52 protein-coding genes, 1 tRNA gene and 1 pseudogene (3 of these 54 only partly in view) are annotated in these 57671 nt (G+C 59.1%); 16 read left to right on the forward strand and 38 right to left on the reverse strand.

What is annotated here, in order from left to right:
• Nucleotides 1-40: the 5' portion of a transglycosylase SLT domain-containing protein gene (locus tag ACRQ1B_RS09250; RefSeq protein WP_432293293.1), read on the reverse strand. Its footprint begins 647 nt before the window's first position; only the first 40 of its 687 coding nucleotides appear in the window; it begins with the start codon at nt 38-40; the stop codon falls past the left edge of the window.
• Nucleotides 1-1439 carry the 5' portion of a flagellar hook-length control protein FliK gene (locus ACRQ1B_RS09255; RefSeq protein ID WP_432293294.1) on the reverse strand. Its footprint begins 22 nt before the window's first position, so 1439 of the gene's 1461 nt are visible here — the first part of the coding sequence; it begins with the start codon at nt 1437-1439; the stop codon falls past the left edge of the window. The genes ACRQ1B_RS09250 and ACRQ1B_RS09255 overlap by 62 nt, the downstream gene beginning before the upstream one ends.
• Complete coding sequence (gene motC / locus ACRQ1B_RS09260; RefSeq protein ID WP_432293295.1) at nt 1436-2770, reverse strand: chemotaxis protein MotC; 1335 nt, start codon at nt 2768-2770, stop codon at nt 1436-1438. The genes ACRQ1B_RS09255 and motC overlap by 4 nt, the downstream gene beginning before the upstream one ends.
• 2 nt (nt 2771-2772) lie before the next feature.
• Nucleotides 2773-4068, reverse strand: coding sequence for a MotB family protein (locus tag ACRQ1B_RS09265; RefSeq protein WP_432293296.1), 1296 nt, complete (start codon nt 4066-4068; stop codon nt 2773-2775).
• Nucleotides 4065-4709: a hypothetical protein gene (locus ACRQ1B_RS09270; protein ID WP_432293297.1), complete on the reverse strand. Its 645-nt coding sequence runs from the start codon at nt 4707-4709 to the stop codon at nt 4065-4067. The genes ACRQ1B_RS09265 and ACRQ1B_RS09270 overlap by 4 nt, the downstream gene beginning before the upstream one ends.
• Before the next feature lie 303 nt (nt 4710-5012).
• The gene (locus ACRQ1B_RS09275) at nt 5013-5969 is read right to left on the reverse strand and encodes a flagellin N-terminal helical domain-containing protein (protein WP_432293298.1); all 957 of its coding nucleotides are present in this window, start codon (nt 5967-5969) and stop codon (nt 5013-5015) included.
• Between the two features lie 321 nt (nt 5970-6290).
• Nucleotides 6291-7238, reverse strand: coding sequence for a flagellin N-terminal helical domain-containing protein (locus ACRQ1B_RS09280; RefSeq protein WP_432293299.1), 948 nt, complete (start codon nt 7236-7238; stop codon nt 6291-6293).
• Nucleotides 7239-7541: 303 nt separating this feature from the next.
• Nucleotides 7542-8486 carry a flagellin N-terminal helical domain-containing protein gene (locus ACRQ1B_RS09285; protein WP_432293300.1) on the reverse strand — a complete coding sequence of 315 codons (945 nt, stop codon included), beginning with the start codon at nt 8484-8486 and terminating at the stop codon, nt 7542-7544.
• Between the two features lie 312 nt (nt 8487-8798).
• Between ACRQ1B_RS09285 and ACRQ1B_RS09290 the strand changes: the two genes are divergently transcribed.
• Nucleotides 8799-10709, forward strand: a complete 1911-nt coding sequence (locus ACRQ1B_RS09290) for an O-linked N-acetylglucosamine transferase, SPINDLY family protein (protein ID WP_432293301.1) — start codon at nt 8799-8801, stop codon at nt 10707-10709.
• A gap of 88 nt (nt 10710-10797) precedes the next feature.
• Here the strand turns inward: ACRQ1B_RS09290 and ACRQ1B_RS09295 are convergent.
• Nucleotides 10798-12724 (reverse strand): annotated as a pseudogene (locus ACRQ1B_RS09295) (CgeB family protein).
• 235 nt (nt 12725-12959) lie between these two features.
• Here ACRQ1B_RS09295 and ACRQ1B_RS09300 point away from each other — a divergent pair.
• Both ACRQ1B_RS09300 and ACRQ1B_RS09305 read left to right on the forward strand, forming a co-directional pair.
• A complete protein-coding gene (locus tag ACRQ1B_RS09300; RefSeq protein ID WP_432293302.1) occupies nt 12960-14840 on the forward strand; it encodes a class I SAM-dependent methyltransferase in 1881 nt (626 codons plus the stop codon).
• 18 nt (nt 14841-14858) lie between these two features.
• Nucleotides 14859-16622, forward strand: a complete 1764-nt coding sequence (locus ACRQ1B_RS09305; protein ID WP_432293303.1) for a rhamnan synthesis F family protein — start codon at nt 14859-14861, stop codon at nt 16620-16622.
• Nucleotides 16623-16929: 307 nt separating this feature from the next.
• Here ACRQ1B_RS09305 and ACRQ1B_RS09310 read toward each other — a convergent pair whose 3' ends face one another.
• The 14 genes from ACRQ1B_RS09310 to flgF form a co-directional block, all read right to left on the reverse strand.
• Entirely contained in the window at nt 16930-20148 is a 3219-nt protein-coding gene (locus ACRQ1B_RS09310; protein ID WP_432293304.1) for a methyltransferase, read from the reverse strand.
• Nucleotides 20149-20452: 304 nt separating this feature from the next.
• Nucleotides 20453-21190 carry a flagellar type III secretion system pore protein FliP gene (fliP, locus tag ACRQ1B_RS09315; RefSeq protein ID WP_432293305.1) on the reverse strand — a complete coding sequence of 246 codons (738 nt, stop codon included), beginning with the start codon at nt 21188-21190 and terminating at the stop codon, nt 20453-20455.
• Entirely contained in the window at nt 21187-21705 is a 519-nt protein-coding gene (locus ACRQ1B_RS09320; protein WP_432293850.1) for a flagellar basal body-associated FliL family protein, read from the reverse strand. Before ACRQ1B_RS09320 ends, fliP begins: the two co-directional genes overlap by 4 nt.
• A 30-nt stretch (nt 21706-21735) precedes the next feature.
• Nucleotides 21736-22455 (reverse strand): flagellar basal body L-ring protein FlgH, encoded by a 720-nt coding sequence (gene flgH, locus ACRQ1B_RS09325; protein WP_432293306.1) that lies wholly within the window; start codon nt 22453-22455, stop codon nt 21736-21738.
• Complete coding sequence (locus ACRQ1B_RS09330) at nt 22455-22979, reverse strand: MotE family protein (RefSeq protein WP_432293307.1); 525 nt, start codon at nt 22977-22979, stop codon at nt 22455-22457. The genes flgH and ACRQ1B_RS09330 overlap by 1 nt, the downstream gene beginning before the upstream one ends.
• 14 nt (nt 22980-22993) lie before the next feature.
• A complete protein-coding gene (locus ACRQ1B_RS09335) occupies nt 22994-24112 on the reverse strand; it encodes a flagellar basal body P-ring protein FlgI (RefSeq protein WP_432293308.1) in 1119 nt (372 codons plus the stop codon).
• Complete coding sequence (gene flgA / locus ACRQ1B_RS09340; RefSeq protein ID WP_432293309.1) at nt 24109-24615, reverse strand: flagellar basal body P-ring formation chaperone FlgA; 507 nt, start codon at nt 24613-24615, stop codon at nt 24109-24111. Before flgA ends, ACRQ1B_RS09335 begins: the two co-directional genes overlap by 4 nt.
• Nucleotides 24616-24635: 20 nt before the next feature.
• Nucleotides 24636-25424, reverse strand: a complete 789-nt coding sequence (gene flgG, locus ACRQ1B_RS09345) for a flagellar basal-body rod protein FlgG (RefSeq protein ID WP_432293310.1) — start codon at nt 25422-25424, stop codon at nt 24636-24638.
• 21 nt (nt 25425-25445) lie between these two features.
• Nucleotides 25446-25784: a flagellar hook-basal body complex protein FliE gene (gene fliE / locus ACRQ1B_RS09350; protein ID WP_432293311.1), complete on the reverse strand. Its 339-nt coding sequence runs from the start codon at nt 25782-25784 to the stop codon at nt 25446-25448.
• A complete protein-coding gene (gene flgC / locus ACRQ1B_RS09355) occupies nt 25781-26200 on the reverse strand; it encodes a flagellar basal body rod protein FlgC (RefSeq protein WP_432293312.1) in 420 nt (139 codons plus the stop codon). The genes fliE and flgC overlap by 4 nt, the downstream gene beginning before the upstream one ends.
• A 4-nt stretch (nt 26201-26204) precedes the next feature.
• On the reverse strand, nt 26205-26591 hold the full coding sequence (gene flgB, locus ACRQ1B_RS09360) for a flagellar basal body rod protein FlgB (RefSeq protein ID WP_432293313.1): 387 nt from the start codon (nt 26589-26591) through the stop codon (nt 26205-26207).
• A gap of 53 nt (nt 26592-26644) precedes the next feature.
• Nucleotides 26645-27187 carry a flagellar protein gene (locus ACRQ1B_RS09365; protein ID WP_432293851.1) on the reverse strand — a complete coding sequence of 181 codons (543 nt, stop codon included), beginning with the start codon at nt 27185-27187 and terminating at the stop codon, nt 26645-26647.
• A 39-nt stretch (nt 27188-27226) separates the two neighbouring features.
• Nucleotides 27227-28609: a flagellar protein export ATPase FliI gene (gene fliI, locus ACRQ1B_RS09370; protein WP_432293314.1), complete on the reverse strand. Its 1383-nt coding sequence runs from the start codon at nt 28607-28609 to the stop codon at nt 27227-27229.
• 14 nt (nt 28610-28623) lie between these two features.
• Nucleotides 28624-29358, reverse strand: coding sequence for a flagellar basal-body rod protein FlgF (flgF, locus tag ACRQ1B_RS09375; RefSeq protein WP_432293315.1), 735 nt, complete (start codon nt 29356-29358; stop codon nt 28624-28626).
• A 243-nt stretch (nt 29359-29601) separates the two neighbouring features.
• On the opposite strand from flgF, the gene motA reads away from it, so the two are divergent.
• From motA to ACRQ1B_RS09405, 6 genes are all read left to right on the forward strand, one after another.
• A complete protein-coding gene (gene motA, locus ACRQ1B_RS09380; RefSeq protein ID WP_432293316.1) occupies nt 29602-30477 on the forward strand; it encodes a flagellar motor stator protein MotA in 876 nt (291 codons plus the stop codon).
• Nucleotides 30478-30480: 3 nt separating this feature from the next.
• Nucleotides 30481-31446: a FliM/FliN family flagellar motor switch protein gene (locus ACRQ1B_RS09385; protein ID WP_432293317.1), complete on the forward strand. Its 966-nt coding sequence runs from the start codon at nt 30481-30483 to the stop codon at nt 31444-31446.
• 76 nt (nt 31447-31522) lie between these two features.
• Nucleotides 31523-32161 (forward strand): flagellar motor switch protein FliN, encoded by a 639-nt coding sequence (gene fliN, locus ACRQ1B_RS09390; protein ID WP_432293318.1) that lies wholly within the window; start codon nt 31523-31525, stop codon nt 32159-32161.
• A 29-nt stretch (nt 32162-32190) separates the two neighbouring features.
• Nucleotides 32191-33252: a flagellar motor switch protein FliG gene (gene fliG, locus ACRQ1B_RS09395; RefSeq protein WP_432293319.1), complete on the forward strand. Its 1062-nt coding sequence runs from the start codon at nt 32191-32193 to the stop codon at nt 33250-33252.
• 168 nt (nt 33253-33420) lie between these two features.
• Complete coding sequence (gene flhB, locus ACRQ1B_RS09400) at nt 33421-34509, forward strand: flagellar biosynthesis protein FlhB (protein WP_432293320.1); 1089 nt, start codon at nt 33421-33423, stop codon at nt 34507-34509.
• Complete coding sequence (locus ACRQ1B_RS09405) at nt 34506-34943, forward strand: hypothetical protein (protein ID WP_432293321.1); 438 nt, start codon at nt 34506-34508, stop codon at nt 34941-34943. Before flhB ends, ACRQ1B_RS09405 begins: the two co-directional genes overlap by 4 nt.
• 70 nt (nt 34944-35013) lie before the next feature.
• Here ACRQ1B_RS09405 and visR read toward each other — a convergent pair whose 3' ends face one another.
• The 13 genes from visR to ACRQ1B_RS09470 all read right to left on the reverse strand — a co-directional run bounded on the left by visR (nt 35014) and on the right by ACRQ1B_RS09470 (nt 47060).
• Nucleotides 35014-35760 (reverse strand): transcriptional regulator VisR, encoded by a 747-nt coding sequence (visR, locus tag ACRQ1B_RS09410; RefSeq protein WP_432293322.1) that lies wholly within the window; start codon nt 35758-35760, stop codon nt 35014-35016.
• 13 nt (nt 35761-35773) lie between these two features.
• Nucleotides 35774-36427: a transcriptional regulator VisN gene (visN, locus tag ACRQ1B_RS09415; protein WP_432293852.1), complete on the reverse strand. Its 654-nt coding sequence runs from the start codon at nt 36425-36427 to the stop codon at nt 35774-35776.
• A 391-nt stretch (nt 36428-36818) separates the two neighbouring features.
• Nucleotides 36819-38516, reverse strand: coding sequence for a flagellar basal-body MS-ring/collar protein FliF (gene fliF / locus ACRQ1B_RS09420; protein ID WP_432293323.1), 1698 nt, complete (start codon nt 38514-38516; stop codon nt 36819-36821).
• 115 nt (nt 38517-38631) lie between these two features.
• A complete protein-coding gene (cheT, locus tag ACRQ1B_RS09425; RefSeq protein ID WP_432293324.1) occupies nt 38632-39021 on the reverse strand; it encodes a chemotaxis protein CheT in 390 nt (129 codons plus the stop codon).
• An 80-nt stretch (nt 39022-39101) separates the two neighbouring features.
• Nucleotides 39102-39659 (reverse strand): chemoreceptor glutamine deamidase CheD, encoded by a 558-nt coding sequence (gene cheD / locus ACRQ1B_RS09430; RefSeq protein ID WP_432293325.1) that lies wholly within the window; start codon nt 39657-39659, stop codon nt 39102-39104.
• A complete protein-coding gene (locus ACRQ1B_RS09435) occupies nt 39656-40045 on the reverse strand; it encodes a response regulator (RefSeq protein WP_112727551.1) in 390 nt (129 codons plus the stop codon). The genes cheD and ACRQ1B_RS09435 overlap by 4 nt, the downstream gene beginning before the upstream one ends.
• Nucleotides 40046-41077, reverse strand: a complete 1032-nt coding sequence (gene cheB / locus ACRQ1B_RS09440) for a protein-glutamate O-methylesterase CheB (protein ID WP_432293326.1) — start codon at nt 41075-41077, stop codon at nt 40046-40048.
• 2 nt (nt 41078-41079) lie between these two features.
• A complete protein-coding gene (gene cheR, locus ACRQ1B_RS09445) occupies nt 41080-41988 on the reverse strand; it encodes a protein-glutamate O-methyltransferase CheR (RefSeq protein WP_432293327.1) in 909 nt (302 codons plus the stop codon).
• Complete coding sequence (locus tag ACRQ1B_RS09450) at nt 41985-42452, reverse strand: chemotaxis protein CheW (RefSeq protein ID WP_306834860.1); 468 nt, start codon at nt 42450-42452, stop codon at nt 41985-41987. Before ACRQ1B_RS09450 ends, cheR begins: the two co-directional genes overlap by 4 nt.
• Nucleotides 42453-42482: 30 nt before the next feature.
• Entirely contained in the window at nt 42483-44714 is a 2232-nt protein-coding gene (locus ACRQ1B_RS09455; protein WP_432293328.1) for a chemotaxis protein CheA, read from the reverse strand.
• Between the two features lie 16 nt (nt 44715-44730).
• Entirely contained in the window at nt 44731-45096 is a 366-nt protein-coding gene (cheY1, locus tag ACRQ1B_RS09460) for a chemotaxis response regulator CheY1 (RefSeq protein WP_112727556.1), read from the reverse strand.
• Nucleotides 45093-45392, reverse strand: coding sequence for an STAS domain-containing protein (locus ACRQ1B_RS09465; RefSeq protein WP_432293329.1), 300 nt, complete (start codon nt 45390-45392; stop codon nt 45093-45095). Before ACRQ1B_RS09465 ends, cheY1 begins: the two co-directional genes overlap by 4 nt.
• A 48-nt stretch (nt 45393-45440) precedes the next feature.
• On the reverse strand, nt 45441-47060 hold the full coding sequence (locus ACRQ1B_RS09470; RefSeq protein WP_432293330.1) for a globin-coupled sensor protein: 1620 nt from the start codon (nt 47058-47060) through the stop codon (nt 45441-45443).
• Between the two features lie 812 nt (nt 47061-47872).
• On the opposite strand from ACRQ1B_RS09470, the gene mprF reads away from it, so the two are divergent.
• The 4 genes from mprF (at nt 47873) to ACRQ1B_RS09490 (ending at nt 53932) form a co-directional block, all read left to right on the forward strand.
• Nucleotides 47873-50425 (forward strand): bifunctional lysylphosphatidylglycerol flippase/synthetase MprF, encoded by a 2553-nt coding sequence (gene mprF / locus ACRQ1B_RS09475; protein ID WP_432293853.1) that lies wholly within the window; start codon nt 47873-47875, stop codon nt 50423-50425.
• A complete protein-coding gene (locus ACRQ1B_RS09480) occupies nt 50422-51795 on the forward strand; it encodes a virulence factor family protein (RefSeq protein ID WP_432293331.1) in 1374 nt (457 codons plus the stop codon). The genes mprF and ACRQ1B_RS09480 overlap by 4 nt, the downstream gene beginning before the upstream one ends.
• 191 nt (nt 51796-51986) lie before the next feature.
• Nucleotides 51987-52619, forward strand: coding sequence for a TerC family protein (locus ACRQ1B_RS09485; protein ID WP_432293332.1), 633 nt, complete (start codon nt 51987-51989; stop codon nt 52617-52619).
• Nucleotides 52620-52705: 86 nt separating this feature from the next.
• Complete coding sequence (locus ACRQ1B_RS09490; protein ID WP_432293333.1) at nt 52706-53932, forward strand: TIGR03862 family flavoprotein; 1227 nt, start codon at nt 52706-52708, stop codon at nt 53930-53932.
• Nucleotides 53933-53960: 28 nt separating this feature from the next.
• On the opposite strand, the gene ACRQ1B_RS09495 is transcribed toward ACRQ1B_RS09490, so the two are convergent.
• Nucleotides 53961-54194: a hypothetical protein gene (locus tag ACRQ1B_RS09495; protein ID WP_432293334.1), complete on the reverse strand. Its 234-nt coding sequence runs from the start codon at nt 54192-54194 to the stop codon at nt 53961-53963.
• A 579-nt stretch (nt 54195-54773) separates the two neighbouring features.
• Nucleotides 54774-54848 (reverse strand) — tRNA-Thr (locus ACRQ1B_RS09500).
• 154 nt (nt 54849-55002) lie between these two features.
• Between ACRQ1B_RS09500 and ACRQ1B_RS09505 the strand changes: the two genes are divergently transcribed.
• From ACRQ1B_RS09505 to ACRQ1B_RS09515, 3 genes are all read left to right on the forward strand, one after another.
• Complete coding sequence (locus ACRQ1B_RS09505; RefSeq protein WP_432293854.1) at nt 55003-55227, forward strand: hypothetical protein; 225 nt, start codon at nt 55003-55005, stop codon at nt 55225-55227.
• A gap of 134 nt (nt 55228-55361) precedes the next feature.
• The gene (gene murA / locus ACRQ1B_RS09510) at nt 55362-56654 is read left to right on the forward strand and encodes a UDP-N-acetylglucosamine 1-carboxyvinyltransferase (protein ID WP_432293335.1); all 1293 of its coding nucleotides are present in this window, start codon (nt 55362-55364) and stop codon (nt 56652-56654) included.
• 169 nt (nt 56655-56823) lie between these two features.
• Nucleotides 56824-57671 carry the 5' portion of an oxidoreductase gene (locus tag ACRQ1B_RS09515; RefSeq protein ID WP_432293336.1) on the forward strand. It continues 7 nt past the right edge of the window, so the window shows 848 of its 855 coding nt (coding positions 1-848); it begins with the start codon at nt 56824-56826; the stop codon falls past the right edge of the window.

Genomic DNA, 57671 nt, shown 5'->3' on the forward strand with positions numbered 1-57671 from the left:
CGAGCGTTGCCAGCAGCGACAGTGTCGGATACCGGTTCATTCGTGCCCCTTGCGCTTTCGCCCGTTGTTGACTGTTGATTTGGCTGATCCTGGCCGCGACCGGCACCAGCACCATTGCCCTGGCGCCCGTCATTCGCCGCCTGCTGCTGCGCAGAGGCCTGGCCTGATTGCTGCCCCTGCTGTTGCTGGCTGGACGTATCCGACTGGCTAGTGGACGCCACGCTGATGGTGACCTGATCCACCGAGAAGCCCTGAGAACGCAATGCCTCGATCATACCAGAACTGTCATCGTTAAGCTGGCGATAGGCCGCGTGATTCTCGACCGTCAGATGAACGTTCAGCGTTTCACCGGTGAGCCGCAGGGTCGCCGTCACCGATCCGAGATCATGCGGGTTCAGCTGCAGTTTCAGCGTATTGACGACATTGCCGGTGCTGGATGCCAGAGGATCGCCAAGCGACGCGCCCGATGTCATCGCCGCGGCCCAGGTCTTGTCATCGGACATGGCAGCCGTCAGAGCGGCGCCATTGGCACTCTGGCCGAAGCCGAGGAAACGGCGCGAATCGAGCACGACGACATTTTCGGCATTGCCGTTGCCGGCAGCCTTCGCTTCGAACCCGACATTGCCCTGTTCATCGGTGCCGATCTTCATATCGAGGCTCTGGCCGGTGCCACGCCCGGACGAAAGCCGGAATGTGCGCTCATCAACCAGGGCCGCATCACTGTCGCTGGACATATCCAGAGCATCGGAAGCCTTGGCAGCGGCGGAGGCCTGCGCAGAGCGACCTTCCGTTGCAGAGCCGACGGTCTTTTCACCACGGGTTTCGCCGCGTTCGCGAACAGAACCAGTCTGACGCGGCGACGCATTGGTCACGAGGTCCGCACCCGCGCCGCCCGCCAGCAGCGACAGAACGTCGCTGAGGCCCGCCTCCGTGGTCTGCACGGCGGCATCATCCGCATCAGCGAGCTTTTCGTCGGCTTTCGACGTGGTTTTCTCAGCCGTTTCCGCCTTCGTGTTCTTGGAGCCGGTTGCTTCGGCCTTGGAATTTTTGGGGTTCGCGAGCGCTGCCGAGACATCATCGACATCAATGACAGCGGTCTTCTTCTCGCCGGCAGCCGGCTTTTCGCCGAAGACGTCCTTGACGGAGGTGCTGGCGCGACCGGGATTGGCAGACTTGTCGAACAAAACGCTTGCCGTCAGGTCCAGCGCGCTGCGCCCCTTTGGCGAAACGGTCTCTTCACCGCTTTCCGCAGCGGTATCCCGAGCTGCGCCATCGGTTTCGGTCTTGCTTTCATCACGCTGTCGGGATCCTCCGGCGGTGGAGAGCGCATCGGAAAACCCGCTCTTCTCGCCATCCTTGCCCTGCTTTGCGGCCAAGCTCTTCCCCGCACCGGTCGCGTCAGACGCGCCGGTCCTCGCCGTCACCTCAGCATTGATCATTGCAAAGTACCTTCTTCCTTCAGCAGATCGTCGATCGCATTCAGTGTCGAACGGCCCCTATCGACATAGGTCTGGAAGTCAGCATCGTACTTCGTCGCACTGCCGGCCGGTGTTGCACCGGAGGCAGAGCCTGATCCGCTCACATCATTGGCGGACGACGCAATTTGAGAGACCGCGTCTTGTGTTGGGGCGATAGTGGCCCCGCTGTCTTGCGTGGGGCTTTCGCCCCCCTGATTTTCAGAGAGGGTTTGTTTCTCGGCCGCGTTTTGCGCCACGGGCGGGCGCACCACGGCGTCGGCGATGGCCTGTGCGGCCGCACGCAGCGCCTGGTCGGCGGGCGACAGATTGGCCTCGGGCAGATCCGTGATCGCCTTCATCGCATCGCCGACCTTGTCGCTCGGAATATTGGCCATGCCGCCATACAGGCGTGCCAGTTGCTCCGCATTGCGGTCATCGGCGCCACCCTTGATACCCGTCGCCTGCTCGGAGGCATAACGGGCCAGATCGTTCTTGCCGGCAATTGCCGCCTGACGCGCTATGCGCAGATATACCTCGCGCTGACGGTCGGCATCCATGAAGGCAAGCGTGCCTTCCACGTCCGGCGCGGTGATTTCCTTACCGTAATGGCGAACGACCAGAAGCACGAACAGATCGGCGAATTGGCTGGCATAAGGCGAATGGACATAACGCCGCGCATATTTGCGCGCATAGGCAAGCCCCTTGTCGACGAGGTCGGCTTCGACAGTGATCGATACGGACCGGCGCAGCGCCGCCTCCTCGACGATCGTGCCGGGCGCGGTCAGTCGTGCCCAGTCATAAAGCTCAAGCGCTTCCAGAGGTGTGTTGGTGACAGCGACATTGCCCGCCACCAGAGCCAGATAAGGACCGATCCGCTCGTTCCTGTATTCCGGGACCATGGCCTTCAGTGTATTGGCAACCAGTGTGCCCTGCCCGCTCAGATATTTGCGCAGGATATCGGAAACACGATTATCGAAATTGCCTGCGACATCGCGCGAAACGAGATATTCGAGCGTGGACGGATTGCCGCCGCTCATCGCGTAGATCAGTGCCGCATCGACATTGCGCGGATCGGAATAGACCGATGGATCGACCGAGCGCAGCCGCCTGTCGATCGAACCGATCAGGTAACGCTGCATTTCGCCGGCGGAATGATCGCCGGCCACCACCGTATCCTGTACGAACTGCAGTGACCGCAGCATCTGGTAAGGAGCAAGGTTCTCGCCGTCCTGCTGCGCGGCGGCGCCTTGCAGCGAAACAGCTGCAAATGCCACCGAAGCCAGCCATGAAAGACGATGCGGAAGGCGCGCCATGATTATCCCTTATCCGCCTCGAGCAGGATTTCGATACGACGGTTGGCATCCGCGAACGGATCATCCGGCACCTGCAGGCGACGGTCGGCGAAGCCGGAGATCTGCTTGACGCGATCTTCCGCAAGGCCACCCTTGACCAGCATGAAATAGGCACTGTGCGCACGGGCAGACGAAAGCCGCCAGTTGTCGTTGCCTTCGGTGGTGAACGGACGTCCATCGGTGTGGCCGCGGATGACAACGTCACCCTTGCGGTCCTTGAGGATTTCGCCGATTTTTTCCATGGCCAGCACCATTTCGCGGCGCGGAACAGCAGACGACAGGTTGAACATCGGCGCATTGCTCTGGTCTGAAATCGTGATCAGCATGCCGCCTTCTGACGGCGTCACTTCCAGACCTTCCGCAAGACGGCCGGAAATACCGGCAATCTGCTGCTCGATAGCCTCACGCAATTCATCTGCCTGCTTTTTTTCCTCGGCGGTCGACTGCGGCTCTGCAGCATCCTGCTTTACCGTCGCAGACTCGGGACGCACTTTGGCGACAGCCGTGGCGATCTCCGTATTGGCAGGCTTTTCGGCCTGGCCGGCCGTCGGCTGCGGTGTTTCCGGCAGCATCTCAACGGGTTTCGACGGATCGACAGGGACTGCCGCACTCACCTGCTGCTGCGCTTCAGTGGCGGCCTCGGTTTCGGTCTTGGCCGTTTCGGTTTCCTTGCCTTCGGCGCGGATCACCTGAATCTGCTTGGTCCAGAAATCCGGATCGAAGGGATCACGATAGGCCTCACCGCCATCGGCGCCGGTCGCCGGGCCGGACGTGGCAGCACCGCCCTCGCCCTTGGCGCTGACATTGGCCTGCTGACCGACTTCCTGGGCGATTTCGGCGAGAACCGAATACGGATTTTCGAAGAAATCGGCTTCCGAGTAATTCTGCTCTTCGCCGGCGCTCGACGTGAGATCCTCGCCGGTGGCGGCTGCCGAACCGACGGTCTGGCCTTCGTCCGCCTTGACCTGCGAACGATCCTTCTTCTCTTGACCTTCCGAGGTGTCGACAGGCTTTTCCAAGCCTTTCTTGGCCGGCGTCTCGTCAGACAGCTTGATCGGATTGAAATAGCTGGCGACAGAGGCCTTGGTTTCCTCGTTGGCGGCATTGACGAGCCACATGACCAGGAAGAAGGCCATCATCGCCGTCATGAAATCCGCATAAGCGATCTTCCAGGCACCGCCATGGTGGCCATCGTGGCCGCCGCCGTGCTTCTTGACAACGATGATCTCGTTCTTGCCGTGATGATGATTATCGCTCATCCGAGCACCTTTCTCAGGCTTGCCGCCCAGGCCGAAAGCCGGGTGACCAGCACGCTGCCGTCGATATCGACCGACAGATCGAGATCGTCGGCTGCGACATGACGCAGGACCGGCGCTTCGGAACCGAGCGCCGCCTTCAGTTTTTCAAACATTTCGCCCGGACCCGTCACGGTGATCGTGCCGATATCGCCATCGAACATGGCCTTGCGGATGAGATCCGCCAATTCGTCCACCGCCTTGCTGGCCAGCGATTCTTCCAGGAACGGCACCAGCGCGCCGGCAGTCTGTTCGCCGACGACGGCGGCAAGCTTGCCGGCGATGCCGTTCAGGCCCGCTTCTATTCTTTCGGCAGCCTGCACTTCGCACCGCTCGCGAAGCGCGGTAAGCTCGGTAGCATAAGCCGCCTCAAGCGCCTGCCTTTCTTCCGCCCACTTGGCCTCAGCCTCGGCGCGCCCAGCTTCGTACCCTTCGGCATGCGCTTGCGCACGCTCGGCCGCGATATCGACGGCAGGTTCTTCCTCGACGGCTGGAAAATCGAAATCATCGGCCATTCCGCCGAGATCGAATTCCGGCGTCAGCATGGCGGGAGCCGGTTGCGGCTCGCCAAAATCCTTGAGGTAACGGGCGATCGACGCGCTCATGCGTGTACTCCGTGAACTTTGCCCTGAAATCCGGTCGAACCGCATGCGCATGCGGAAAAAGACCGGGAATTCGCCACTGCAATCATTGCGCTGTCCCGATTAAGAGCGGATTACCGCAACGCGGCAAACGCGCCTCGTGCAGGTAACTTTTGCGGCAACCTAGGCAGTCAAACTTGTGCGAAAATGAAGGTGCTGGACCGCGACAGGGCAAAAGCGCGGTCCAGCGTCGCCGTTGCCGATGACCGGGGCTCGGCGAAAAAAACCTTGATAAGAAGGGAGGCCGGCCGCCTCCCCCAAATCGCCTTACTGCTGGAACAGCGTAAGGATGTTCTGGGCGTTGGTGTTGGCGATCGAGAGCGCCTGGATGCCGAGCTGCTGCTGGGTCTGCAATGCCTTGAGCCGCGTGGATTCCTCATCCATATCCGCATCCACCAGACGCCCGACGCCCTTGTCGATCACATCCATCAAAGTCGAGACGAACGTGTTCTGGAGATCGATACGGCTGCTGACGGCGCCGAGGTTGGCGGCCGAATCCGTCAACTGCTGCAGCATCGCTTCGACCGCTTTCAGCATGCCGTCGATATCGGTGTTGCTGGTGGTTTCGTCGAGCTTTACTTCATCCGCGCCCGTAGCGGGCGTTCCTGCATTGATGAGATAGAAGGTTCCGGCGGCGGTGCCGGCTTCGTCGGTCACTTCCCAGCCCTTGGTCAGAATGCCCCGGTCGGCGTCTACCGTATCGATCATGACCGATTCGGCCGCATTGTAATTCAGCGTCGTCAAAGACACGGACCCATCGGTCGAGCGGTTGAAGGAGGCAACGATCTCCTTCGTCGGCATGCCCGCGGTAGCGGTGTTGTAGAGCCAATTTTCGCCGGAAAACGATGCGGATTCGGCGATCGAGGAAAGCTGGTTCTTGAGCTCGGAAAGCTCCTTGTCGATCTTCGTCTTGTCGACGCCCGGTTCACGCGCCGCCGTGATCTTGGATTTGATCTCCATCATCACGTCGATGGCGGATTCAAGACCCGTATACGCCGTGTCCGTCTTCGCGGCACCGAGGCCGAGGGCATCCTCGACGGTTGCCAGAGCGGAGTTGTCGGAACGCATCGTGGTCGCGATCGACCAATAGGCAGCGTTATCTGCCGCGGTTTCAACCCGGTAACCCGAGGAAATCCGGTTCTGCGTCGTTTCCATATTGGCGTTGATCGAGCGCAGGGTCTGCAGCGCCGCCATGGCGCCGGTATTGGTAAGAATGCTGGTCATCTGAAAAAATGCCCCTGGAGGAGTACGGGACATGCCGGAGCGGTGCCGGCAACGTGCGGAAGCGTCATGCTCACCGGTCAGACATTTGCCCTGTTGACCGGCCCGTACGTTCTTAAACTACGGTTAACGCTAATATGGTTAATGACCTGTTAATGCAATAGGGCTTTTTAACCTTGATTAAACAAGGGTTAAGCTTCGCACCAGTTTCGCGCCCGACGGCGCGAGAAAAACGCGAACCCGCGCAAGCAAATCCCCTCCGGATCCAATAGAAAAAGGCCGCGCTGGATGGCGCGGCCTTTACAATTCTCAATTCTGGCCAGCTTACTGCTGGAACAGCGACAGGATGTTCTGCGAAGCGGAGTTGGCGATAGACAGAGCCTGTACACCCAGCTGCTGCTGCGTCTGCAGAGCCTTGAGGCGGGTCGATTCCTCGTTCATGTCGGCATCGACGAGCTTGCCAACGCCGGTTTCGATGGAGTCCATCAGATCGGAAACGAAGGTTGTCTGCATATCGATACGCTTGGTGATCGAGCCGACGTCGGCCGCAGCGTCGGTCATGTCCTGCAGAACAGTGTCGATGGCCTTCAAGGCTTCGTCGAGTTGTGCCGCGGTTTCCATGCCGCTGACATCGAGCGACATGACCGAGAAGTTTGCCGTCGTGCCGGTGCCGGTAGAGTCGGTGTATTCGATATGCTGGGACAGAAGCGCACTGCCGGAGCTATCAACCTTGCCGTCGCCGTCGACGTAGATCAGCGAGGACTTCGACGTGTCGAAGTTCAGGGTCGTCAGGCTGACGCTGCCTTCGGCGTCGCGGTTGAACGAACCAACGATCGACTCGGTGCCTGCGGGGGCATCGTCGCTGTGGTAAACCCAGTTTTCGCCCGAGAAGGAAGCCGACTTGGCGATCGACAGAAGCTGATCCTGCAGCTGCTTGATTTCCTTTTGGACCTTGTCCTTGTCAACGCCCGGCTCGGAAGCGGCGGTGATCTTGGACTTGATTTCGTCGACGACGTCGATCGAGGATTCCAGAGCGGTGTAGGCGACGTCGGAAGTTGCGGCGCCGAGGCCGAGAGCGTCCTGAACGGTGGAGAGAGCCTTGTTGTCCGAACGCATGGTGGTTGCGATCGACCAGTAGGCAGCGTTGTCCTTGGCCGTTTCGATTTCGTAACCCGAAGAAATGCGGCTCTGGGTGGTTTCCATGCTCGTGTTGATCGAGCGGAGCGTCGAAAGGGCTGCGATGGCGGCGTTGTTCGTAAGGATGCTGGTCATAGACTGATGCCTCTCAGTGCGGACTGATTTGATAAAACGAACTCCGGTTCTACCGGCAAGTGGTGAGCTGCATCATGCTCGCCCCGACTGATCGTTCAGCCCAGAGACGCACCGCTTGAGTAAGATCAATTAACCATAACGTCCTTAACGAAGAGTAAATCGCCCACCCCAATATCCTTAATATTCTCAGAAAGTTACCCGATCCGACGCCACATCCGGCAGTCGCTGCGGCGTCATGCGGACAAAAAAATCGCGCCCTCCTTTCGGAAGGCGCGACCTTTATTACTGCAGATGAAATCGATCTTACTGGAAGAGCGACAGGATGTTCTGCGTCGAGGAGTTGGCGATCGACAGAGCCTGGATACCCAGCTGCTGCTGCGTCTGCAGAGCCTTGAGGCGGGTCGATTCCTCGTTCATGTCGGCATCGACGAGCTTGCCAACGCCGGTATCGATGGAGTCCATCAGGTCGGCAACGAAGTCGTTCTGCATGTCGATACGGCTGTTGATCGAACCAACGTCAGCAGCAGCGTCCGTCATGTCCTGCAGAACAGTGTCGATGGCCTTCAGGGCTTCATCGAGCTGTGCCGCAGTATCCAGGTCACTGACGTCAAGCGTCATGACCGAGAAGCTGGCCGTCGTGCTGGTACCGGTAGAGTCGGTGTATTCGATGTTCTGGGACAGAAGCGCGCTGCCGGAGCTATCAACCTTGCCGTCGCCGTCGACGTAGATCAGCGAGGACTTCGACGTGTCGAAGTTCAGGGTCGTCAGGCTGACGCTGCCTTCCGAGTCACGGTTGAACGAACCAACGATCGACTGCGTGCCGGCAGCGTCATCGGCGCTGTGGTAAACCCAGTTTTCGCCCGAGAAGGAAGCCGACTTAGCGATCGACAGAAGCTGATCCTGCAGCTGCTTGATTTCCTTCTGGACCTTGTCCTTGTCAACGCCCGGCTCGGAAGCGGCGGTGATCTTGGCCTTGATTTCGTCAACGACGTCGATCGAGGCTTCCAGAGCGGTGTAGGCAACGTCGGTCGTGGCAGCGCCGAGACCGAGAGCGTCCTGAACGGTGGAGAGAGCCTTGTTGTCCGAACGCATGGTGGTTGCGATCGACCAGTAGGCAGCGTTGTCCGACGCGGTTTCAACCTTGTAACCGGACGAGATGCGGCCCTGCGTCTTTTCCATATCGGAATTGAGCGAACGCAGTGTCGACAGAGCGGCGGTTGCACCGGCGTTGGTGAGAATGCTGGTCATGGAATTTAGTCCCTTTTAAACAGAATACGGTGGGGGACATACCGGGCTGTAATTACCGGCGATGACGTCTGGCTTCATGCCCACTCGGCTCCTCCCGCTGGAGAAAACCAAACCCGTCATGTGAGAATGACACTCGCAAACAATGATTTCGGATTCCTTAAGCCGGCAGGCGAGAAACATCATAAAATTCGACCTTTTCCTCATCGCATGCCACCGGTTTCGAGCAAGCTTGAGCCACTAAGGCTAAAAGCTGGGGTTTTCGGCGCTTTTAATGCGCTTACCCTCTGTAAACCATATTGTTGGAGCTCACCGTTGACCCCGCAGACATTGTTCGCCGATGCTTCCAAGAGCTTTCAATGTGGCCGCTACACAGATGCGCTGAGCATACTCAACAGACTGCTGGACCATTCCAAGGACGACGAGACCTACGCCCTGCTTGCCAGAACGCTTCTGGCCCTCAACATGCGGGAAGAGGCGGCCCATACCTACACCCTGGCGGCGGAACTGGGAGGCCCACAGGCTGATCAATATTATGCCGAAGCGATGAAACTGTATTTCGAGCTTGGTAACGATGATGCAGCGCTGAGCCTTGGCCTGCCTATTCTCCGAAAGGCTCAGGAAGACCCGGATCTGGCTTTCATCATCGCCAGCCTTTTCCTCAAGCGTGGCGAAAAACAGGCGATACGCGCGTTTCTGCCGGCCCTGTCGGCCAGCAGCAATTCAAAACACACCAGCCTGGCATTCGCACTTTTGAGCGGAGCGGCCGATGACGTGAAAGATCGTCAGGCATTGGCAAACATGCTGGAGAAAATGCCGCGAAGCCTGCCGCTCCTGATGGCCTATCTCGTGATGCAGCGCGAGATCAACAATTATGACGAAATGGAACGCCGGCAGCCGCAACTGGACCGGATTCTTTCCAGCACACCACAGAAGCTGCTCCAGATCGAAGCGCCCTTCTACAATCTGACCTGGCTGGCAAATGAAGCGCTGAACAAAAAGGTCGGTTATTTTCCGGACGCCTATTCCAAGCAAAAACAAAAAGAGAGACGTTCGGCACCTCATGTCTGGGACAAGAAAATCCGTATCGGCTATCTCTCATCGGATCTGTGGTCTCACCATGCCACGATGAAACTGCTGAATGCCGTTTTGCTGGCGCATGACAGGGAGCGTTTCGACATCACGCTCTTCTGCTATACCGAAGAAAAATACCTCGGAGATCAGACCGAGCGTGAAAAATGGGGCCAGATTGTCAGCGTTCGCGACATGACGGATGCCCAGGCCGCCCGCACGATCGAGCAACACGGCACGGATATTCTCGTCGACCTCAAAGGCCATACCCGTGGCGGCCGGGCGATGATCCTCAACCACAGCAAGGTGCCGGTCCATGTCGCCTGGCTCGGGTTTCCCGGCACGACGGTGAACGTGGATCTCGACTACATCATCGGTGATGCACGTGTTCTGCCCGACAAGTCGAAACCGCATTACTGGGAAAAATTCTGCCGCCTGCCGGAATGCTATCAGCCCAACAATCCCCATCAGCCGGCCGCGAAGCGAGACCTTTACACCCGTGAGGATGCAGGCCTTGCGAAAGACGCATTCGTTTTCGCGTCCTTCAACTCCACCCGCAAGATATCGTTACGCACGATCAATCTGTGGATCCGCGTGCTAAAGGCGACCGCCGACAGCGTCATCTGGATTATGGTGAAATCTCCCGAGGCGCAGGCAAACATCGAGAAAAAGCTGATTGCAGGCGGCATCGACCGAAAACGGATCGCTTTCACGAAAATGGTGGCTTACCACGAGCATCTCTCCCGCATCACGCTTGCGGATGTGGGCCTCGATACATTTCCCTATAACGGCCACACCACCACCTCGGAACAGTTGTGGTCCGGGCTGCCGGTGCTGACACTGAAGGGCACACATTTCGCGTCGCGCGTTTCCGAAAGCCTGCTGCACGCCATCGGCCTTCCTGAAATGGTAGCCAAGGATGAAGCCGACTATGTGCGCATGGCGGCCGAACTGTACCAGAACCGCGACAAGGTGGCTGAATACGGAGAACGCCTTGCAGCCAACCGTCTGATGAAACCGTTGTTCGACGCCACGCGCTTCTGCAGGCATCTTGAAACCTCCTTCGAAATGATGGTGGCCCGCGCCCGGAAGGGTCTGATGCCGGACCATATCGACGTGCCTGCCTTGCCCGAGAACAAAACGAACTTCCTCTGAGAAATCCGCGAACCGAAAAAGGCGCCTCTGAACAGGCGCCTTTTTCGGTTTTAGCCGGCTTCCAGGCTCGGCCTGGATGTCAGGTTTTTCAGACCGCCGCTCCGGCATCGATGATCGATTTCAAACGTTGCGCCTGCGAGTGGCCGCTGATGATACCGAAGCCGCAGGTCGCAAGCCGGTCACGCTCCGCATCGTCCGCCACCAGCATGATCGCACGTCCGATCAGCGTTTCGTAGGGTTCGATCGCCAGTCCCTCTGCAAATGGCTGCACGTCTGGATCGGTTACGTCGCCCTCCGTCAACACACAGACCCTGTTGGCCAGAAGGAAGGAAACGCGGACGATTTCGAACACCTTGCTATCGAACTGGTGAATGTTCATCACGACCTTGGAGCGAGCGATCACGGCATCGCGTTCCTGACCGTAGACGTTGAACAGATGCGCGACCTTGAGCCCGCCAATCTGCAACGCACGCAGGATATCGGCGCGCCGTTTGTTGAGCGATCCGTAAAACAGGATGTCGATATCCTTGACCGGCACAGGCTCTATTCGCGTGAGGCACGCACTGTAGCCAATTTCGAGAAGGCCCGCATGGACGATACCTTTTTCGATGAGGCGGTCCCGATTGCGCGGACTATAGTCCACAACCGGGAAACTCTTCATGACGTTCAGATAGCGGGCGTTGATCCAGACACTATCATCAGACACCTGCTCGAGATTGATGATGACGCTGTCCTTCGGCAGAAGCGGAATGATCTCCTCCGGCAGAAGATTGCCGCCATAGATGATGGGGGCGCGTCCCGCGAACTGCCGCATGTCCGTGACGATCGGCAATGAACCACCAAGTTCCTGCCAAGCCCCCTGAAGACCGAGCGCCACTTCATCGAAGGCATGGCTATGCGGATAGCCTTGCGGCGTGACGATCCAGATGCAGCGCCGATCCTTGTGCGCCTCCCAGCCGCCGGCAAACGGCGTCAACGGTGATGACGTGGCGGTCGCTGCAATTTTGGGCTCATGTCGTGTCATCAAGTTGTCCATGGTCATTCTCCGATCTTGTATCCGGCGGGGATCAGCGGGCTGGCATCCAGGCCGGCGGATCGTCCATCTGCCAGATCACCTGCGGCTGTTTTACCAGCGGCTGGCGCGCCTCCTGCCATTCCCGGATGGCTCCCTGATCACGGGTGGCAACAAAAGTCTGCTTCAGCTCATAGAGGTGATGCAGCAGCCGCCCCAGACGAGGCCCGAACTTCCATTCGAAATCATCCTGTGTCGGGATGTAGCTGCGCACATCAAGATCTTTTGCGGCCGTGCTTTGCAGATAAAGGCCGAGCAGCCGCTCGATCACGAATGGCCGCATGGAAGCAGTTCTGTCGCGGCCGTAATTCGCCTGACCGGCATAGGTTCGACCGACGGCTGTATCGCTTCTGACCTCATTCTCGAACATGCCGAGGATTGTTTCGCAGAACTGGAAATAGCCATCCCAGAATGTCTGGTTGCCGCACATGTAGTTGCAGAAAAAGAATCGGTTTGCCGCCTGCGGCAACGCCGCGCCAAAACCCTTTTCGTTGAGATGCATGAAGATCGGTTCCATGCCGGGATGGCCGCCCATCATTGCCTGTTCCCAGACATTGGCATAGATGGCCGCGCAACCGATCAGCGGATTGTAAAGATAGGCGTCTGCCCCATCCGCCTGTGCTTTCGCGGCATCGATCAACAGGTCCTCGAAGGAGGAGACAGACTTCAACTCGAATTTTGTCGACACAAGGCCCCAGAATGCCGCGGCATCGAAACCTTCGGCCACATGGCGTTCACGCAGGTGAGCGAAGAGCTCGTATTCGCGGCTGGCGGCATCGGTATTGAAGGAGATGTCCAGCGCCACGGCTCGCGGGTGGATCTGACCAAGCTGCGACGCGTTGAGATAGGGCTGATAGATCACCACGGGCGCGGATTGACCACCCCCGGACAGATTCCGCATGTCGGCGGGCAAGGCGATAGGGATTGTCTGGTTTGTCGACAAGGTCTTAATCTCTGTTGCTACCCGCGAGGCCGAAAGTCATCGAGGCTATTGGCGTTGTCATAGCAACATGGCCGATCAATCTTGCGCGACCCTGTTTAGGGGAAAACAACGAGGGCCGGGCCAGGCGGACGGCAAGCTCCGCAACAGATTGATCTGCGACGGTGTGGCGATGTTTATAGAATGCGCCGGACGCCATTATTGCTCCTGTGCCAAAACAGCGGGTCTTGACGTGAACATGCAGACGGCACTTCAGAAACACTATCAGTACCAGAGCGCAGCCAATACGTGGTCACGTCCGGAAGGCGCGGAGGCGTTCACCTACTCGGACGGCGACGCAACCGAAAACCGCATCTACCAGATCATCCGCGACGCGCCCGACAAATCGGTGCTGTCGGTGGCTCTCAAGTCGGCGATTACGGACTGGCCGTCGCTTTATCATCTGAGTCCGCTGCGCGCTAATCTGCTTCGCCCCATCGCGGCCGATCTGCAGGGGCCGGTGCTCGAAATCGGATGTGGCTGCGGTGCGATCAGCCGTTTTCTCGGCGAACAGGGGCTTGAGGTGGTGGCCCTCGAAGGCAGCGTCCGGCGCGCGATGATCACTGCCGAGCGGTGCCGGGATCTGGCCAATGTCCAGGTTCTCGCCGAACCCTTCCAGAATTTCCAGTCCGACCAGAAATTCAAGACAATCACCCTGATCGGCGTGCTGGAATACGCCCGTGTTTTCTATCCCGGCACGGACGGCCGCGATCCTGTCGATCTGATGCTGGAACGTGTCTCCGAGTTGCTGGCGCCTGACGGCGTCCTGATCGTGGCGATCGAAAACCAGCTCGGCCTCAAATATTTTGCCGGCTTCAACGAGGATCATCTCGGCAAGCCGATGGTCGGGCTCGAAGGCAGCTACAACAACAAGAGCGTCGTCACCTTCGGCAAGAAGGAACTTGGCCAGCGGCTCAGCACAGCCAGCCTTGCCGAACAGGAATGGTGGTTTCCCTTTCCCGACTACAAGCTACCGATTACCGTCATTTCGGAAAAGGGCCTGACGACAGACGTCCCGGTCGACATTGCCGGCATGATCGGCGAAGCTTGCCGTGCCGACCAACAGGCGCCCGGCCTGACGACATTCTCTCTCGATCTCGCCTGGAGCGCGGTGGCGCGCAACGGCCTGGCCGCCGAACTTTCGAACTCCTTTCTGGTGATTGCCGGAAAGCAGAAGCGGGCACCCAAGGAGGCGTTCGCATATCACTTCGGCCATACCCGGCTGCCGCAATACGCCAAGGTCGTGGAGTTCAGGCCGGAAGGCGACGAATACGTCGCCGTCCGGCGTGAGATATCCGATATACCGGTCTCGTCGGACCCGATGGCGCCGCAATGGAAAACCACCTCGGAAAAGCTGGTGAGAGGCGAAGTCTGGCGCGACCGTCTGCGGCTGTTGCTGCAACGTCAGGGCTGGAGCGCCAATGATATCACTCTGTGGGCACAGGTGTGGTGGTTCACGGTCGCGGAAGCGTACAAGTCCGATCTGGACGGGGTTGCTTGCGACAAGAACACCTTGCTGCCCGCCTCCGCGATCGATGCCATCCCGCGCAACCTCATTGTCGAGGATAATGTCCACTTGACATTTATCGACCAGGAATGGACGGCTGCCGCCCCTGTCGAAATCGGTTACCTGCTTTATCGCGGTCTGGCCGAGGCCCTCAGCGGCGTCGACTTCTGCGCCCGGCCGAAAGACGGGGTGCCGACGCGAATTGCCGACATGCTGATCATCATGACAAAATCTCTCGGAATCGACCTGAGCATTGAGGATCTCGTGCGTTACGCCAAGGCAGAGTTCCTGCTGCAGGAACGCGTCAGCGGCAATGTCAACCGAACCACGGCGCAGGCCGTTCTCGGTCGCGTCATCCCCGAGCGGGTATCCTATCACGAGACGCTTCAGCACCAACGCTCGGTCATCGCGCATCAGTCCAAGCAGATAAACCAGTTGCTCGAACTGGCACGCCGCGCCACCGCGCAGCAGAAGCCTGCACCACAGACCCCAGACAGCCAGAATGCAGAATTGAAGCGCGCTCAGGACGACTGGAGCGATTTCCTGCTCGGCAAGTCCAAAATCAACCAATAAGCGACGAGAGCCTGTTCCATGTGGATGATCCCCGACTGGCTGTTCGATGCAGACTGGTATGAAAGCCGTTACGCCGCTGTGATCCCGGCGGAGATGGCGGGCAGAGAGCATTACGACCGGTTTGGCTCGGACCAAAATCTTTCGCCGCATCCGCTGTTCGATACCGATTGGTATTTCAGCTGCAATCCGACGGCGGTGTTTGCCGGAATAAGCGCTCCGGAACATTATCTCAAAACCGGTTCGGATCTCGGATACTCCCCTCACCCGCTTTTCGATAACAGATCGTATCGCGATGCCTATAGGGATAAGATCGCAGCGGCTGTGACGCCACTAGAGCACTACATCACGGTGGGGGAGGCACTCGATTTCAGGCCGAGCCCCTTATTCGATACGGGATATTATCGGCTCCGGCATGGCAACGATACGAACGCCTCCGCTCTGCTCAAGCATTATCTCGCCCATGGGCACCTGCCCGGTCATGATCCCAACGAATTTTTCGACACCGCATGGTATATCGACCGGAATGACATCGGTGCGCGCAGCGCACTTGAACACTATGTTCTGATCGGCGAGCAGATCGGTCTGCTGCCCCACCCTCTGTGGGACGAAGAGCTCTATCTGTCGAAAAACGCAAAGCTGCGCAAGCTCGTCGCGTGCGGCGTTCTCCTCAGCGGCTATCGCCATTTCGTCGCTGAAGGTTCGCTGCAGGCAGATAAAGGCCAGTGCCAGTTCTTTTTCAACTTTGAAGGCCAGTATTACTTCTACAACAGCACCGCCTACCTGCAGGACAATCCGGCTGCCGAGGCTGCACTGGCAAGCGGCCGCATCTCATGCGGACTGGCTTACCTGTTCAGCGAGGGGCTGGCGGCATTCAAAGGAAGGCAACAGCCGTTCTACAGCAGCGATCGCGACGTCCGGCTGATCGACAATATAGAAGGTTCTGCTGCCATCGACGGCCGCTACCTGTGTCTCTTTGCCCACTTCGACCGCCACGATCTGGTCGATCCCTACGTCATCACCTATCTCAAGGCGCTGAGAAGCGCCGGCGCCGACATCATCTTCATCACGCCCACCGGCAATGCAGCAGAGCTTGAAAAGGTATTGCCATATGTTTCGCGTGTGCTGGTCAAGGTGAACCATGGCCACGATTTCGGCTCGTGGTGGCTGGCCCTGTCCGAACTCGGCCTCGACATCACCGAAGGCTATCAACGCGTCATTTTCGCAAATGACAGCATCTACTTCCCGGTTCGCCCGGCCGAGCCGCTTTTTGAGGCGGTTTCCCGGCAGACGGCCAATGTTTTTGCGCTCAGCGATAGCTACGAAGTCTCTCATCATCTGCAAAGCTACTTCCTGTCCTTCGATGAGACGGCTCAGCGCGTGCTGCTGCCCATTTTCATGGAAAGCTTCGCCTGCGCCCATCTTCTCCCGAAAAGCGAAATCATTCAGCGTTATGAAATCGGCCTCACGCGCATGGCCCGGGAACAGGGGCTGACATGCAGTTCCTTCTATTCTGCGCGCAAAGGCTTCCAGCAGATCCTCGAAAATCCGAAATTCGATCGCTGGAAGAAATTCATGAGTGAACGTCTCGGCGTGTGCAATCCGAGCATTGTCTTGTGGGATATGCTGATCGAGCATTTCGACTGGCCAGCACTGAAGGTCGCATTCCTGATCTCCAGTTTCCCATTCAGCAGGGAACGCGCGTCTGAACTTCCGCGACTTGTCGCAGATGGCGCGCAGAATATCCAGGACGTGATCAATCATCAGCGGCGCATCGCCTCGTGAAGCCGTGACGAGACAAGATGGGCCAATCCGTGGACATGACTTGGTCCACAGCCACATCGGTCAGCGATCATCAAAAGAAGCGCTTCAAATGACTGAGGCGCTTTTTTTATGTCGTTGCGATATTCCGAGATGGTGACATCCTGTGGACAGGTGACCTCACGCGAATGCGTTGAACCGATACCGGTCTCTGCTCCCGCATTGAGATGATCGCTTCCCGCACGGCGTTGCCGTCACAGAACCCCGTGTCAGACACGGGGCCCGATGATGACGCTCAAGCGATCCCGGTTATACAGAATGCCGAACGGTCCTAAACTTCGCAGCGGAAAACAGCAACATCGGTGTGATGCCCCACTTTTTCGATGCGGCTAAACCGACCGGTCTTCCTCAACGTCTCCGAAAGCGGCTCATGGAAGAACACAAGATAGTTGGCATCGACATGTTGGTGCCGTACCTCGTAACCGGATATGACCAATCTCTTCTTCGTTTTTGATGAGGCGAATTCGACCAGAGACCGGTACACGTCCGGGTCATTCTGATGGATTAATACTTCCATGCAAATGACCATGTCATGCGGCGCGACGCTTTCGGCATGCCGATCGAGTTCAAAGACCCTGAAATCCCACTCCGGCTTTGCTGTCTTAGCGATGCGGATGGCTTCATGCGATCGGTCCAGCCCGAGGTATTGTTTGATATCGAATGCCTTGACGACTTCAATATCGCCGGAGCCGATATCGAGCACACTCTCGACTTGCTCGATACCGTTCTCGATCAGGAGCTTGCGCTTGTAGGCCAGGTTTTCTCCGCGAGAACCAACACCCGATCCGCGTTGCGGATTGACCTTATAACGAAGATTCCAGAACAGATCGTTGCGAAACTCGTTTTTAATGAGAGTATTTGCCTTGGCAAAGGCATCCTGCACCATCGGATTTATATCGCAAAGCGGCGACAGAAGGCCCTGATCGTTAACACAATGCTCGTGGTAATGCAGAATCTTGATCGGCTTTTCAGCTTCGGCATATATGTGCCGGCCCGAAAAATGTCCGTAATAATTGTAATTCGAGCTCAAAGGTTCATAGGCGATGCCATCGGCACTGATCGTCATCCACATCGCAACCTGATCGATATTGTCCGATCTTCCGGCACGTTTCAGCGGCCCTGGATTTTCGAGAAGCCACAGTGCCCATTTTCTCCAGCCAGCTCTCACAGAAGACAAAAGCTGTTTGGGGATGATGTAGACGCCGCCATTGCAATTGCCTCTGAATGTTTCCCCGAGGCTCGTGTCCGACAACATCGTAGGACCGTTTGAAGGTATCTGAGCCGCCGCGGCCACTTCACGCAGAACAGGAATCGGCGGATTTGGCGTATCGACAACCTTTGCCTTCAGCGACGTGCCGGTCGCCAGTTCCGAAATGTCTCCCAGAACCATCGTGTCCGCATCCAGCAGAACCAGATAGTCGAAGTCTGATTCATTAAATACCGACAGCTGGGCAATCTTGTTGCAGTACTTCTTGTCGCCAAAAGCCTCTATGCGATGGGTCGTATAGCCTTTGCCAGCAAAGATGAGGACCAGATCCTCGGATACATCCGACGTGAACTGAACGTGGATGTCGGCGGGACGAGCACCGGCGTATTCGACCAGAGATTTTGCGCAGTAATAGGCCTGGAAGACGAACTTCGGGTGTACATCGACGGCAATCGAGTAAACAACCTTGCCCGGCTTTTGTGGATTAACCTGCGGCGCTTCAACAGCGGATGTCGCGCGCCCTCCTTCCAACAAACCAAGCAACCTGGCAATTTCCTGGTCTTTGGCTCGGACAATTGCGCTATGGTTTTTGAGCGTATCGAACACATTTTGCCGAGAAGGAATGATATTGCCGAATATTGTTGCGGCTTGAAGTTCAACCAAACGACCTGAAGCCACCTGCCGGAAGGTTTGTTCCATGGCGAGATATCGGACACAGTCCTCATCGGAAAGCGGCAGGCCAACGGCTCTGGTGGCGATCTCCAACAGCTGCCGGACCTGCATTTTCGATCCGGATTGCGATTTTTCGCAAAATTTAAGGCCCGCAAATGCATCATAAAGGCCGCGGAAGAGCAGGAAACCCAGCTCGACATTTCCACGCACGCCCCATTTCAAATTGACGAAGCGAATCATGCCGCTTTCATTGAACATCAGATTGCGTGGAGTGGCGTCGAGCAAAGTGCCCGATATGGGATTGCTCGCCCACAGTTTCAGATCACGTGTCAGACCGATCTTTTCCCTGACGGCATCCCACCAGATCCGTGCCCAGCTTTCGAGGTCGGAAATGGGCCAGTTATCACGGCCGACGATATATTGGAGCTCTTCCTTCCACCGTCTGCCGTCGATCAGAGGTTCCCGCTCAAGCTGAAGTTCGATCGGCGTGTTGCCACCTGCTGCTTCCTGCGGAATAAGCCGTTTGCGGTCGACATAATAACCATCTTCATCCCGACCAAATTCGACGGTCGTGCGATATTCGACAGGTCTTGGCAGTCCGTAATGACGGCCAAACACCTCATCTCGTGCGATCTCGCTTGCCGATGAGACGACGAGGAATGAGTTGGCCAATTCTCCTGCCAACCCATTGCGGGTGACGGAACTCCATGCAAAATCCGTCGAAAAGGTCGTAACTGCCGGCGCTTGGGTATCGGTCTTGCAGGCAGCACTGATGAGACCAGAGAAGTCTGCGGGCACTTCTGGCGCAAAAGCATCATCCCTGAGAACGGAAACGGGCAGCTTGTAATCCGGATAAGGATACCACCACTCCTGATGTTTCAGGCCCGCATTGCCTATTCGCCTGCCCAACTCGGCCTTGCCGAATGTAACGACACCGCGGGACGTATACCGATCTTCGACGCCGACCATAGCCTCGCCGAGATGATCTTCCGGGAAGCCTGCAAAATACTTCAGACCGAGCTGGTTTTCGATGGCAACGATCAGCACGCCATCGGGTTCGAGATAGCGGGCAGCATGCTCGAGCATGAGATCGACCGGATCACGCCCCTGCTTCCTAGAGAAGTATATGCGCGCATATTCCAGAACACCGATCAGCGTGACCGTTTTGAACTTGCGCTCAGGGATGAAGTCCTGAAAGGGATCGACCACGACATGGACATTGTCCAGACCACGGCAACGTTCCGCCGCAATTGCCGCACGGCGCGGACTGCCTTCAAGCGCCACGAGTTCGACACCGGCTTCTCCCAAAAATCGGGATATAGCCCCACATCCTGCCCCGACTTCAAGAACCGGCCCCTGAATGTGGTCCATGATAGGGCGCAACACATTGGCCCGCTCCGAACTCAGATGATAAAGCGACGGCCAGTCAGTTATCGAATTCCGGATCTCGGCCGAGAAAATCGAGCGATCTTGAGCATTCCTTATGATGTTATAGATGCGCTGCTCGATCTCATCGCCATCGGAATAGTTGAAACCCCGCACATTATCGGCGCGATGCCACAAATTGCGATCCTGGCTGTACGCGTAGGACGACGTTAGCTCCGTTTTCATTCAACCAGCCCTGCTTCTTATCAGATTGAACCGGCATAGCTTTTTTGAATTTCACGGCGGTTCGCACTGATATTCGTTTCCGATGGACGGCATTGTCGTCACGAACAAACCGCTTTAACCGAGTAGATACGGCGATTACCTTGCGTCTGCCTGATCTTAACAAAGAGCCGCCTCCTGCCCACGGCAGATTACCGCCGATAAAAAGCGCCCCCTTTTCCAACGCACTTACCCCTAAGCTCGGCACCTTTGCGCCGGCTTCGCGTGGATTTGATTCTATCAGACTAGCGGGATGTAGCCGTACCGTTCAATTGAACGACCGAACCAAGCTCCCCACCAGCAGGTTCCAGCCGTCGATCAGCACGAAGAACAGGATCTTGAACGGCAGCGAGATCGATGTCGGCGGCAGCATCATCATGCCCATGGACATGGTGATGGCGGCGACGATCATGTCGATAACGAGGAAGGGCAGGATGATCAGAAAACCGATCTCGAAACCGCGACGGATTTCCGACAGCATGAAGGCCGGAATTAGTACGCGGTAATCCACCTGTTCCGGCGTGCCGACTGACTGGCCGCGCTCACGGGCGATATCGACGAACAGCGACAGGTCCTTGTCGCGCGTATTGGCGCTCATGAACACGCGAAAAGGTTCGGCGATCCGCTCGACGGCCTGTGCTTCGGTGATCTGGTTCGACAGCATCGGCTGCACGCCTTCGTTCCAGGCGCGGTCGAATGTGGGAGACATGACGTAGAAGGTCATGAACATCGCCATCGAGACCAGAACCATGTTCGGCGGCGACGTGCCCATGCCCATGCCGGAGCGCAGGATGGAAAAGGCGATGACGAAGCGCGGGAAGCTCGTCACCATGATCATGATGCCGGGGGCGACGGAAAGGACGGTCAGAAGGCCAAAGGTGCGGATAATCCACGAGGCCGCAGAACCGTCCGTCGGCAGATTGAGAAGATCTGCCGGCGACTGCTGTGCGTGGGCCAGGCCCGGTGCCGCGACGATGACGGCGAGCAGTACGAGAAGTCGAATCATTCAATCACGAAGGTTCTGAACATCACCTTCGATACGCGCCCTTTTGCACGCAGGTCAACACGCTCCTGGAGGTCATCCCGAAGATATTGGAAGCCGCGCGGACCTTCTATCTGCTGCAACGAAACCGTGCGCAGATAGGACATAATATCCTGATGGATTTCCTGGGCGAGCGGCACATCCGTCGGACCGCGGAACATCAGCGCGACTTCCAGCCGCACCCAGTTGTCGGACGGGTAGGCCAGATTGGTGGTGATGGGATCGAGCAGCACGATGCCGTTGGCTTCCGTGGAGATCGGCTGGATGCCGGCTTCCTCTTTCGCGCCTTCGCCGTGGCCGCCGGCCGCTGGCATCGCGGCTGCGGTCGCCGGCGTCTCCGGAACAGGGGGAGCGATCATACCGCCCAGAACCCAGCCGCCCCCGGCGCCGACGAGCGTCACGATCGCCACACCGGCGATCGTCATCACCATGCCGCCCTTTTTCTTGGCCTGGCCTTCTTCCGGCGTCGTTTCATCCATCGCCATGGTCCTTAACCCCCACCCTGCCGCTTAGAATGGCGAATACATGTCGACGACCTGCTGGCCGATCGGCGGCTGCTGCACTTCCGTCATGCGGCCGCGGCCACCGTAGGAGATGCGGGCTTCGGCAATCTTGTCGTAGGAAATCTGGTTTTCGGCATCGACATCCTTCGGACGCGCGATACCGGCGACGTTCAGGATACGGATCTCGTGGTTGACGCGCACTTCCTGCGAACCGCTGATCAGGAGGTTACCGTTTTCGAGAACGCCGGTGACGACGGCGGCAACCATCAAATTGAGCTTTTCAGCACGCTTGATCGTCCCCTTGCCGTTGCTCTCGCTCGAGGAATCCGTGCCCATGTCGGCGGATGTGCCGGCATCGGTGCTGAAGCCGAGGAAATTCTTGATCCCGGCATTCCATGTCAGGCTGGTCGAATTGGTGCGGGTGCGGTCGGTCTCGTTGTCGAAATCGGCCTTGTCGTTGATCTTGATCTCGACCGTCAGGATGTCGCCGATATTCAACGCGCGGGCATCCTTGAACAGGGCGGCCTGATTGTCGCTCCACAGCGAATAACCGCTGGCCATCTGGCGCGGCTGTTTCGGATAGGACGACATCTGCGGCGCCTGCGCATATTGCAGGCCGCTGCCGATCGGGCTCATCGCCGGGGCGTTGCCGATTTCCTTGAGCGTCTGGTTGTTCTGGCAACCTGCCAGAAACAGGACGGCGATCAGGGCTGAGGCGCGCTTCATTATGTACGGTCCTTCGAGGTATTGGGGTCGGATGCGCTGGCGATGATCGTCGAGATCATGCCCGCCTTCTGCGGGTCCATCTCTGCAAGGATCAGGCCCGACTGGCGCGCCGGCAATTTCATGATGATCGCCGCGGCGATCTCCATCTTCATCTCGGCAAGCTGCGGCGCCGCCGCATCCGGCTTCATGGTCTTGAAGATATCGACGAGGCCGAGTTCGGCGCTCTTGAGGAAATCGTTGCGGCGCTTCAGCCAGTCCTCGTATTCCGCTTTGCGGGTTTCCAGCGTGGCGATACGGGCATCGACATCCGATTGCAGCTTTTCCAGTTCCTGCTTCTGCAGAAGATAACGCTGGTCGCGCGCCGGGTCGGCGATATTGGTGCAGAAACGCTGGATATCGTCGGCCGTGGTCGGCGCGATCGGATCGGCCTGCTGTTGTGCATTGACCTGCGGCACGGCTGCCAGAACGGCGCCTGCGACGAGAAGCCTGCGCACCATCGATGCGGAAATCGTGATCGTGAACATCGCTTTTGTCTCCGTCATTGCAGCACCAGTTCCGCCTGAAGCGCACCTGCGGACTTGATGCCCTGAAGGATGGCGATGACGCCGTCCGGCTTGACGCCGATGCTGTTGAGCCCGGCCACCAGCGTGCGCAGGTCGGGGCCATTGAGGATGGCGACCTGGCCGCCGTCCTTCATCGCCATGATGTCGGTCTGCTCCTGGACGGCGGTCCGGCCGTCGGAGAAAGGCTCCGGCTGGATAATCTGAGGCGTCTCGGTGACCTGCACCGTGAGCGTGCCGTAGCTGACCGCAACGCGCGACACCTTGACGTCGGCGCCGATGACGATCGTGCCGGTGCGTTCGTTGATGACGACCTTGGCCGGCGTATCGGTCTGGACGACGAGATTCTCGATTTCCGCCATGAGGCGGGTCAGATCGGCCTGACGCGGTTTGGAAATGATGACTTCCTGGCTATCGCGCGCTTCGGCAACCGGGCCGCCGTAGCGCTGCGAGGCAAAAATGTTGACGGCGTCGGCCATGCGCTGGGCGGTGGAAAAATCCGGGTTGCGCAATTGCAGGACCAGATTGACGGAATCCTTGAATTTCGACGGCAGTTCACGCTCGATGATCGCACCGTTCGGCACGCGGCCGGACGTGGTGACACCTTCGGTCAGCGTTGCGGCCGCACCCTGCGCCTGGAAACCGGACACCACGACCGCGCCTTGCGCCACGGCATAGATCTGGCCGTCGGCGCCGGACAGCGAGGTCATCACCAGCGTGCCACCACGCAGCGACGTGGCATCGCCGAGCGACGAGACATTGACGTCGATACGGCTGCCGGGGCTGGCAAACGGCGGCAGGTTGGCAGTGACCATGACGGCTGCCAGGTTCTTCGCATTGGACTGACCGCCCTGCATGGAGATACCGAGATTCTGCAGCATGGCGCGCATGGACTGGTCGGTAAACGGTGAGGATCGCAGGCTGTCGCCCGAGCCCTGCAGACCGACGACCAGACCATAGCCGATCAGCTGGTTTTCGCGGCCGGCCTGCAAAGAGGCGATATCCTTGATGCGGGCTGCATCGGCAAATGCCGGCTGCACCGGCGCAAACAGCGCGGCAAATGCAAGAGACAGGGCAATAAAACGCTTCATAATCATTTCGCCATCACCTGCACGGTGCCGTCGGCCATGACAGTGCCGCTGACGGACAGGCCGGAATCGATATTGCGAACGCGGATGACGTCACCGACCGAACCGTTCTGCAGCGGCGAGCCCGAGGCGGAAATCACCATGTTGCCGATACCGAAAGTGAGCCGGACATTGGCGCCGCGCTTGACGAGATAAGGTACTCGCAGCGAGGAGACGAGAATGGTGCGGCCCGGCAGCAGCGTGCGGTTGGTGATCATGCCTGTCACTTGATCGGCGGAGCGCGCATAGTCGCCGGCGAGGTTCGGGTTGGTCACCTCGACCACATCGAGGGCGGAAGGAGAGATTTCCTCTCCCGGATAGATGATCCGCGTCGGCACGACGGCCATGCCCATATTGGCGCCCATGTCGGCTGCGGTCGGCGTGGCCAAGCCCGCAGCGAGAAGCGACAGAAGGGTAAGGACGGTCTTTCGGCCGATCCTTGCTGCATTTTCGTGTGTCCGGCGAAACATCATGTCTGCCCTGCCTTTTGGGTTTACTTGAGGTTTTTACTGACGATCGAGGCCATTTCGTCCGCGGTCGTAATGACCTTGGAATTCATCTCGTAGGCGCGCTGCGCCGAGATCAGGTCGGTGATTTCCTTGACCGCATCGACGTTGGACGATTCGAGATAACCCTGACGAAGGTAACCGTAGCCCGGGTCTTCCGGAGCGGCGATGACCGCTTCGCCCGATGCCGGCGTTTCGGCGTAAAGGTTGTCACCGAGCGGCTTCAGGCCGGCTTCATTGGCGAAATTCGCCATGGTGAGCTGGCCGACCTCGGTATAATCGGTGGCATTGCCGATGCGAACGCTGACCTGGCCGGTACGGCTGATGACGGTTTCAGTCACATTGGCCGGGAAGGTGATATTCGGAATGACCTGGTAACCTTCGATGGTGACCAGCTGGCCATCGCCATTCTGGTTGAAGGCACCGGCGCGGGTGTACATCGTGCCGCCATCCGGCGACTGGACCTGGAAGAAACCACGTCCGACGATCGCCAGATCGAGGTTGTTTTCCGTGTGGGTCAGCTGGCCCTGTTCGTGAATGTAACGAACCGCCGCCGTCTGCACACCGAGACCGATATTGGCGCCTTCCGGCACGATGGCCTGGTTGGCACGGTTCGGCACGCCCTGGGCACGCTCGGTTTGATAGAGAAGATCGGAAAACTCCGCACGGCCGCGCTTGAAGCCGGTCGTGTTGATGTTGGCGATGTTGTGGGCGATGACCTCAAGATTGGTCTGCTGGGCATCCATGCCCGTCGCTGCAACGGAAAGTGCTCTCATTGGTACGGTCCCTTTCCGCTACTAGATCTGCATCTTCGAGATGTCGAGGTAAGCCGAGACCAGCTTGTCGCGCAGCGCGATGGCGGTCTGCAGCGACTGGTTTGCTTCCATGACGGCATCAACGACTTCACGCGTGTTGGCCTTGCCCTGGATGGCTTCGAACGATTTGCTTTCAGCGGTCTTCAGAGCATCGACCGTGGAGTTCGCAACGCTGCCGAGCACGCTTGCGAAGCTGACACCGGCATTTTCGACCGGCTTCTGGACCTGGCCGAGCAGCGAGGTGGTGTTCTCGTCCGACGAGATGGAACCGATGCCGCGAGACAGCGAAAGCGAGCTAAGGCCCTTGATTGCGTCGATCATTGTGAGCTCTTCAGAAGTTCGATGGTGGAGGAAACGATGTCACGCGTCTGCTTGATCATCTGGAGATTGGCATCATAGCTGCGGTTGGCTTCGCGCATGTCGGCCATTTCGATCAGCATGTTGACATTGGGCATCTTGACCATGCCCTTCGCGTCGGCCGCCGGATGGCTCGGATCGTATTCCTGAGCGAAATCGCCCCGGTCGACGCCAAGCTTCTTGACCGCAACCAGTTCCGTACCGGCAACCTTGTCCATTTCGGCGCCGAAGGTAATGGTCTTGCGACGATAGGGATCGGCGCCGGGCGTATCGCCCGTGGTGCGTGCGTTGGCGATGTTTTCCGATACGATGCGAAGTCGGGTGGCCTGGGCCTCCATCCCCGACCCTGCGATCTTCGAAGCGGCTGCGAGCGGATCCATTTCCTTACCTCTTCACTGTCAAAAGCATCATGCTGTTGAACGACTTCACCAGATTGGCGGAAAGCTCGTACTGGCGTTTGACTTCACCGGCCTTCGACAGCTCCTTGGAGAGTGCGACGGTGTTGCCGGATTCCTGGATACCGATCTCGTCGTTCAGAGCGGCGTCCTCGACCTTGACGTTGTTGCTGAGAGTGCTGTCGCCGAAATGCGCCGCATTGGTACGCGCCATCCGCATGGACGTGTTGTCCATGACGGCATCGAAGGATGCGACATCCTTCGCCTTGTATTCGGGCGTGTTGGCGTTCGCGATATTGTTGGCGACGACTTCCTGGCGCACAGACAACCACTCGGCCTGCTTCGATGCCAGCGCGAATAATTGAATGGGTTGCATAGGCTTCTCTCCATTTTGTAAGCGAAGCCTATGCGAGTAATCTTGCGTCAGACTTACGGGCGCGACGTTCCTTCATTGGAATAAATCTCGCCGGCCGAGGTGACGATCACCCATTTGCCATCACGCTGTTCGAGCGTGGCCAGGCGGCTGTTGTCGGGCAGGATCGAGCCGACGCGCACCATATACATGCCGGCGGCATCCTCGATCAGCGCGCGGCCGTTCGACACATGCATCAGGCGGAACCCACCACGTCCCGGAAGCGGCTGTTCTTCCATGAGATCCTGTGGCGACCCCTGACGAACGGCCCCCACGGACGAGGTCGTCGCCGTGGTGATGTTGTCGATTGGGTCGAGCGGCGGCTTGGGCTGGTCGTCCTTGGTATTGTCGACCATGGCGAGCGGCGAAACACTGAAGACATTGCGGGCGTGGCCGGGCGGCAGATCACGCGTGTGATCCATCGGATTGACCTTGATGCCGAACTTGTCCTCGTTCAGGAACACATACCACGGGAAAAAGGCCGAGGCGCCGGCAAGCACGATGCCGACGGCCAGAACCATGTGGTCGGAAAGCTTGGATTTCGGCTTCGGTCCCCGGATCGGCTTTACCGGAACATCCTGGTCGTCTTCGATCACGGTTTATCCTCTCGGTCGGGGGGGCGGCGCCATGCCTGCGCGCAGCGCATTGGCCAGATCCGCATAGGCATCTGCACTGGCTTGGTCGGACGGCGTCTGTTTGAGGACGTCGTAAATGATCGGGACCTGCTTGATGGCCATATCGAGATCGGCATCGCTGCCGGGGCGGTAGCCACCGATCAGGCGCAGGTCGCGGGTTTCCTCGAAGCGGTGGATCAGCGATTTCAGGCGCGACACCAGTTTTTCCTGATCGCCCGTCCAGGCCTTGCGGGCCAGACGCGAAATCGATGACAGCGGGTTGATGGGCGGATAACGCCCCTCTTCCGCCAGACTGCGTTCGAGCACGATATGGCCATCGAGAATACCGCGCGCCGAGTCGGCGATCGGATCGTTGTGGTTGTCGCCATCGACGAGAATGGAGATGATTGCGGTGATCGTGCCGCTGCCTTCCGGACCAGGGCCGGAGCGCTCCAGCAAGCGCGGCAGTTCGGTGAACACCGAGGCCGGGTAACCACGCGCGACCGGCGGTTCGCCTGCGGCAACCGCGACTTCGCGGATGGCATGCGCGAAACGGGTGACACTGTCGGCAATGAACAGCACATTCTCGCCCTTGTCGCGAAAATGTTCGGCGATGGTGACGGCGACGAGCGGCGCCATCTTGCGCAGCATCGGGCTCTCGTCAGAAGTGGCGACCACGGCGATCGATTTCGCCATGTTGTCGCCCAGCGTATCCTCGATGAATTCGCGCACTTCGCGGCCGCGCTCGCCGACCAGCGCGATCACCACCTTGTCGAAGGCATCGGCGCGGGCGAGCATGGACAGAAGCGTCGATTTGCCGACACCGGAACCGGCAAAAATGCCGAGACGCTGGCCGAGGCAGAGCGGCGAAAAGATATCGATGGCGCGGACACCGGTCATGAAACCGGTTTCGACACGCTTGCGGGTCATCGACGGTGGCGCCGTATTGGAAATCGAGCGACGATCGAACCCGGAAGACAGCGGGCCGCGATTGTCGATCGGTTCGCCCAGCGAATTGATCGTGCGGCCGCACCAGCTGTCGTCCGGCGCGATGCGGAAGGCGCCTTTCTGGATGACCACGTCGCCGATGCCGATCGGCTCGCCCGGCTGGATCGGGCAGACATAGACCTCGTCCGGCTCGACGCGGACGACTTCGCCGAGATGAATGCCGGTGGCGGTGCGGTGGCCGACAAATTCACCGAGCCGCACATGTTTGGAAAGGCCGCTGACGGTGTAGTGGCCTGCAGCAATGGTGCGCACGCGGCCACCATGCGCGACGGACTGTTCCGGCGCGGCATGGCGTTTTGCGAGACCTGCGATGTGCGCCAGTCTGCCCGTGGCCAGGGTTTCGGCGATGATCGTTTCCATTCGTCAGATCATCCTCAGCGTGAGCCGCCCAACGTCTTGATCGCTTCGGAAAGCGACGATTCACTATCGCGCATCAGCGAGGCAATGCCTTCGAAGGCGCGGTTCACCTGGATGAGTTCGGTCATCTGGCCGATGCCATTGACGTTGGATTCTTCGACATATCCCTGCACGACGGCGGTGCTGATCGTATCGACGACCGGCTGCGGATTGTCGGTCGGGATCACGCCGGAATTTTCGTAACGCAGGTAACCCTTGGAAATATCGGCGGTGAACACACCGATCTGGCCCATGCGAACGCCATCCTGCAGGATGCCGCCATCGGCACCGACTTCCGGCGGACCGCCGGCGCGGTTGAGCTGGATCGGCGCACCGCCGGCATCGAGAACCGGGAAACCACGGACCGAGACGAGTTCGCCGGTTTCCTTCATGGTGAAGCGTCCGTCACGCGTCAGCACCTGGCCGGCCGGCGTATCGAGAGAGAAATAACCATCGCCCTTGATGGCGAAATCGAGCGAGTTGCCGCTCGCCTCCAACGCGCCGCTGCGCGTTGAAAGATAGTCGTTACCCTGAGTGACGAAGGCGACCTTGGCATTGATATCGTTGCGGGTCTTGCTCATGACCTCGTCGAACTTCACCTCCGTGGCCCGGAAGCCGACGGTGTTCATGTTTGCCATGTTGTCGGCAATCGTGTTGAGCCGGCGCTCGAGCGCGATCTGTGAAGAAATGCCGACATACAGTCCGGATTGCATATCATCTGCCTCCGTGTTTCAGGGAAAACGTCGCGTGCACATGCGGGTGGAAACCAGAGGAATACCTCCGCAAATCATGTACGCTTCGGGCGGAATTCCGACCGATCACCGCGGAAACTAGGCAGGAAGACTTGTGCGAAACTGTCTCAGGTCACGGCCGTGAAAAGCCAGTGACAGCCAGCCTCACGCAAGCCAGAACCCGTATCCCATCAACACGAGAAAAAGATCGGGCATAGATACGCGATGACTATTATTATCGGATTTGTGATCAGCGTCGGCTGCATTATCGGCGGCTTCATGGCGATGGGCGGGCATGTGGATGCCCTTTTCCAGCCGTTCGAACTGGTGATCATCGGCGGTGCGGGTCTCGGTGCCTTCGTCATGGGCAACCCGCTGAAAGTGGTGAAAGATTCCGGCAAGGCTATCGGCGAGGCGTTCAAATACGCCGTCCCGAAAGAGCGCCATTATCTCGACGTGCTCGGCGTTCTTTATTCGCTGATGCGCGACCTGCGCACCAAGTCGCGCAACGAGATCGAAGCGCATATCGACAATCCGGACGAATCCCCGATCTTCCAGTCGGCTCCGACCGTTCTGAAGAACAAGGAACTGACGTCCTTCATCTGTGACTACGTTCGCCTCATCATCATCGGTAATGCCCGCAGCCACGAGATCGAGGCGCTGATGGATGAAGAAATCGAAACGATGATGCACGACAAGATGAAGCCGTATCATTCGCTCGTGGCGATCGGCGACAGCTTTCCGGCCATTGGCATCATCGCCGCCGTTCTCGGCGTCATCAAAGCCATGGCCAAGATCAACGAATCGCCGGAAGTGCTCGGCGGCCTGATCGGCGCCGCTCTCGTCGGCACCATGCTCGGCATCTTCCTCTCCTACTGCCTGATGAACCCGCTGACCTCGCAGATCAAGATCGTTCGCGGCAAGCAGCACCGACTCTACATCATCGTCAAGCAGACCCTGCTTGCCTACATGAACGGCTCGGTCCCGCAGGTTGCGCTCGAATACGGCCGCAAGACCATCTCCAACTACGAACGCCCGTCGATCGACAGTGTCGAGCAGGAGATGATGAATCCGGGCGGCGGTGCAGAGAGGGCGGCCTAAACCATGACCGACGTTCACGCCTCCGAAAACCAGACCACGTCTCATGGCCCGGCCATGGAACATTCGCTGCTCGCCAAACTGACCGGCGGGCTGGGCGACCGGCAGACGGTAGAAAGAATCTGCGCCGACTTCGGTCAGCTCTATTCCGGTTTTCTGCCGGATGTGTTTCACAGCGAGACCGGCATTGCCATCCAGGTCGGTTATGTGGGCTGCGAAAGCGGCCTGATGACGGAACTGGTGGCCGATCTTGGCGACACATTCTCCTTCGTCAACGGATCCTTGCGCAACTGGAGCCCGAATTTCGTGCTCGCCTGCGGCAACGGTTTCGTCATTGCGCTGATGGAGCTGATGCTGGGTGCGGAGCTGGAGACGATCGAACAGCCGGCCGAGCGTCAGCTGTCGGATATCGAGCTCGATCTTGCCGCCATGGTGTTCGAGCGCGTCGGCAATGTGCTGCGCTCCGGCGTCAACGCGGCCGGCGGCTTCGAGGCGACGCTGGAAACGCCGCACAATGCCGACGACCGCTCCCGGCACGAGGATGATAGCCGCGCCGAATTTGGCGCCCTGATCCGCATGTCCATCGAGCTTGGCGGCGTCAAATCCGAAGTTGCGCTGATCATTCCGCAGCGTGCGCTTTTGAAGACGCGTGTGGAACTTCCCAAACCGACCGGCCAGATTGCCAAAAGCAAGCAGGAATGGACCGATCGCATCAACGAGCAGGTTCGCCGCTCGCAGGTGACGCTTGAGGCACGCATTCGCCTCGAAAAGCTGTCCCTGTCGACGATCTCGCGGCTGGCCGCCGGCGACGTTATCGGCTTCGAGGACACACGCGATGTTTCAGTACAGGTCAGCGCCAACGGCAAGGACATGTACATGTGCGAATTCGGACGCTCCGGCGAGCGGTATACGGTTCGCGTAAAGGATAATATCAGCAGCGACGACGAGATCCTCAAGCATCTGGCAGGATGATCACGGATCTTTGACACAGCATGAAATCGTGCCCTTGGGCAGGCTGACGCAAGTTTCATAAGGAATAATGTTTTCCATGGCTAAGAAACCGACCCCCATTACAGAGAACGACGACCTGTCCCCGATCGGCAATGAGGCCGATCTCGACCAGGCGATCGATGATCTGCGCGGTGTGCTGAAGGCCGATGCCAGCGGCGAAGCACCGGCTTTCGACGCGGAATTCGGTGCAGGCACCAGCGACTTCGACCTTGATGCGCAGTTCGGCGGCGGTGTCAGCGACACGCCGGCTTTTGGCGCGGCGGACGCCGGTTCTTCGGATTTCGGCAGTTCGGACTTCGGAGCCTCCGATTTCGGTGGTTCGGATCTCGGCGGTGGCGCAAGCTTCGGTGGATCGGATTTCGGCAGTTCCGATTTTGGCGGTTCCTCGATGGCCGCTTCGTCTGCTCCGGGCAGTGCGCTGAATGCCAATCTCGACCTGATCATGGATATCCCGATCAATCTCGAGATCGTGCTCGGCACCAGCCGCATGCAGGTATCCGGCCTGATGAATCTGGAAGAAGGCGCGACCATCGCGCTCGACAAGAAGATCGGCGAGCCGGTGGAAATCACCGTCAACGGCCGGCGTATTGCCAAGGGCGAGATTACCGTCCTGGAAAACGACGATACGCGCTTCGGCGTGAAACTGACGGAAGTTTTGAGCACCAAAACAACCTGATCCCGATGTAGGGACAGTGAGGTAAGACCATGATGGACTTCGAGGATTTCGGTGGCGGCGCTGTAGTCGGCTCACCCCTATCCCAGGCGGAAAAGGCTGCCGCGGTTCTGCTTGCCATGGGCAAGGGCGTCGCCGGCAAGCTTTTGAAATATTTCACCCAGGCAGAGCTGCAGACGATCATCGCCTCGGCTCAGAACCTGCGTGAAATCCCGCCGGATGAATTGCTGGGACTTGTCAACGAGTTCGAGGACCTGTTCACCGAAGGTGCAGGCCTGATGGACAATGCCAAGGCCATCGAAAGCATTCTCGAAGAAGGCCTTACCCCCGAGGAAGTCGATGGCCTGCTCGGCCGTCGCACTGCATTCGAAGCCTATCAGACATCGATCTGGGATCAGTTGCAGGATGCGGAGCCGGCCTTTATCGGCAAGTTCCTGCAGCGCGAACACCCCCAGACGATCGCTTACATCCTCTCCATGATCCCGTCCGCCTTCGGCGCCAAGGTGCTTCTGGAACTGCCGGAAAGCCGCCGCGCCGACATCATGAACCGTACGGTCAACATGAAGGACGTCAGCCCGAAGGCTGCCCAGATCATCGAAAACCGCGTCATGGATCTCGTTTCGAAGATCGAGGCCGAGCGCAATTCGAACGGCGCCAACAAGGTCGCCGAGCTGATGAACGAGCTCGACAAGCCGCAGGTCGATACGTTGCTGACCTCGCTCGAAACCATGAGCAAGGCCTCGGTCAACAAGGTTCGCCCCAAGATCTTCCTCTTCGAGGATCTTCTGGCCATGCCGCAGCGCAGCCGCGTCCTGCTGCTCAACGATATCTCCGGCGACATCATCACCATGGCGCTGCGTGGCGCCTCGATGGAGATCAAGGAAGCCGTGCTTTCGGCGATCAGCCCGCGCCAGCGCCGCATGATCGAATCCGACCTCGCGGTCAGCGCTCCCATCAACCCGCGCGAGGTGGCGATTGCCCGCCGTGCCGTGGCTCAGGAAGCCATCCGGCTTGCCGGCAGCGGCCAGATCCAGCTCAAGGATCCGGATGCGGAAGGCGAAAAGCCGGCGGATCAGGCCGCCGAGGCCGCCTGATCCGCACACAAGCCTCAAATCTGAAAGCCGGCGGCATCACCGCCGGCTTTTTTGTTGTGCATGTCGGGCCCGGTGAAAGCGCGCACCGTCTGGCCGGCTGCGCATCGCCGCCGTGATGGGTTAGACTGCGCAAATGCCTCCGGGCGATTCGCGGCAAGGACTTCAGCGGTGTCTGACGAAGATAAAGACAGTAAAACAGAAGACCCCACAGCGAAAAAAATGAGTGACGCTGCCCAGAAGGGCAACGTTGCGATGTCGCGCGAGATCACGCTGTTTGCGTCGTCGCTGGCCTTCTATATCTATCTTGTGTTTTTTCTTCCCGGCGCGATTGCCCGGCTGTCCGAACGGCTGAAGGACATTTTCGAACAACCGGACCAATGGCCACTCGAAAATGCCACGGATGTCGTGTCGATCGGCAGCCGAATCGGCTGGGACATGGCCGGGTTTCTCGCGCCTGCAATGATCCTGATGATCGTCTTCGGGCTTGCCTCTTCCTTCGCACAGAACCTGCCCTCCTTCGTCGGAGAACGCATTCGCCCGCAGGCCAGCCGCGTTTCCATCACCAAGGGGTTTGGCAGAATATACAGCGTTGCCGGCATGGTCGAATTCGGTAAATCCGTATTCAAGCTGCTGGTCGTGTCACTGATTTTCTATTTCGCCCTGCATCGCGACTTCATGAATTCGCTGGACATCATGTTTTCCGACCCCGCGACCATTCTGGTGAGGCTGGAAACGACCACGAAAAAGATGATGATCATCGTTCTTCTGGCAACGGCAACGCTTGCCGTGGTCGACTTTTTCTGGACCAAGCATCAGTGGTTTTCCAACCTGAAGATGTCGAAGCAGGAGATCAAGGACGAGCACAAGCAGTCGCAGGGCGACCCGATGGTCAAGGCACGCCAGCGCTCCGTCATGCGCAGCCGCGCCCGCCAGCGCATGATCCAGAACATTCCGCGCGCCACGCTGGTGATCGCCAACCCGACGCATTATGCGATCGCGCTTCGTTATGTTCGCGAGGAAAACGACGCGCCGGTGATCGTTGCCAAGGGGCAGGACCTCGTGGCGCTGAAAATCCGTCAGATTGCTGAGGAGAACAACATTCCGGTGTTCGATGATCCGCCGCTGGCGCGCTCCATGTTTGCGCAAGTCTCGGTGGATAGTGTGATTCCATCAGCTTTCTATAAAGCTGTCGCGGAACTCATACATCGGGTCTATGCCGCAAGGATGCCCAAACAACGGACACGCCAACCGCAATGAAAAAATGTAACTTCTCCAGAGAACGTGAAGAAATCCTCGGCCTTGCAATCGCACCGGTCGCGTCGGAGTTACGATTACTGGATGCCGGCGACCTGATAGCTTTGTTACGGCTTGAGAGATACAGCAGCATCGCAGACCTGGTTTCGTCTGCGGCCGAACTGTATTTCCATCCCGGTACCGTCAACTTCGGTTCCGGCGGCGATTTTCGCCTGGAATGGGGCGGCGCCCCGGAAATCACGCTCGATCTGGAGATCAAGCCGAAGGGCGTCTCGGTCTATGCACGCCTGACGCTGACCGACCGGCAGGCGGCGATCGAAATCGATCACATCGCATTCCAGACCCCGTCAGACGATCCCCACGAGAATACCCGCTTCCTTGCCAGCAGTCTGGCCGCCGCCAAATTCACCATCAACCGTCAGGCCGAAGCGGCCTGAGGCCATATCATCGCGCAGTCAAACGGGCCGCCCGCGGGTTTCGCGGTGCGGCCTTTTCCGTCTGCGAATGTCAGTGGATGTAGCCGAGACGGATGGCCTTGGCGATCGCCTGGATGCGGTTCACCGAATCGAGCTTGATGGTCGCCGATCCGAGATAGGCATTGACCGTATGCACTGACAGGCCCAGTTTTTCGGCGATTTCTTCGCTGATCTGGCCGTCACCGGCCAGTTGCAGGCAGGCAATCTCACGCTCACTCAGCGTTTCGGACGGGACTGCCCGCTTTTCTTCCAGCGCCAGCAGATCGACCATGATCTGGCAACTGCGGACATGCTGGTCGATGATCACGTCGCTGCTGATATCGAGCGTATTGGACAGGAACGCGACATAACCATTGCCAACCGCGCCGAGACGCACGGGAAAGGCAATGCCGCCGAACGGCACGGAGACCTGCTCCAGCCTGCAGATCATCGGTGCGAATTCGTTGGTATCGACCTGATTGGCAAGATCGGAGCCATTCCAGACGACCGGCAGGAGTGAAAGATCGATATGTTCGAGCAGGCTCTGGCCACAGGCCTCGATCAGCATATTGCCGTTCTCGGCGCCTGCCGCACCCCAGTTTTCGAGCTCGCAGACCAGCTTGCGCTTGTTGGGCATGCCCGCACCGGCAATGCGGAACACTGCGAAATTGCGGGCATTCAAATTTTTCTGCATCGAAACCAGCTTCGGAAACAGATCCGATCGGCTGGATGCCCGTTGTACGCGTACATACTGGAATCCGGTTCCAATGTCAGACGCTTGTTCGCGCATGTAGCCCATTCAATTGCCGACCCTATACCAAGTTGTTGCGAACAGCATAAGCAATGGCTTCCGAGCGCGTCTTCGTCGCCGTCTTGCGCATGACGCTGGTAATGTAGTTGTTGATGGTGTTGCGCGAGATCCCGAGGATCATGGCGATTTCATCGCTGGTCTTGCCTTCGGCGATCCAGAACAGGCATTCCAGTTCACGTTCGGTCAGATCAAAATCACGCTCGATCTTGGCGCCAGCCCCGGCGCCGAAACTCAAGGAATATCCCGCCATCAGACCGACTTCGCGCAGACGCTCCTGCGACAGGATGATGCCTTCGAGAAAAAGAAGCATGAGAGAAAAGCGGGTGCGGCCGGCACAGAATGTCAGCGAGCAATACTGCCGGCTGATCTCCTGCGGGGTGGTCACCTCGTCGGGCAGAAGCGCAAATTGCGGCGTCAGGATCGACAGGCACTTTTCCAGCTCGGTCGATTTTGCGTAGCCACGCGTCAACTCGGCACCGAGACGGCGCACGAGGTCGAACGGCCAGTTCGACGCCACGATGAAATCGAGCCCCTGATCCTGAATAAGGTCGTAACGCGCCAAAAGAAAATGCGAAGCCCCGACATATTCGGAAAGAATACGCATCGTTGCCGGCACATTGTTCGCGACAGACGTTATTGCCAGCTTTCGCACCATTTGATCGCGCACTGCCGTGCGCGGCGGTACCGGCTCAAGATAAGGCCGACCCTCAGATTTGCTTTCTGCCCCCAGAAGCTCCATTTCGAATTTCTCCCCTTATAGGGATAAGCGTTCAGACAAAATCGTATGCATTTTTACGATTTGGGCCGACCCGCGGTAAACATGACCTCCACGAACACAACCATTCGCCGCAACGAATCACTGCATTGTAGGAATCCGTAAAGGAATTGCTATCGTCGGCCGGCGTTTTATGTTGTGCGCTGCACAAGTCTGTGACGCCGACCTGTGGAGGGAGCTCGTCATTTTGCGAGTTCAACCAAGCAGAAGGCCGAAAAACAAAGGGGCCGGCTTGCGCCGACCCCTGTCATCACGAAGGCGTGAATCCTCCTTATGCGGCGCGATCGACCGCCCATTTGCGCAGGATCTTGGCTGCACGTTCTTCCGAGATTTCGACCATGCGGGAAAGACGTTTTTCCGGGCCTTCCTTGACGCGGCGGTTGAAGCCGCCATTCGGGTCCTCGCCGCCACCGAACACGTCGTCGGAGCTGTCGAAGCCGAAATCTGCGCCGAACCCGTCCATGAGCGCCGGGCTTGCACCACCCGGAGAAAAGTCGGGCAGTTCGAGACCCAGACCGCCTTCTTCGGCAGCCTCTGTGCCGGCAGCTGCACCACTACCGCCACCGGTAACGCTGCGGATCATCGGGCGCAGGCCAAGCCAGACGACGAGGAAGGCAACGACGACGAAGGCAAGCGAGTTGATGATGCCGCCAAGATTGCGGTTCAGCACTTCGAGGAAACCCGGACCGGATGTGACGGCTTCTTCGAGCAACTGGTTCTCGAGGAAGTCCATGGCGGTCAGGGTGACGACGTCGCCACGCTCTGCATTGATGCCGGCGGCCGACGAAACGATCTTCTGCATTTCTGCGAGATAAGCGTCGATCTTGGCCTGATCGACCGGTTCGCCGACGAGCTTGCCGATGCGGCCCTTGTTGACGACGACAGCAACCGAGATCTTTTCAAGCTTGTAGCTGTTGCGGGTGGTGGCGACTGTCTTCGAGTTGATTTCGTAGTTGGTCTGCTCTTCGCGCTTGTCGGACTTGTCGGAGGACTGCGGGCCAGCGGCGCCACCGGTTTCAGGCGCGGCCTGCGGCACGTTCTGCTCGACCGTGGTCGCCGAGTCGTTCTGCTGCTGCTGCGACTGCTGGTTTTCACGCGTGGTGCGCACCGAACGCTCGACGCGGGATTCCGGATCGTAGACGGTTTCCTGAATCTGCTGGCTGTCGGTGTTGAGAGCCGCCGTGACGCTGGAACGGAAATTGTCCATGCCGAGGAAGGGCGCAAGCGCCTTGTCGATGTTCTGCTCGACTTCCTGCTGGACGGACTGGACGATGTTGAGGTTACGGCTGAGCGCGCTGTTGCCGTAATCGTCACCGGACGCGAGCAGCTGGCCGGTCGAATCGAGAATCGTCACGTCGTCGACGTCGAGGCCGGGAACTGCCGAGGCGACAAGGTGGCGAATGGAGGAAGCGGCCTTGCGGCCGGTCGTCGTGCTGGCGCGGATCATCACCGATGCGGTCGGCTTTTGTCCGGCGCGGCGGAAATTGCCGACGTCGGGCATGACGATGTGGACGCGCGCAGCGGCGACACCGCTGATCTGCTGGATGGAACGGCCGATTTCACCTTCTAGCGCACGAACGCGGGTCACTTCCTGCATGAAGGAGGTGAGGCCGAGCGAACCGACATTGTCGAACAGCTCGTAACCGGCATTGGCGCTATTGGGCAGGCCGCGCTCGGCTAGTACGATGCGGGCCTTGCTGGTCATGCCGACGGGAACATTAATGCTCTGCCCATCGGCTCCAACCTGGAAATCCATATTGTTTTCGGCGAGCGCGATCGAGACCTGGTTGAGGTCCGTCGTTTCGAGCCCGACGTAAAGGTTTTCGTAAGCCGGTTTGTTGACGAACATGGCCGCGGCAATCACGATTGCCATGGACACGATGCCGACGCCTGCGAGAGCCAGCAGCTTTGTCTGGCCTAATGACGTGATATTTCTACCGATTTGCTGAAATTGAGCTAACAGATTCATTCTGTTCCCGCATCATGAACAAGGGTGTTGAGCCTTATGCTCACTGGCACCCTAGTCCGCGAAGCTTGTGCGAACGTTTCGCCGGTGGGAACAGAAGCCGCGAATTCGCGGCCTGTCAGAAGAAGTCGAAGTCTCCGGCAGCCTTGCCGAGAGGCTGGGAATGGCCATGACGCATGCCCTTGCCTAGCGCCTTCTGCATGTCGGCAAGCTTGACGAGGCTGAGCGCGGTGGAGACGTCGACCATCCACTCATCCGGGATGGATGCGGTGATGGTATCGACGAATTCGGCAAGACCACGGGTCTTTTGCACGGCAAGATCGATCCCCTGCAGGATCTTGACGGTTTCGGCGGACATGACGTCGGCTTCGCCACCCATTTCCAGAAGCTGCGGCTCGATACGCTCGATGAGGTAGGCAACGTCGTGCAGCTCGGTCACGAGGCGCATCAGCACCTCGGGCAGCGATTCCTCGAGGGAAGCGGACGGCATCGGCATAGGGTCGTTCATAGCTTTCCTCAAATTGGCAAATGGTGAAGAATGAGACAGCCCCCTGCCGCCCCTGCCCTTCGCAAGTCTTGAAAATGGCTTCAGAAAAATTCGATCGAGTCTTCCACCGGCTTCGGTGCCGGCTTCGGGATACGCTGTTCGGCCGCAACGGTCTTCTGGGTTTCGGCACCTGTCAGCGGGTACTGGCGGGCGCGGCCGCTGACGGGCCAGTATTCGAGCTTCCGCCCGAATTCCCCGCCCGTCGACGAACCAACCACGGTAATGCCTTCGTCACGAAGGAATTCCATGGCGAAAGCCGCATTCTGCTCTCCGACATTGGAGAAGCTGGCAATGGTCTTTGCTCCGCCGAAGATCTTGGCCTCAAGCCGGTCGCGCCGTGCGCCCTTCTTGAGAAGACCGTTGATCAGCAGTTCCATGAGATGCACCCCATAACGGCTTGCATCACCGCCCCCGCTCATGGCACCGCCGGATCCCGGCAGGAGAAAGTGGTTCATGCCGCCGACGCCGGCGACAGGATCACGAAGGCAGGCGGCCACGCAAGAACCAAGGATGGTCGAAAGGACGATATTGGGATCGTCCACCACCTTGAATTCGCCCTGGATAATATGGACTTTCTTGGCACCCGCCAGGTCATTCATTTAAGGGCTCCGAACACTGCCTCGATGGCAGCCTTCATCTTTTCGATCGTGAATGGCTTTGCCAGAACGTTGTTGGCGCCCAGCTGTGCAGCACGTTGAACCAGCGCGCGGTCGCCCTGCGCGGTCAGGATGATGAAGGCGGCCTTCTTGGTGTTCGGGTTTGCCCGAACAGCCTGCAGGAAGCCGATGCCATCCATGTTCGGCATGTTGAAGTCCGAGATCACCAGGTGATGTGGCTGCTCGCTCATGATCTTCATGCCCTGCACGCCGTCACCGGCAGCAGTGATCTGCTTGAAGCCGAGCTGGGTCAGGGCGTCGCTGAGCAGAAGACGGCTGGTGACCTGATCGTCGACGATCAGAACTTTGATTTTTTCAGCGATAGACATTTATTCAGTACCTTCTTTGCGGGCGGCGGTTAATTTCAAAACTTCCTCACCGATGGAGCTCAAGGGCAGCTGGGTCTCAACCGCCCCTATTTCGTATGCGACCCGCGGCATGCCGTAGACCACACATGTCTTTTCGTTCTGGCCCACCGTGCGTGCGCCTGCCTGGCGCATTCTCAAGAGGCCGGATGCTCCATCGCGACCCATGCCGGTGAGGATGACCCCGACGGCATTGCGGCCGGCCAGTTCTGCGACACTGTCGAACAACACATCCACCGACGGTCTGTGACCGTTGACAGGATCGCGCTCGACCAGCCGGCAGGCTGGAGCGGAAGGATTGACGACCTGCAGGTGCCGTTCGCCACCGGGTGCCAGATAGATCTTGCCGATCTCCAGCCGGGCACCGTCGGTGGCTTCCTGCACTACAGGCGCGCAGATACGATTAAGACGTTCTGCAAAACTTTTGGTAAACGTCGACGGCATATGTTGAGTAATTACTGTCGGCGGGCAGTTTTTTGGGAAGTTCTGAAGTACTGTTATAAGTGCTTCTACTCCACCGGTAGACGAACCGATCGCCACAACCTTGCGACCGACCTTGTATTCTGTAGCAGGTGTCACAATTGCTGCGGGAGCGGAGCTCCGGCGCAGTGTGGAACGAGCCGCGGCCTTGACCTTGTCGGCGAGATCGCCGAACGGGCGCGCGTCACCCGGTGCGGGTTTGCCGACGCAATCGAACGCACCGATTTCAAGCGCTGCGAGCGTGGCATTGGCGCCGTGATGCGTCATCGCGGAGACCATGATGACCGGCATCGGGCGCAGGCGCATGATCTTGTCGAGGAATTCGAGCCCGTTCATGTTGGGCATCTCGACGTCGAGTGTGACGACATCGGGATTGAGTTCCTTGATGGCCGCGCGTGCTTCCATGGCATCGCCGGCCTGGCCGACGACGCTGACATCCGGGTCGGAATTCAGGACGGCGGTGATCAGGCCACGCATGGTGGGTGAATCATCTACGACGAGAACGCGTGCCGGCATAGTTAAGCTCTCCTTCCTGCAGCTTTACCAGTATAACGGTAGGTCGTTATTCCGATGTTATCGAAGAGATTCTTGCTATCTCCCGATACACGCTCGGAATGACCGATATACAGGTGGCCTCCTTCCGGAAGCAGGCTGGAAAAACGCGACCAGATCTTCATCTGCGTCGGTTCATCAAAGTAGATCACGACATTGCGGCAGAAAATGACGTCGAAACCACCCTTGAACGGCCACTGTGCCATCAGGTTCAGTTCGTTGAAGGTGATCAGCTTCTTGACGCGGTCATCGACCTGAAACTTGCGGCGGCCTCCGGCATCGACTTCACGGAACCACTGCTTGCGCATGGCGGGCGACACAGTCTCCAGCGAATTCTCGTCGTAAACGCCGGCACGGGCCTGCGCCAGAATCTTGGGGTCGATGTCAGTCGCCAGAATGCGGAAATCGTAATCGGCCACATTCGGCATCATCGCGAGAACGGTGAGCGCGATCGAATAGGGCTCCTGCCCATCCGAGCAGGCGGCCGACCAGATGCGGACGCGACCGCCCGAGCGGGCACGGTTGAGAAGACCCGGCAGGACCTCGTCGCGTAGATGTTCGAAATGGTGGTTTTCACGGAAGAAACGCGTGAAATTGGTTGTCAGGTGCGACAGCATTTCACGTCGCGGTCCCGCACCTTCCGGCGAGGAAACCAGCGCGCAATATTCGCGGAAACCGCTGAGACCCAGATTGCGAATGTGCTTCGACAGACGCGAATACACCAGCGATGCCTTGCTGTCGTTCAGGTAAATCCCTGCATCGGCATAAATCATTGCCGCAATGTCGGCGAGATCCTTGCGCGACAGCGGGTATTCGCCGCTGGCAAGAATTTCGTCCGGTGACTGCCGGCTATCCATGGCGTTCATCGCCTTCATGCGGCTTCGCTTTCGTTCTCGGGGAACAGTGAATCGAGTTCGATCATGCAGATCATGCGCTTGTCGATCGCGAGGATGCCCCGCGCGTATTGCTTCACCAGACTGGATGCCACTTCCGGCACGGCCTGGATATTGTCTTCGGTGACGGTGAGGATGTCGGAGACGGCCTCGACGAGGAGGCCGACGATGCGCGAGCCGACCTGCGACACGATGATGACGTGGCGCTGGGTCGGTTCGGTCTTGCGCATGCCGAGACGGGCGGAAAAATCCACGATCGGCAGAACGGCGCCGCGCAGGTTGATCACGCCGATGACATAGGAAGGTGCGTGCGGCATGGGCGTGGCTTTCGTCCAGCCGCGAATTTCGCGCACCGCCATGACATTCACGCAAAATTCCTGATCACCGACACGGAACGCGATGAGTTCCCGGTCACCCTGAGCAAGATTTTTTACGATATACGACATGCTACGTTTCCGTCTCTTGAGACTGTTCTATCAACCTGCCGCAGCCAGCGACACGTCGGCCTTGAGGGCACCACCATCCTGCTTCATGGACTGGCCACGCGAAGCACCGACGACCGCATCCACATCGAGAATGAGCGCGACGCGGCCATCACCGAGGATGGTTGCGGCAGCGATGCCCGGAACATGGGTGTAGTTGGCCTCGAGCGACTTGATGACGACCTGACGCTGGCCCTGGATGGCATCGACCATGAGGGCGCGCTGACCGCCGCCTTCCGATTCCACCAGCAGCGCCACGCCTTCGACGGGGTTTGCCTGGGTGGAGCGGAAGTTGAGAATGCGACCGACATCGACCAGCGGGCAGAAGGAGTTGCGGATCGAGATCAGGCGTTGGGTGGCGCCGAAGGAATGGATCGCAGACGCTTCGGGCTGAAGCGTTTCGACGATTGCCGTCAACGGCACGACCAGCGTCTGGCCGGCAACGGTGACAACCATGCCGTCGAGGACGGCGAGCGTCAGCGGCAGGCTCATGGTGAAGGTCGAGCCAAGACCCGGACGCGACGAGATCGAGATACGACCGCCCAGTGCCTGGATCGAACGCTTGACCACGTCCATGCCGACGCCACGGCCGGAAATGTCCGAAATCTTGTCGGCGGTCGAGAAGCCCGGCGCGAAGATGAGGTTGTCGATTTCCTCGTCGGACAGGTTAGCGTCCGGCGAGATCAGGTCGTTGTCGATGGCCTTCTGACGTACGCGTTCGCGGTTGATGCCACCGCCATCGTCGATCAGTTCGATCAGGATGCGGCCCGAGCGGTGTTTTGCCGACAGCTTGATCGTGCCTTCCGGATCCTTGCCGGCGGCCTCGCGCTTTTCAGGCGATTCGATACCGTGATCGACGGCGTTACGGATCATGTGGGTCAGCGGCTCGGCGATCTTGTCGATGACCGTCTTGTCGACTTCGGTGTTTTCACCTTCGGTGACGAGGCGGATCGACTTGCCGACCATGTCGGCCACTTCGCGAACGATACGCGACATGCGCTGGAAGACCGGCTTGACCGGCTGCGCACGGATGGCCATGACCGAATCCTGGATCTCGCGGGTGAGCTGCTGCAGCTCTTCGAGACCCATGTTGACGGCGGAGGTGCCGTTGGTATCGTTTTCGACGACGCTCTGCGAAAGCATGGCCTGGTTGATGACAAGTTCGCCGACGAGGTTGATCAGGCGGTCGACGCGATCGAGATCGACGCGAATGGTCTGGCCGGCGGCGTTGGCAGCAGCGGCAGCATTGTTGGCGGCAGCGGCGGCCGGAGCGGCAGCAGCTTCCTTCTTTTCGACGCGGGCGGCAGCTGCGGCCATCTTCGTATCGGCCGGGGCTTCGGCAGCAGGCGCCGGGGCGGCAGCAGGCTCGTCGTCGAGTGCCGAGAGATCGAACGGAACCGGTACCATCGGCAGTTCTTCGGCAGCTTCCGCAGCCACTTCCTTCACCTCAAGATCGCAATCCCATTCGGCGAATTCGAAGACGGCGCGAATATCGTCCTCAGTCTTGTCGGTGGTGAGGGAAATCGTCCAGGAGAAATACGTCTCTTCCGGGTCCATCGCCTCGAGCGCGGGAAGCGCATCGGTGTCGCAGTTGATGGCCATGTCGCCAAGGCGCGACAGGTCACGCAGCAGGAGAGCGGCTTCATTGCCCTTGGAATAAAGGTCGCGGCGCGGCTTGAACGTGACTTCGAACACGGCCTTGCCGGCGTCGTCGCCGCCGAAATCGTCGTCGAACGAGAACGGGATCGGCTGGAAACCGCTGTCGTCGGTCGGGGCCGGCGCGGCTGCGACCGGTGCAGCAGCAGCTGGCTTCGGCGCCTCGGCAGCGCCGCCGCTCGGCATTTCGCCCTTGGCAAGCGCTTCCAGTTCCTTGACGAGACCGCGGGTACGGCTGTCCTCGACGCTGCCGCCATCACGCGAGCAGGTGACGAGGTCGGCCAGTACGTCGGCCGACTTCAACATGACCTTGAGGACGTCCTGATTGGGCTCCAGCTTGTTGGAGCGCACGCAGTCGAGAGTGGTCTCGAAGACGTGTGCGAACGAAACCAGGTCGTCGAGGCCGAAGGCACCGGCGCCGCCCTTGATCGAGTGGACGGCACGGAACACTGCGTTGACCGTTTCCGGGTCGCGGTCGCCGTCATTCAGCTTGAGAAGACCGGATTCCAGTTCTGCGAGCTGTTCCTCGCACTCCTGGAAGAAGATCTCTTTGATTTCGTTCATATCCATTTCAGGAATTCCCGTATCAGGCGGTTACACGCTCAATCGCATCGATCAGTTTTGCAGGGTCGAAGGGCTTCACGATCCAGCCCGTCGCACCGGCCTGGCGGGCGCGGTTCTTCTTTTCCGCATCGCTTTCCGTGGTCAGGACCAGGATTGGGATGGCGCGATACTTTTCGTTACGACGAACGCCTTCGATGAAGCCGAAACCGTCGAGACGGGGCATATTGATATCGGTAACGATGACATCCGGGTTGCAGCCTTCGAGAACTTCGAGGCCTTCGACACCGTCTTCTGCCTGGATGGTTTCAAAACCGGCATTGTTGAGGGTGACCAGAAGCATGTTACGGATCGTTCTGGAATCATCCACTGTCAGGACTTTTTTCTTCACTGCCGAATCTCCTTGGCGAGCAGATGATCAATATCGATGCCGATGAGCTGCATCGTCTTTTCGAAAGCCTCCGAAACCTTTTCGAAGACAAAATTCTTTTTGTCGGCTTCCCAGGTCTTGGCCGCGGCCAGAATGACCTGGACGCACTGGACGCCGACGCGCTCGACTTCGGAAGCGTCGATCTTGACGTCCTCGCCACGCATGTTCGTCAACTGGCCGTGCAGGACCGACGCCTCGTTGAGGTCGAGTATGGGAACCAGCTTGAGGCTCCCCTTGTCTGCTTTCTTGCTCGCCATCAGCCGATCCTTGTCGTTGGCATAAAAAGAAAATTGCTTTTCGGCATATCAGCCCCTGAAAGCGGCGAGTTGCGCCGAAAACAGTTGATGCACCGGGTTATGGTATTCTTGGTCGTCGGCCTCGCCTGCTGCCTGCTGCACCTGGATGCGCGGCGACGGACGCTGGGCCTTCTCATGTGCCTGACGGGCGATGCGGAATTCGCGCACCGTCTGGCCGAGTTCGAGAATGACGGTATGGAGTTCGTCGGCATTTTCACCGGAGCGCGCAGCTATATCGGATGTTGCCGATACGCGGTTGCCGATCTCGCCGATTTCGCCGGCGACACGGGCGAGACACTGGACCTGTTCGCCGCTATCGGTCGCAATGCCGGCAATGCTGTCATTGATGTCGGAAACCTGACGGACGATGCCGGCAATGGCATCCTGCGTGCGGTGAACCATATTTACACCGGCGCCGACTTGGCTTTTGGTGCCAGTCACCAGCGTCTTGATCTCGCGGGCGGCATCGGCCGAACGCTGGGCGAGAGCGCGGACTTCTTGCGCGACAACGGCAAAACCGCGGCCGCTATCACCGGCACGGGCTGCCTCGATGCCGGCATTGAGCGCCAGAAGATTGGTCTGGAAGGCAATCTCGTCGATGACGCCGATGATCTCGCCGATCTTTTCCGCCGAGTTTTCGATGTCGGTCATGGCATTGATGGCGCGGCCGACGATCTCGCCGCTTTCCTCGACCGACTTGCGCGTCTCGGTCGCGGCCTTTTCGGCGGCAACCGTGCGGCTGGCGGTATCGCGGAAACGGATGGTCAGTTCCTGCAATTGGCCGGAGGTGTCGGCAAGATTGCGAGCGTGTTCCGCGGTCTCATTGGCAACGGTGCGGGCGCCAGTGATGAGGCCCAACGCGAGCGTATCGATCTGGCTCATCTTGTTGCCGACCGTTTCGATGGCGGCGCGCATGGCCTCAGCGGCCTGATTGAGGATTCCGGCCAGTTCCGAATAAACGTCCGGCACGTCGCCGTCGACACGCGCGGTCAGGTCTTTCACGGAGAGAGCGGAGGCGAAATCGAAGAACGTATCGATGGCCTGTGCCTGATCGCCCTTGCGCTGATCACTCGCGGCGCGCTGGTGGCGCTGGCGCAATTCGTTGAAACGCAGTGAAACGGCGATCTCGACATCGACCATGACGAGGCGGATGACGGCGGCGATGGCGTCGGAAATTTCCTGATCGCGACGGCGGGCACCCGGCAGAAGCGACTTCGCGCCGATCTGTTCGACCAGTGCCGCAACCAGATGTTCGAGCATGACCGCATGGCCAGCGACGTGCCAGCGCGGATCGAGACCCATGCGGCTTTCAGCATCGGAGAGAACTTTCACCCGCTCGGCGTAGAGCGCATCGAAACGGGCATCGGTCAGCACAGCCCAGTGCGAGGCCTGCAGGTCGTGCAGACGATCGAGCTGGCGTTCATTCTCGAAATTGCGGGCGGCATCGGGGAAGGATTGAAAACGGAGAAAAAGATCGCGCAGACCCGTCTGCAGCTGCTCTTCGAGCATGGGGCGGAAACGGCGCAGCAGATCACATTGCTGGGCATCGAGACCCGCAAAGGCAAGGCGGTCGCGCAGGCTGCCCGCCTGTGCGTTTCTCGCCTGATCCATTGGCGTATCCTGCCCCAAAGTACAGTCCCCGAAAGTGTCCCGGCGCGGCCGGAACTGGATGAAATTCTCGCTTTTCCGTCATTGCCGGCCTGCCCGAGCCCCCTGCTTCGGACCAACCTTCTGCAAGATAAAACCGTAGAAGCCGAGCGCCCAGCACAGTGCTGAGGCAGCTTTACGTTTCAGCCTTCCAGCTTTTCGCAATGTCATGATGGATACCGGATCGAAACCGGCACAACGTCGGCGGCCTCATGCCTGACGGTCGGACACACGTCCGGCCATTTCGCCGTGTGCTCTCATATGTATGGTTAATTCCTTGCCCGAAGGTTAATGAACCGTGCAGCAGCGAGGTCTTTTATGCGTAAACTTGCGCCGATAGATACTCGGATAAAATTACCAAGTGAAAAAAGGTCAGCTTCGAGCAAGCTTGACGTGCAATACTACAGTATGCCTTGGCCATGACCGCCTTCGGAGAGAGAGCAATGATTGTTCTTCAAGCATGCGCAATGTTTATTTCTATCACGTTTCTGGTTGCGATGCTGCAAATCCTTAAAATGGATCAGAAACGCGCCCTCGTTCGGCGCAAAATTCTCTGATCTCCAGCACCAGCGACGGTTTACGGCGGAACAACGCAGATGAAGCAACCATGCGGAGGCTTGTCTGTTCTCTTCTTCCGCCGAAATTTCGCCTGATTGGACACGGAGGGCTTGCGCTCTATTTGGCGCCGGGTAACGACGGTAAATAGCGCAGCCTTCCATTCAGGTGCTCACGTGATACCTTCAGATACCCCCGCCACCGACCAACCTGCCTCCGTAGCCTCGGAACAGCATCCGCTGCTGGCGCTTTTTCTCCGGTTCAAGGTCTATTTCACCTCGATCGCCATGATTGCCGTTTTCGGCCTGATGACGGTAGCGGCCTATAACCTGACCCATGAGGTTCGTTACGACGAAGTGCTCGACGCGCTGTCGCAGACGACATGGACCTCCATCGCGCTGGCGATCCTGTTTACCGGCGTCAGCTTTGCGGCACTGATCTGTTACGATCTCAACGCGCTCGACTATATCGGCCGCAAACTGCCGACGGCACCAGTGGCGATGACGGCCTTCAGCGCCTATGCGATCGGCAACACGGCGGGTTTCGGCGCACTCAGTGGCGGCGCCATCCGTTTCCGCACCTATTCCCGCCTCGGCCTCACGCCGGAAGAGATCGCCCGCGTCATCGCCTTCGTCACCCTTGCCTTCGGCATCGGCCTTCTTGCCGTCAGCGCCCTGTCGGCACTGGTCACCGCACCGCGTCTGGCCGCCGTGGCCGGCATGGATCCCGATATATTGCGACTGATGGCGATTGCGGTCATCGCCGTCCTGGTCGGCCTTTTGATCCTCGGCCGCAACGGCCGCGTGATTGCCATCGGCAAGCTGAAACTGCGCCTGCCCGACACCCTGACCTCGTCACGGCAGTTCCTGATCACGGCGCTCGACATCGCGGCTTCCGCGTCGGTTCTCTACATGCTTTTGCCGGAAACCAATGTCGGCTGGCCAACCTTTTTTGCGATCTATGCCACGGCTGTGGGCCTGGGCGTGCTCAGTCACGTTCCGGCCGGTCTGGGTGTTTTCGAGACCGTCATGCTGGGTGCGCTCGGCAATGCGATCAGCATTGACGCACTGCTCGGCAGCCTCGTTCTTTACCGCATGATCTACCACGTGTTGCCGCTGGTGATCGCCGTGCTGCTCGTCGTCGGGGCGGAGCTGCGCGAGGCGATGCAGCATCCCGTCGCCAACGATATCGGTAACCTCGCGGTACGGCTGGCACCGAACCTACTGTCCGCCTATGGTCTCATTCTCGGCGCCATGCTGATCTTTTCGAGCGTGACACCAACGCCCGATACCAATCTTGATTTTCTCTCCGCGTTTCTGCCGCTGCCCGTCATTGAGGGCGCACATCTGTTCTCCAGCCTGCTCGGGCTTATTCTGGCGATTGCCTCGCGCGGACTTGGTCAGAGGCTGGACGGCGCGTGGTGGGTATCACTCGCATCGGCCAGCGGTGCCTTCATCTTTGCCTTCCTGAAAGGCATTGCCATCGTCGAAGCCACGGTGCTTGCGATATTCATTTTCGCGTTGATCCTCAACGTCAAACGCTTCAACCGCCCGGCGTCCCTGTTCGGGCAGGCCCTCAGCCCGGCATGGCTTGCCGCCTTGCTGGTCATCATCGCCAGTGCGGTCACCATCCTGTTCTTCGTTTACCGTGATGTCGATTACAGCCGCGATCTGTGGTGGCAGTTCGAATTCAGCGAGGAAGCGCCGCGCAGCCTGCGGGCATTGCTGGCACTCACAGTGGCAGCATCGACGATTGCCTTCTTCAGCCTCTTGCGCCCCGCCTTCAGCCGGCCTGAAAAGCTTTTGCCGGAGGATCTGGAGCGAGCAATCGCCATTGCGGCCACCCAGAATATCGCCGATGCCAATCTGGTGCGCATGGGCGACAAGCGGGTGATGTTTTCCGACAGCGGCAAGGCCTTCATCATGTACGGCATTCAGGGCCGCTCCTGGATCGCGCTTGGTGATCCGATCGGCGCGGATGAGGACACGGCCGACCTGATCTGGCGTTTTGTCGAGACCGCGCGCGCCGCCGGTGGCCGGGCCGTGCTGTATCAGGTTTCGCCATCCCTGCTTTCCTATTGCGCCGATGCGGGCCTGCGTGCCTTCAAGCTCGGGGAAATGGCTTCCGTCACCCTGCCGACATTCGAACTGAAGGGCGGCAAGCTGGCGGGTCTCAGACAGGCGCTCAGCAAGGGGGCTCGTGAGGGGCTGGAGTTCTCGATCGTGGCGCCACCGGATGTGGCCGGCATTCTCGGCGAACTCAGGGCCGTTTCCGACGCGTGGCTTTCAGAACACAACACGCGCGAAAAAACCTTCTCTCTCGGCGCCTTCGATGATGATTACGTCACCTCGCAGCCCGTGGCCTTGCTGCGCAAGGCGGGCCATGTCGTTGCCTTCGCCACGATCTTCGTGACGGAGACAAAATATGAAGGCACGGTCGACATCATGCGTTTTGCGCCGGATGCACCGCGCGGATCGATGGATTTCCTGTTCGTCAGCCTGCTCGAATACCTGAAGGGCGAAGGTTATCAGCTGTTCAATCTGGGCATGGCGCCGCTTTCCGGCATGTCGAAACGCGAGATCGCGCCGGTCTGGGACCGGATCGGCGGCACGATGTTCGAACACGGCGAGCGGTTCTACAATTTCAAGGGCCTGCGCGCCTTCAAATCAAAGTTTCATCCTTTGTGGCAGCCGCGTTATCTTGCGGTTTCCGGCGGAACCGGCGCAGTGCTGGCGCTGATGGATGTTACCCTCCTCATCAGTGGAGGCGTTCGAGGAGTGGTCGGCAAATGAACCGTTTTGTTATCCGCGTATTGTCCGCCGCTCTTGCTGCCGGTGTTTCGCTGCCGGCTTTCGCGCAACAGGCACCGGCGAGCTATGACAGCGGCCTCATCCCCTCCCCGCATATCTTTCAGCCGAGCGGCGACGTTACCGCCAACGTCTTTCTTGTTTCTGACGCGAAAGGCTGGGGTGAAGTGGAAGAAAAGCAGGCGAAGGCGCTGACGGAAAAAGGCGCGATCGTCATCGGCATCGATTTTCCGGCCTATATCGCATCGCTCGCCAAGGACCCGCAGGACTGCATCTACACAATCTCCGACATCGAGTCGCTGGCCCAGCAGGTGCAGCGCTCGCTGGGCAATAGCACCTACCATCGGCCGATGCTTGCCGGCATCGGTGCCGGCGGCGGTCTGGTGCTTGCCATGGTCGCACAAAGTCCGCCCGCCACGATTGATGAGGCGATCGTCATCGATCCCGTCGCAAGCGTTCCCCTCAGTCGCGAACTGTGCACGCCTGCCACCAAGAAACCGGTCGATGGCGGCATCGTTTATGGGCTGACTGAAGGACCACTGCCGGCACCGGTGACCGTTGTCTTTTCGCCGCAGGCCGATGCCGCCGGCAAGGCACATACCCAGGACCTGGAAAAGACCTGGAGCGATATCGATCTCATTGACAACGACCGGTCGGCCGAGGAGATCCTGTCAGCGACGTTGTCCGACCACATCGACGCAGCCGCCAGTACCGACCAACCACTCGGCCTGCCGCTGACGATCCTCGATGCCAAGCCGAAGCTCGATACGATGGCTATTATCTATTCCGGTGATGGCGGCTGGCGCGATATCGACAGCGAGATCGGCGCGACGCTGCAGGCGGAAGGCATTCCCGTGGTCGGCCTGGATGCGCTGCGTTATTTCTGGACCGAACTGAAGCCACAGCAGGTGGCAGACGATCTCGATCGCATCATTCGCAACTACCGCCGCGAATGGAACGTCAAGCATGTTCTGCTGATCGGGTATTCCTTCGGCGCTGATGTGTTGCCTGCCACCTACAATCTTCTGGAAGCCGAACCAAAATCGCATGTGGTCCAGCTGTCTCTGCTGGCCTTGACGCGACAGGTGGATTACGAGATTTCCGTGACAGGTTGGCTGGGTGTTGCCGGCGACGGCAAGGGCGGTGATACGGTCGAGGATGTAAAGAAGATCGACCCTAAGATCGTGCAATGCATCTATGGCACCGATGACGACGAAGATCCCTGCCCGACGCTTTCGGCCACCGGCGTTGAAACCGTTGCCATCGAGGGCGGGCACCATTTCGACGAGGATTACAAGGGTCTCGCCGACCGTATCGTTGCCGCATTGAAGACACGCCTTCCCGCGAAGCCTTGACGACAGGCATTCCGCGGCAAGTTTTCACTTGCCATCCTCACGGAAATGTCATGTAGCGGTGATCGTAGCGTTTCACAGTCCACACCGACACAAAACGCATTGGTCTAGGTGCGGCCGGCTTTTCGGTCGGCGCCCTTGCGATCTTGACTGTTTGCGGCCCCGGCGGCCCAGAGAAGAGGGTACGAGACACAATGGAAATCTTTACGGCTGCCGGATTTGCAGCTCTCTTGCAGGTTATTGCGATCGACCTCGTTCTGGCCGGCGACAATGCCATCGTCATCGGTCTTGCGGCCGCCGGTCTCCCGGCCGAGCAGCGTAAAAAGGCCATCCTTGTCGGCATCATCGCCGCAACCGTTCTTCGTATCGGCTTTGCCGCCGTGACCGCACAGCTGCTCGGCATTATCGGCCTGCAGTTCATCGGCGGCCTGCTGCTCGCCTGGGTCTGCTGGAAAATGTGGACCGAGCTGCGTTCGGCCGAACACAATGCCGAACATGCGGAAAGCGAAGAAGCGGCCGGCGAAACCCGCGTGAAGAAAACCTTCCTGCAGGCCGCCATGCAGATCGTCATCGCCGACGTGTCGATGTCGCTGGACAACGTTCTGGCCGTGGCCGGTGCTGCGCAGGAACACACGACCGTCCTCATTATCGGCCTTGTGATTTCCATCGCGTTGATGGGCCTTGCTGCCAACTTCGTTGCCCGGCTGTTGCATCGCCACCGCTGGATCGCCTATGTCGGTCTTGCCGTCATCGTCTACGTGGCGGCAAAGATGCTTTACGAAGGTGGCCACCAGCTGATGCCCTATATCCAGCAGTGGATGGCCTGATCACATAAAACAAACGGAAGGAAGGCGGGCGTGGCCAGAACCTTGGACAACATGAACGCCGCCTTCCGCACCAGCAGACAGCCGTCATGACGGCTGTTTCGGATACGCGCAGGAAGATAGCCATTATCGGCGGTGGCCCCGCAGGCCTGATGGCCGCCGAAATTCTGTCGCGCCGTGGCCATTCGGTGACGGTCTACGAAGCGATGCCGACCGTCGCGCGCAAGTTTTTGCTGGCCGGCAAATCCGGCCTGAACATCACCCATTCCGAAGAGTTTTCCCGTTTCGTCGGCCGCTTTGGCGGCGCCAGCGAATGGCTGCGGGCCCCGCTTGATGCCTTCAGCCCCGATAATGTGCGCGCCTGGGCGGCGGGACTTGGCACCGAGACCTTTGTCGGCTCGTCAGGTCGCGTTTTTCCAACCGCCATGAAAGCCTCGCCGCTGCTGCGCGCCTGGGTGGCGCGATTGCGGGAACAGGGGGCCGAAATCCTGACGCGGCATCGCTGGCGTGGTTTTGACGGCGACGCACTCTTGATCGAGACGCCGGACGGCATGAAAACCTTGACGGTTGACGCAACCCTGCTCGCCCTTGGCGGCGCAAGCTGGCCACGTTTGGGTTCCGATGCGGCATGGCTGCCATGGCTGCGGCAACGCGGGGTCGATATCGCCGAGTTCTTGCCCGCCAATTGCGGTTTCGACGTCACCTGGAGCAAACATTTTTGCGAGCGCAATGCCGGCGCGCCGGTCAAGTCGGTGACGGCTTCCGTTTCCGACGACGACGCCCTGCCCGGTGAGTTCGTCATTTCCCGCCACGGCATCGAGGGAAGTCTCGTCTACGCCCATGCGAGCGCATTGAGGGACCGGCTGGCCAAGAACGGCCAAGCCGCACTGGTGCTCGACCTCATGCCCGGCCGCAGCCATGAACGGCTTGTGCGTGATCTGGAACGACAGGATCGCAAGGCAAGCTTTTCCAACCGGCTTCGCAAGGGCGCCGGGCTTGATGGCGTCAAGACGGCGCTGCTGCGCGAACTGTCTTCCCCGGACCTGATGAGCGACAGCGCAAAACTGGCGGTACGGGTCAAGGCGCTGCCGATCCCGCTCGTGGCACCACGCCCGATCGCTGAAGCAATCTCATCTGCCGGCGGCATTCGTCGCGACGCCGTCGATGAGCAGTTCATGCTGCACGCCCTGCCCGGCCTGTTCGTGGCCGGCGAGATGCTGGATTGGGAAGCACCAACCGGCGGATACCTGCTGACGGCATGCTTTGCCACCGGCCAGGCCGCCGCACGCGGCATTGAGGCCTGGCTGGCGCGGTGATCCGTCCGACCGGGTTCGGGGTCAGGCCTTACAGACCGACCACCCGCCATTTGCCTTCGACCATTTCGACGGCGGCCTTGTAATGGTGGCCATGGGGCGATTCCAGCACGACGTCATGCTGTTCGACGGCACGCACGAGTATATCGTTGTTGCCGGCTATCGGGCTTGGGCAAATGCGCTTGGTGCCGCGCACGGTATCGAAATGGATGTCGCCGGAAACTTCGTGACGGGAACCGTCCTTCAGCACGATCTGCCAGGCCATACGCTTTCTCCTCCCTGTCCGCAGGTCCAGACAAGCGACGGATGAGCCGGCACCCTGCCCGCGGTTCATAGAGATTTGCCCCGAGAGGACTTTGTGTCAAGCGGATGAAGCTTGACGACCGGCAAATGCGACAACGTGACGACCGAATTTGCCAAGCCGTGTCGGTTGTTAAAATACGAAAAAGATAATTTCTTCCGTTAAATCACGAATGCGAGCCTTTCCGCACGCACCACGTTTTACTCGGCCTAAATAAATGTTTTGACCATCGATACTCACAACCAAAGCCACTGCTAGGAAATTGGCGGGATTTCCATAAAAATTGACCGCAGTCCCTTAGAAATCTGGGGGCTTCACCATCAATCTGATACTCAGGTCTGTTTCCGGCAAGCTTATCTTTGGCGTCTGGGACAGCGATCGCCAGCATCTTCATTGTCAACACCGCCTTCAGCCTCGCCCACGGCGAACAGCCGGAAATGTTCAGGCATGTCGTGCATCACTCCATGGTAGCATTGTACTGGAGCAAACGGCATTGGAGGGCTCTGGAAGCACAGCAACCGATTGAAATGACTGATAGGAAAATGGTGCTGCTAGAGAGATTTGAACTCTCGGCCTCTCCCTTACCAAGGGAGTGCTCTACCCCTGAGCTATAGCAGCATCTGGCGCCGGTTCGTGTGCCCTGCGCGTTGGGATGGCGGCCTATTGCCATAGGTTTTTAGGAAGCGCAAGCGCCAAAAAACGACTTCGTGACATTTGCGTGGAAAAGTTCGGGTGGCTTCCGGTTCTCTCGCTTTTGTTCTATGTCGATCTCATGAACGAAAACGACGAGAAGAACCACGCCGAAAGCCTTGCTGGCGAGGCGCAGGAGCCTCAGCTGAAGCGGGGCGAAAAAAGCGAGGCCGAGCGCAAACTTCGGGCTGCGGCAAAGCTGCGCGAAAATCTGCAGCGTCGTAAGCAGCAGGCGCGTGCGCGCCGCGCCGGCGAAGAAGATGCCACGATCGGCCTGCCTGCCGCAAAAACGGACGAATCATCGTGATTGTGTCCGCCATTCTCATCCATCCGGGTTCTCCGGGCGTTTTTTTGCAACTGAATTGAAGCCGTGCGGGATATCGTCTAAGACGCCCGCTTTCGCGCATTAAAAAGAAAGGCGGGCCCGGCCCGTTATAAAAGATGGATCGCATCAGAGTTATCGGCGGCAATCAGCTGAACGGCATCATTCCGATTTCGGGCGCCAAGAATGCGGCCCTGCCGCTGATGATCGCATCGCTTTTGACCAGCGATACGCTGACGCTCGAAAACGTGCCGCATCTGGCCGATGTCGAGCAGCTCATGCGCATTCTCGGCAATCACGGCGTCGATCTTTCCGTCAACGGTCGCCGCGAAGGCCAGGCCGAAACCTATGCCCGCACCATCCAGTTCACCTGCCGCACCATCGTCGATACTGTTGCTCCTTACGAGCTGGTCTCGAAGATGCGCGCCTCGTTCTGGGTCATCGGCCCGCTTCTTGCGCGTGAAGGCAAGGCCCGCGTTTCGCTGCCGGGCGGTTGCGCCATCGGCACGCGTCCGGTCGATCTGTTCCTTGAAAGCCTGCAGGCGCTCGGCGCCACCATCGAGATCGATGGCGGTTACGTTGAAGTCACGGCGCCCAAGGGCGGTCTCGTCGGCGCCCATTACACCTTCCCGAAGGTTTCGGTCGGCGCCACCCATGTCATGCTGATGGCGGCCACGCTTGCCAAGGGCACGACGGTCATCGAAAACGCCGCCCGCGAGCCTGAAGTCGTCGATCTTGCCGCCTGCCTCACCGCCATGGGCGCCAGGATCGAAGGTGCCGGCACAAAAACCATCACCATCGAAGGCGTGTCGTCGCTGCACGGCGCCCGCCACCGCGTCCTGCCGGACCGAATCGAAACCGGCACCTATGCCATGGCTGTTGCCATGACCGGCGGCGACGTCACGCTCGAAGGCACCAATGGTGCGCTGCTCGAAAACGCGCTGGATGCCCTGCGCCAGGCTGGCGCCACGATCACCGAGACGGAAACCGGCCTGCGCGTCGTGCGCAACGGCAACGGTATCCAGCCGGTCGATGTCGTCACCGAACCTTTTCCGGGCTTCCCGACCGACCTGCAGGCGCAGTTCATGGCGCTGATGACGCGCTCCTCGGGTGTGTCGCACATCACCGAAACCATCTTTGAAAACCGCTTCATGCATGTGCAGGAACTGGCGCGTCTCGGCGCCAAGATTTCCCTGTCGGGCCAGATGGCGCGCATCGAAGGCGTTTCGAAGCTCAAGGGCGCACCGGTCATGGCGACCGACCTGCGTGCTTCCGTATCGCTGGTCATTGCCGGTCTCGCCGCCGAAGGCGAAACCATGGTCAACCGCGTCTACCATCTCGATCGCGGTTTCGAGCGTCTGGAAGAAAAGCTGACCCGCTGCGGCGCGGTGGTGGAGCGCGTCAGCGAATAAGTTTCTCCCGCATCCGGGACATTTTGAAACGGGCGGCAGGGTTTTCCTTGCCGCCCGTTTTCGTTGACCCTATCTTTTGCCGTGTTCCCATCGAACGACCTCTCCATCGTGCCGGCAGTGTTCTGCTGTCGACATTGGCCATTGCCATTGGTTTCACACGGAGTTTTTCATGACAGTGCTTACTCACCCCGTCTGGTTCATCACCGGCTGCTCGACCGGTTTCGGTCACGAACTGGCAAAACTCACCATTGCCCGCAACTGGCCGACCGTCGTCACCGCCCGCGACAAGGCGCGGCTCGGCGATCTGGCGAATGGCAAGGACAATGTCCTGGCACTCGATCTCGACGTCACCGATCAGGGGCAGATCGATGCGGCGGTGAAGGCGGCCGAAGATCGGTTCGGGCGGATCGACGTTCTAGTCAACAATGCTGGTTACGGTTATCAAGCCTCGATCGAGGAGGGCGATGACGCCGAAATCCGCGCCATGTTCGATGCCAATGTGTTTGGCTTGTTTGCCATGACGCGGGCCGTGCTGCCGGGCATGAGGGCGCGCCGCAAGGGGCATGTGCTCAACATCACCTCGCAGGCGGGGTTCATCGGCTTTCCGGGCTCGGGTTATTACGCGGCCAGCAAACATGCCGTCGAAGGCTTTTCCGATGCGCTGGCGGCCGAAGGTGCGCCGCTGGGCATCCATGTCACCTGCGTCGCTCCCGGGCCGTTCCGCACGGATTGGGCCGGCCGTTCCTTGAAACAGACGCAGGTGAAGATCGCCGAATACGAGGCAACTGCCGGCGCGCGTATCAAGGGCACCGCCAATATCAGCGGCCAGCAGCCGGGAGATCCGGTGCGGGCCGGCGAGGCGATGATCGCCGTGGTCGAAAGCGAAAACCCGCCGCGGCACCTCGTTCTGGGCAAGCTCGCCTATGACGGCATCACCGGCAAACTGAGGGAGCGGCTGGCGCAGGTGGAAAGTCTGAAAGAAGCAAGCCTCGGTGCCGATTTTCCGCCCTATGGCGA

Source organism: Endobacterium panacihumi, assembly GCF_050847465.1.
GTDB classification, from domain to species: Bacteria; Pseudomonadota; Alphaproteobacteria; order Rhizobiales; family Rhizobiaceae; genus Neorhizobium; species Neorhizobium panacihumi.

What these genes read in the sequence shown, in the direction of transcription:
- visR (WP_432293322.1), bottom strand. Translation starts at nt 35,760, where the DNA reads ATGGGCTACATGCGCGAACAAGCGTCTGACATTGGAACCGGATTCCAG.
- cheB (WP_432293326.1), bottom strand. Translation starts at nt 41,077, where the DNA reads ATGCCGGCACGCGTTCTCGTCGTAGATGATTCACCCACCATGCGTGGC.
- fliI (WP_432293314.1), bottom strand. Translation starts at nt 28,609, where the DNA reads ATGGAAACGATCATCGCCGAAACCCTGGCCACGGGCAGACTGGCGCAC.
- ACRQ1B_RS09505 (WP_432293854.1), top strand. Translation starts at nt 55,003, where the DNA reads ATGAACGAAAACGACGAGAAGAACCACGCCGAAAGCCTTGCTGGCGAG.
- flgC (WP_432293312.1), bottom strand. Translation starts at nt 26,200, where the DNA reads ATGGATCCGCTCGCAGCCGCTTCGAAGATCGCAGGGTCGGGGATGGAG.
- ACRQ1B_RS09455 (WP_432293328.1), bottom strand. Translation starts at nt 44,714, where the DNA reads ATGGATATGAACGAAATCAAAGAGATCTTCTTCCAGGAGTGCGAGGAA.
- flgG (WP_432293310.1), bottom strand. Translation starts at nt 25,424, where the DNA reads ATGAGAGCACTTTCCGTTGCAGCGACGGGCATGGATGCCCAGCAGACC.
- flgA (WP_432293309.1), bottom strand. Translation starts at nt 24,615, where the DNA reads ATGATGTTTCGCCGGACACACGAAAATGCAGCAAGGATCGGCCGAAAG.
- ACRQ1B_RS09300 (WP_432293302.1), top strand. Translation starts at nt 12,960, where the DNA reads ATGCAGACGGCACTTCAGAAACACTATCAGTACCAGAGCGCAGCCAAT.
- flgB (WP_432293313.1), bottom strand. Translation starts at nt 26,591, where the DNA reads ATGCAACCCATTCAATTATTCGCGCTGGCATCGAAGCAGGCCGAGTGG.
- visN (WP_432293852.1), bottom strand. Translation starts at nt 36,427, where the DNA reads ATGGTGCGAAAGCTGGCAATAACGTCTGTCGCGAACAATGTGCCGGCA.
- ACRQ1B_RS09270 (WP_432293297.1), bottom strand. Translation starts at nt 4,709, where the DNA reads ATGAGCGCGTCGATCGCCCGTTACCTCAAGGATTTTGGCGAGCCGCAA.
- ACRQ1B_RS09465 (WP_432293329.1), bottom strand. Translation starts at nt 45,392, where the DNA reads ATGGCGAGCAAGAAAGCAGACAAGGGGAGCCTCAAGCTGGTTCCCATA.
- ACRQ1B_RS09330 (WP_432293307.1), bottom strand. Translation starts at nt 22,979, where the DNA reads ATGTTCACGATCACGATTTCCGCATCGATGGTGCGCAGGCTTCTCGTC.
- ACRQ1B_RS09275 (WP_432293298.1), bottom strand. Translation starts at nt 5,969, where the DNA reads ATGACCAGCATTCTTACCAATACCGGCGCCATGGCGGCGCTGCAGACC.
- ACRQ1B_RS09485 (WP_432293332.1), top strand. Translation starts at nt 51,987, where the DNA reads ATGGAAATCTTTACGGCTGCCGGATTTGCAGCTCTCTTGCAGGTTATT.
- fliN (WP_432293318.1), top strand. Translation starts at nt 31,523, where the DNA reads ATGGCTAAGAAACCGACCCCCATTACAGAGAACGACGACCTGTCCCCG.
- murA (WP_432293335.1), top strand. Translation starts at nt 55,362, where the DNA reads ATGGATCGCATCAGAGTTATCGGCGGCAATCAGCTGAACGGCATCATT.
- cheT (WP_432293324.1), bottom strand. Translation starts at nt 39,021, where the DNA reads ATGAACGACCCTATGCCGATGCCGTCCGCTTCCCTCGAGGAATCGCTG.
- ACRQ1B_RS09285 (WP_432293300.1), bottom strand. Translation starts at nt 8,486, where the DNA reads ATGACCAGCATTCTCACCAACGCCGGTGCAACCGCCGCTCTGTCGACA.
- ACRQ1B_RS09265 (WP_432293296.1), bottom strand. Translation starts at nt 4,068, where the DNA reads ATGAGCGATAATCATCATCACGGCAAGAACGAGATCATCGTTGTCAAG.
- ACRQ1B_RS09385 (WP_432293317.1), top strand. Translation starts at nt 30,481, where the DNA reads ATGACCGACGTTCACGCCTCCGAAAACCAGACCACGTCTCATGGCCCG.
- ACRQ1B_RS09280 (WP_432293299.1), bottom strand. Translation starts at nt 7,238, where the DNA reads ATGACCAGCATCCTTACGAACAACGCCGCCATCGCAGCCCTTTCGACG.
- ACRQ1B_RS09310 (WP_432293304.1), bottom strand. Translation starts at nt 20,148, where the DNA reads ATGAAAACGGAGCTAACGTCGTCCTACGCGTACAGCCAGGATCGCAAT.
- fliE (WP_432293311.1), bottom strand. Translation starts at nt 25,784, where the DNA reads ATGATCGACGCAATCAAGGGCCTTAGCTCGCTTTCGCTGTCTCGCGGC.
- ACRQ1B_RS09435 (WP_112727551.1), bottom strand. Translation starts at nt 40,045, where the DNA reads ATGTCTATCGCTGAAAAAATCAAAGTTCTGATCGTCGACGATCAGGTC.
- fliG (WP_432293319.1), top strand. Translation starts at nt 32,191, where the DNA reads ATGATGGACTTCGAGGATTTCGGTGGCGGCGCTGTAGTCGGCTCACCC.
- ACRQ1B_RS09480 (WP_432293331.1), top strand. Translation starts at nt 50,422, where the DNA reads ATGAACCGTTTTGTTATCCGCGTATTGTCCGCCGCTCTTGCTGCCGGT.
- motC (WP_432293295.1), bottom strand. Translation starts at nt 2,770, where the DNA reads ATGGCGCGCCTTCCGCATCGTCTTTCATGGCTGGCTTCGGTGGCATTT.
- flgF (WP_432293315.1), bottom strand. Translation starts at nt 29,358, where the DNA reads ATGCAATCCGGACTGTATGTCGGCATTTCTTCACAGATCGCGCTCGAG.
- ACRQ1B_RS09450 (WP_306834860.1), bottom strand. Translation starts at nt 42,452, where the DNA reads ATGTCGTATATCGTAAAAAATCTTGCTCAGGGTGACCGGGAACTCATC.
- flgH (WP_432293306.1), bottom strand. Translation starts at nt 22,455, where the DNA reads ATGAAGCGCGCCTCAGCCCTGATCGCCGTCCTGTTTCTGGCAGGTTGC.
- ACRQ1B_RS09490 (WP_432293333.1), top strand. Translation starts at nt 52,706, where the DNA reads ATGACGGCTGTTTCGGATACGCGCAGGAAGATAGCCATTATCGGCGGT.
- ACRQ1B_RS09495 (WP_432293334.1), bottom strand. Translation starts at nt 54,194, where the DNA reads ATGGCCTGGCAGATCGTGCTGAAGGACGGTTCCCGTCACGAAGTTTCC.
- ACRQ1B_RS09405 (WP_432293321.1), top strand. Translation starts at nt 34,506, where the DNA reads ATGAAAAAATGTAACTTCTCCAGAGAACGTGAAGAAATCCTCGGCCTT.
- cheD (WP_432293325.1), bottom strand. Translation starts at nt 39,659, where the DNA reads ATGAATGACCTGGCGGGTGCCAAGAAAGTCCATATTATCCAGGGCGAA.
- fliP (WP_432293305.1), bottom strand. Translation starts at nt 21,190, where the DNA reads ATGATTCGACTTCTCGTACTGCTCGCCGTCATCGTCGCGGCACCGGGC.
- fliF (WP_432293323.1), bottom strand. Translation starts at nt 38,516, where the DNA reads ATGAATCTGTTAGCTCAATTTCAGCAAATCGGTAGAAATATCACGTCA.
- ACRQ1B_RS09335 (WP_432293308.1), bottom strand. Translation starts at nt 24,112, where the DNA reads ATGATTATGAAGCGTTTTATTGCCCTGTCTCTTGCATTTGCCGCGCTG.
- cheR (WP_432293327.1), bottom strand. Translation starts at nt 41,988, where the DNA reads ATGAAGGCGATGAACGCCATGGATAGCCGGCAGTCACCGGACGAAATT.
- ACRQ1B_RS09305 (WP_432293303.1), top strand. Translation starts at nt 14,859, where the DNA reads ATGTGGATGATCCCCGACTGGCTGTTCGATGCAGACTGGTATGAAAGC.
- motA (WP_432293316.1), top strand. Translation starts at nt 29,602, where the DNA reads ATGACTATTATTATCGGATTTGTGATCAGCGTCGGCTGCATTATCGGC.
- ACRQ1B_RS09320 (WP_432293850.1), bottom strand. Translation starts at nt 21,705, where the DNA reads ATGGATGAAACGACGCCGGAAGAAGGCCAGGCCAAGAAAAAGGGCGGC.